The organism is Microbulbifer mixtoriginis (SeqCode) (assembly GCF_052467515.1).
The window spans coordinates 2,361,101-2,418,771 of sequence record NZ_CP174314.1; the positions used below are offsets into that span (position 1 = coordinate 2,361,101).

The 57,671-nt window shown below is 49.9% G+C and carries 45 protein-coding genes (1 of these 45 cut by a window edge); 17 read left to right on the plus strand and 28 right to left on the minus strand.

Going from position 1 to position 57,671, the window contains the following annotated elements; genetic code table 11:
- From prpC to ACJJIT_RS10045, 3 genes are all read right to left on the minus strand, one after another.
- On the minus strand, positions 1-635 hold the 5' portion of the coding sequence (gene prpC / locus ACJJIT_RS10035; RefSeq protein ID WP_444900865.1) for a bifunctional 2-methylcitrate synthase/citrate synthase. The gene continues 493 nt to the left of window position 1, outside the view; only the first 635 of its 1,128 coding nucleotides appear in the window; it begins with the start codon at positions 633-635; the stop codon falls past the left edge of the window.
- 98 nt (positions 636-733) lie between these two features.
- Positions 734-1,612 carry a methylisocitrate lyase gene (prpB, locus tag ACJJIT_RS10040; RefSeq protein ID WP_252085778.1) on the minus strand — a complete coding sequence of 293 codons (879 nt, stop codon included), beginning with the start codon at positions 1,610-1,612 and terminating at the stop codon, positions 734-736.
- 3 nt (positions 1,613-1,615) lie between these two features.
- Positions 1,616-2,269: a GntR family transcriptional regulator gene (locus ACJJIT_RS10045; protein ID WP_252085777.1), complete on the minus strand. Its 654-nt coding sequence runs from the start codon at positions 2,267-2,269 to the stop codon at positions 1,616-1,618.
- A 332-nt stretch (positions 2,270-2,601) separates the two neighbouring features.
- On the opposite strand from ACJJIT_RS10045, the gene ACJJIT_RS10050 reads away from it, so the two are divergent.
- Complete coding sequence (locus tag ACJJIT_RS10050; RefSeq protein WP_252085776.1) at positions 2,602-3,129, plus strand: DUF2062 domain-containing protein; 528 nt, start codon at positions 2,602-2,604, stop codon at positions 3,127-3,129.
- Here the strand turns inward: ACJJIT_RS10050 and ACJJIT_RS10055 are convergent.
- The 6 genes from ACJJIT_RS10055 to ACJJIT_RS10080 all read right to left on the minus strand — a co-directional run bounded on the left by ACJJIT_RS10055 (position 3,119) and on the right by ACJJIT_RS10080 (position 10,325).
- Positions 3,119-3,538: a hypothetical protein gene (locus ACJJIT_RS10055; protein WP_444900866.1), complete on the minus strand. Its 420-nt coding sequence runs from the start codon at positions 3,536-3,538 to the stop codon at positions 3,119-3,121. The genes ACJJIT_RS10050 and ACJJIT_RS10055 overlap by 11 nt on opposite strands.
- A 13-nt stretch (positions 3,539-3,551) precedes the next feature.
- The gene (locus ACJJIT_RS10060; protein ID WP_444900867.1) at positions 3,552-4,811 is read right to left on the minus strand and encodes a lipoprotein-releasing ABC transporter permease subunit; all 1,260 of its coding nucleotides are present in this window, start codon (positions 4,809-4,811) and stop codon (positions 3,552-3,554) included.
- Entirely contained in the window at positions 4,804-5,556 is a 753-nt protein-coding gene (lolD, locus tag ACJJIT_RS10065) for a lipoprotein-releasing ABC transporter ATP-binding protein LolD (RefSeq protein WP_444886076.1), read from the minus strand. The genes ACJJIT_RS10060 and lolD overlap by 8 nt, the downstream gene beginning before the upstream one ends.
- Positions 5,557-5,628: 72 nt before the next feature.
- Positions 5,629-6,870 (minus strand): lipoprotein-releasing ABC transporter permease subunit, encoded by a 1,242-nt coding sequence (locus tag ACJJIT_RS10070; RefSeq protein ID WP_444900868.1) that lies wholly within the window; start codon positions 6,868-6,870, stop codon positions 5,629-5,631.
- 51 nt (positions 6,871-6,921) lie between these two features.
- Positions 6,922-8,556 (minus strand): alpha/beta hydrolase, encoded by a 1,635-nt coding sequence (locus ACJJIT_RS10075; RefSeq protein WP_252085771.1) that lies wholly within the window; start codon positions 8,554-8,556, stop codon positions 6,922-6,924.
- Between the two features lie 134 nt (positions 8,557-8,690).
- Entirely contained in the window at positions 8,691-10,325 is a 1,635-nt protein-coding gene (locus ACJJIT_RS10080; RefSeq protein WP_252085770.1) for an alpha/beta hydrolase, read from the minus strand.
- Between the two features lie 184 nt (positions 10,326-10,509).
- Here ACJJIT_RS10080 and ACJJIT_RS10085 point away from each other — a divergent pair, with 184 nt between their 5' ends.
- Both ACJJIT_RS10085 and asnS read left to right on the plus strand, forming a co-directional pair.
- Positions 10,510-10,806 carry a hypothetical protein gene (locus ACJJIT_RS10085; RefSeq protein ID WP_252085769.1) on the plus strand — a complete coding sequence of 99 codons (297 nt, stop codon included), beginning with the start codon at positions 10,510-10,512 and terminating at the stop codon, positions 10,804-10,806.
- Positions 10,807-11,080: 274 nt separating this feature from the next.
- Positions 11,081-12,487, plus strand: coding sequence for an asparagine--tRNA ligase (asnS, locus tag ACJJIT_RS10090; protein WP_252085768.1), 1,407 nt, complete (start codon positions 11,081-11,083; stop codon positions 12,485-12,487).
- Between the two features lie 58 nt (positions 12,488-12,545).
- On the opposite strand, the gene ACJJIT_RS10095 is transcribed toward asnS, so the two are convergent.
- Positions 12,546-14,507 (minus strand): GMC family oxidoreductase, encoded by a 1,962-nt coding sequence (locus tag ACJJIT_RS10095; RefSeq protein WP_252085767.1) that lies wholly within the window; start codon positions 14,505-14,507, stop codon positions 12,546-12,548.
- 582 nt (positions 14,508-15,089) lie between these two features.
- Between ACJJIT_RS10095 and ACJJIT_RS10100 the strand changes: the two genes are divergently transcribed.
- From ACJJIT_RS10100 to ACJJIT_RS10110, 3 genes are all read left to right on the plus strand, one after another.
- On the plus strand, positions 15,090-15,464 hold the full coding sequence (locus ACJJIT_RS10100; RefSeq protein WP_252085766.1) for a hypothetical protein: 375 nt from the start codon (positions 15,090-15,092) through the stop codon (positions 15,462-15,464).
- Between the two features lie 292 nt (positions 15,465-15,756).
- The gene (locus ACJJIT_RS10105) at positions 15,757-16,398 is read left to right on the plus strand and encodes a hypothetical protein (RefSeq protein WP_252085765.1); all 642 of its coding nucleotides are present in this window, start codon (positions 15,757-15,759) and stop codon (positions 16,396-16,398) included.
- Between the two features lie 174 nt (positions 16,399-16,572).
- Positions 16,573-16,842, plus strand: coding sequence for a hypothetical protein (locus tag ACJJIT_RS10110; RefSeq protein ID WP_252085764.1), 270 nt, complete (start codon positions 16,573-16,575; stop codon positions 16,840-16,842).
- 108 nt (positions 16,843-16,950) lie between these two features.
- Here the strand turns inward: ACJJIT_RS10110 and ACJJIT_RS10115 are convergent, their stop codons facing one another.
- From ACJJIT_RS10115 to ACJJIT_RS10150, 8 genes are all read right to left on the minus strand, one after another.
- The gene (locus ACJJIT_RS10115) at positions 16,951-17,826 is read right to left on the minus strand and encodes an alpha/beta hydrolase (RefSeq protein WP_444900869.1); all 876 of its coding nucleotides are present in this window, start codon (positions 17,824-17,826) and stop codon (positions 16,951-16,953) included.
- A gap of 363 nt (positions 17,827-18,189) precedes the next feature.
- Positions 18,190-19,560 (minus strand): M23 family metallopeptidase, encoded by a 1,371-nt coding sequence (locus tag ACJJIT_RS10120; protein ID WP_444900870.1) that lies wholly within the window; start codon positions 19,558-19,560, stop codon positions 18,190-18,192.
- Positions 19,561-19,563: 3 nt separating this feature from the next.
- Entirely contained in the window at positions 19,564-21,060 is a 1,497-nt protein-coding gene (locus ACJJIT_RS10125; protein WP_444900871.1) for a M23/M56 family metallopeptidase, read from the minus strand.
- A 22-nt stretch (positions 21,061-21,082) separates the two neighbouring features.
- Positions 21,083-21,460, minus strand: coding sequence for a BlaI/MecI/CopY family transcriptional regulator (locus tag ACJJIT_RS10130; protein WP_444890429.1), 378 nt, complete (start codon positions 21,458-21,460; stop codon positions 21,083-21,085).
- A 612-nt stretch (positions 21,461-22,072) separates the two neighbouring features.
- Positions 22,073-25,201 carry an efflux RND transporter permease subunit gene (locus tag ACJJIT_RS10135; protein ID WP_444900872.1) on the minus strand — a complete coding sequence of 1,043 codons (3,129 nt, stop codon included), beginning with the start codon at positions 25,199-25,201 and terminating at the stop codon, positions 22,073-22,075.
- Complete coding sequence (locus ACJJIT_RS10140) at positions 25,198-26,556, minus strand: efflux RND transporter periplasmic adaptor subunit (protein WP_444900873.1); 1,359 nt, start codon at positions 26,554-26,556, stop codon at positions 25,198-25,200. The genes ACJJIT_RS10135 and ACJJIT_RS10140 overlap by 4 nt, the downstream gene beginning before the upstream one ends.
- A gap of 27 nt (positions 26,557-26,583) precedes the next feature.
- On the minus strand, positions 26,584-27,252 hold the full coding sequence (locus tag ACJJIT_RS10145) for a TetR/AcrR family transcriptional regulator (RefSeq protein WP_444885096.1): 669 nt from the start codon (positions 27,250-27,252) through the stop codon (positions 26,584-26,586).
- Positions 27,253-27,605: 353 nt separating this feature from the next.
- Positions 27,606-29,003 (minus strand): tryptophanase, encoded by a 1,398-nt coding sequence (locus tag ACJJIT_RS10150; RefSeq protein ID WP_444900874.1) that lies wholly within the window; start codon positions 29,001-29,003, stop codon positions 27,606-27,608.
- 963 nt (positions 29,004-29,966) lie between these two features.
- Here ACJJIT_RS10150 and ACJJIT_RS10155 point away from each other — a divergent pair.
- Positions 29,967-30,794 (plus strand): hypothetical protein, encoded by an 828-nt coding sequence (locus ACJJIT_RS10155; RefSeq protein WP_444900875.1) that lies wholly within the window; start codon positions 29,967-29,969, stop codon positions 30,792-30,794.
- Positions 30,795-31,063: 269 nt separating this feature from the next.
- Here ACJJIT_RS10155 and ACJJIT_RS10160 read toward each other — a convergent pair whose 3' ends face one another.
- Positions 31,064-31,429 (minus strand): VOC family protein, encoded by a 366-nt coding sequence (locus tag ACJJIT_RS10160; RefSeq protein ID WP_444900876.1) that lies wholly within the window; start codon positions 31,427-31,429, stop codon positions 31,064-31,066.
- Positions 31,430-31,610: 181 nt separating this feature from the next.
- Positions 31,611-32,834, minus strand: a complete 1,224-nt coding sequence (locus tag ACJJIT_RS10165) for a CaiB/BaiF CoA transferase family protein (protein WP_444900877.1) — start codon at positions 32,832-32,834, stop codon at positions 31,611-31,613.
- A 141-nt stretch (positions 32,835-32,975) separates the two neighbouring features.
- Between ACJJIT_RS10165 and ACJJIT_RS10170 the strand changes: the two genes are divergently transcribed.
- Positions 32,976-33,293: a DUF962 domain-containing protein gene (locus tag ACJJIT_RS10170; RefSeq protein ID WP_252085752.1), complete on the plus strand. Its 318-nt coding sequence runs from the start codon at positions 32,976-32,978 to the stop codon at positions 33,291-33,293.
- A 6-nt stretch (positions 33,294-33,299) separates the two neighbouring features.
- Here ACJJIT_RS10170 and ACJJIT_RS10175 read toward each other — a convergent pair whose 3' ends face one another.
- Positions 33,300-34,724: a TyrR/PhhR family helix-turn-helix DNA-binding protein gene (locus ACJJIT_RS10175; RefSeq protein WP_444900878.1), complete on the minus strand. Its 1,425-nt coding sequence runs from the start codon at positions 34,722-34,724 to the stop codon at positions 33,300-33,302.
- A gap of 195 nt (positions 34,725-34,919) precedes the next feature.
- Here ACJJIT_RS10175 and phhA point away from each other — a divergent pair, with 195 nt between their 5' ends.
- The 3 genes from phhA to ACJJIT_RS10190 all read left to right on the plus strand — a co-directional run bounded on the left by phhA (position 34,920) and on the right by ACJJIT_RS10190 (position 37,738).
- Entirely contained in the window at positions 34,920-35,726 is an 807-nt protein-coding gene (phhA, locus tag ACJJIT_RS10180; protein ID WP_444900879.1) for a phenylalanine 4-monooxygenase, read from the plus strand.
- 140 nt (positions 35,727-35,866) lie between these two features.
- On the plus strand, positions 35,867-36,502 hold the full coding sequence (locus tag ACJJIT_RS10185; protein ID WP_444898287.1) for an Lrp/AsnC family transcriptional regulator: 636 nt from the start codon (positions 35,867-35,869) through the stop codon (positions 36,500-36,502).
- Positions 36,503-36,568: 66 nt separating this feature from the next.
- Positions 36,569-37,738, plus strand: coding sequence for a cation:proton antiporter (locus ACJJIT_RS10190; protein WP_252085748.1), 1,170 nt, complete (start codon positions 36,569-36,571; stop codon positions 37,736-37,738).
- Here ACJJIT_RS10190 and ACJJIT_RS10195 read toward each other — a convergent pair.
- The 3 genes from ACJJIT_RS10195 to ACJJIT_RS10205 are packed head-to-tail and all read right to left on the minus strand — an operon-like array spanning position 37,735 to position 43,551.
- Positions 37,735-40,884 (minus strand): efflux RND transporter permease subunit, encoded by a 3,150-nt coding sequence (locus tag ACJJIT_RS10195; RefSeq protein ID WP_444898288.1) that lies wholly within the window; start codon positions 40,882-40,884, stop codon positions 37,735-37,737. The two genes, ACJJIT_RS10190 and ACJJIT_RS10195, sit on opposite strands and share 4 nt — an antisense overlap.
- A complete protein-coding gene (locus ACJJIT_RS10200) occupies positions 40,877-42,115 on the minus strand; it encodes an efflux RND transporter periplasmic adaptor subunit (protein WP_444898289.1) in 1,239 nt (412 codons plus the stop codon). Before ACJJIT_RS10200 ends, ACJJIT_RS10195 begins: the two co-directional genes overlap by 8 nt.
- Complete coding sequence (locus ACJJIT_RS10205; protein ID WP_444898290.1) at positions 42,115-43,551, minus strand: efflux transporter outer membrane subunit; 1,437 nt, start codon at positions 43,549-43,551, stop codon at positions 42,115-42,117. The genes ACJJIT_RS10200 and ACJJIT_RS10205 overlap by 1 nt, the downstream gene beginning before the upstream one ends.
- 313 nt (positions 43,552-43,864) lie before the next feature.
- Between ACJJIT_RS10205 and ACJJIT_RS10210 the strand changes: the two genes are divergently transcribed.
- A complete protein-coding gene (locus ACJJIT_RS10210) occupies positions 43,865-45,049 on the plus strand; it encodes an acyl-CoA dehydrogenase (RefSeq protein ID WP_444885105.1) in 1,185 nt (394 codons plus the stop codon).
- A 75-nt stretch (positions 45,050-45,124) separates the two neighbouring features.
- On the opposite strand, the gene ACJJIT_RS10215 is transcribed toward ACJJIT_RS10210, so the two are convergent.
- Positions 45,125-46,006 (minus strand): DMT family transporter, encoded by an 882-nt coding sequence (locus ACJJIT_RS10215; protein ID WP_444898291.1) that lies wholly within the window; start codon positions 46,004-46,006, stop codon positions 45,125-45,127.
- A gap of 267 nt (positions 46,007-46,273) precedes the next feature.
- On the opposite strand from ACJJIT_RS10215, the gene ACJJIT_RS10220 reads away from it, so the two are divergent.
- The 3 genes from ACJJIT_RS10220 to ACJJIT_RS10230 are packed head-to-tail and all read left to right on the plus strand — an operon-like array spanning position 46,274 to position 49,495.
- Positions 46,274-46,891: a trimeric intracellular cation channel family protein gene (locus tag ACJJIT_RS10220; RefSeq protein WP_252085742.1), complete on the plus strand. Its 618-nt coding sequence runs from the start codon at positions 46,274-46,276 to the stop codon at positions 46,889-46,891.
- A 52-nt stretch (positions 46,892-46,943) separates the two neighbouring features.
- Positions 46,944-48,599 (plus strand): alpha/beta fold hydrolase, encoded by a 1,656-nt coding sequence (locus ACJJIT_RS10225; protein WP_444898292.1) that lies wholly within the window; start codon positions 46,944-46,946, stop codon positions 48,597-48,599.
- 59 nt (positions 48,600-48,658) lie between these two features.
- Positions 48,659-49,495, plus strand: a complete 837-nt coding sequence (locus ACJJIT_RS10230) for a sulfurtransferase (protein WP_444898293.1) — start codon at positions 48,659-48,661, stop codon at positions 49,493-49,495.
- Between the two features lie 311 nt (positions 49,496-49,806).
- On the opposite strand, the gene ACJJIT_RS10235 is transcribed toward ACJJIT_RS10230, so the two are convergent.
- The 3 genes from ACJJIT_RS10235 to msrA form a co-directional block, all read right to left on the minus strand.
- Positions 49,807-50,526 carry a YopT-type cysteine protease domain-containing protein gene (locus ACJJIT_RS10235; protein WP_444898294.1) on the minus strand — a complete coding sequence of 240 codons (720 nt, stop codon included), beginning with the start codon at positions 50,524-50,526 and terminating at the stop codon, positions 49,807-49,809.
- Between the two features lie 808 nt (positions 50,527-51,334).
- Positions 51,335-51,970, minus strand: a complete 636-nt coding sequence (locus ACJJIT_RS10240; RefSeq protein WP_444898295.1) for a YopT-type cysteine protease domain-containing protein — start codon at positions 51,968-51,970, stop codon at positions 51,335-51,337.
- A gap of 359 nt (positions 51,971-52,329) precedes the next feature.
- A complete protein-coding gene (msrA, locus tag ACJJIT_RS10245; RefSeq protein WP_444898296.1) occupies positions 52,330-52,869 on the minus strand; it encodes a peptide-methionine (S)-S-oxide reductase MsrA in 540 nt (179 codons plus the stop codon).
- A gap of 309 nt (positions 52,870-53,178) precedes the next feature.
- On the opposite strand from msrA, the gene ACJJIT_RS10250 reads away from it, so the two are divergent.
- Both ACJJIT_RS10250 and ACJJIT_RS10255 read left to right on the plus strand, forming a co-directional pair.
- Positions 53,179-54,195 carry an IS630 family transposase gene (locus ACJJIT_RS10250; protein WP_444897030.1) on the plus strand — a complete coding sequence of 339 codons (1,017 nt, stop codon included), beginning with the start codon at positions 53,179-53,181 and terminating at the stop codon, positions 54,193-54,195.
- 1,187 nt (positions 54,196-55,382) lie between these two features.
- Complete coding sequence (locus ACJJIT_RS10255; RefSeq protein ID WP_444898297.1) at positions 55,383-57,461, plus strand: FG-GAP repeat protein; 2,079 nt, start codon at positions 55,383-55,385, stop codon at positions 57,459-57,461.
- Positions 57,462-57,671 lie beyond the last annotated feature (210 nt).

Genomic DNA, 57,671 nt, shown 5'->3' on the forward strand with positions numbered 1-57,671 from the left:
GCACCGGTAATGCAGCTAAACAAATCAGACAGAGTAGAGGCACAAACACGCGCAGTGAAAGTGGACGCGTTAAACTCGTGCTCTGCGTAGAGGATCAAGGAAACATTCATCACCTGCTCATGCAGGGCATTGGGTTTCTCACCGCGCAGCATATGCAGGAAGTGGCCGCCGATGCTGTCATCGTCGGTATCCGTTTCAATGCGCACGTTGTCGTGGGTAAAACGATACCAGTAGCAAATGATGGAGGGAAAAGCTGCCAGTAAGCGGTTGGCTTTTTCTAGCTGCTGCGCGAAGGACTCTTCCCCTTCCAGGTTGCCCAGCATGGAGCATCCAGTACGCATTACGTCCATCGGATGGGCATCGGCGGGAATACGCTCCAGAACTTCTTTCAGTGCTTGCGGCAAACCGCGCATACCTTTTAACAAGGCCTTGTATTCCTCCAACTGGTCTCTGGTGGGCAGCTCCCCGTAGAAAATCAGGTAGGCAACTTCTTCAAACTCGCAGTGTTGAGCCAGGTCTTTGATGTCGTAACCGCGGTAAGTGAGGCCAGAGCCGGATTTACCTACCGTGGACAACGCAGTTTTACCCGCAACCTGGCCACGCAAGCCGGCGCCACTCAATGCTTTTTCTGCCATCTTCCTTATCTCCCCTTTGTAGGCACAGTTTCTGTGTTCGTCCGAAAACCGCCATGCAAGCAACCTAACCCGGCATCTCACACGGTTTATAAAGTGAATTACTTCTTGAACAGCTCATCGAGCTTCTGCTCGAATACGTGATAATTGAGGTAGTCGTAAAGCTCCTCGCGGGTCTGCATGGTATCCACTACCGCTTTCTGGTCACCATTTTGCAGAATGCTGGTATACACATTCTCCGCCGCACGGTTCATAGCTCGGAACGCCGACAGCGGATACAGTACGATATCTGCGCCGGCTTCGCCCAACTCTTTGGCGTTATAGAGCTCGGTTTTACCAAATTCGGTGATATTCGCCAGAATCGGCACGTTCAGCGCGTCTTTAAATGCGCGATAGTGCTCCAACTTGGTAACGGCTTCCGCAAAAATACCGTCTGCGCCGGCTTCGATACAGGCCTGAGCGCGTTCAACAGCGGCATCCAAACCTTCTTGAGCGAAGGCATCAGTGCGGGCCATGATAAAGAAGTCATCATCGGTGCGTGCATCCACGGCAGCCTTGATGCGATCCACCATCTCCTGCTTGGAAACAATCTCTTTATTCGGGCGGTGGCCACAGCGCTTCTGTGCCACCTGATCTTCGATATGCACCGCTGCGGCACCGGCGCGAATCATTTCTTTGACAGTACGGGCGATGTTAAAAGCACCACCCCAGCCGGTATCGATATCCACCAGCAACGGCAGCTCACTGGCTGCGGTAATACGACGCACATCCTCTAGCACATTGTCTAGGCTGGTCATACCCAGATCCGGCAGACCGTAGGAGGCATTGGCAACACCGGCACCGGAAAGGTAAATCGCCTTGTGGCCAATACGCTCGGCCATAATGGCGGAATAGGCGTTTATGGTGCCAACCACTTGAAGCGGTTGGTTCTCGGCAAGGGCGCTGCGGAAACGCGCGCCGGCGGAAGGCTTTTGGCTCATGCTCTACCTCAGTTTATTTTCAATATTCTGCCTGGAAGCACGGATATGTCGGCGCATCAACAGCTCCGCCAATTCACCATCCCCCGCTTCTATGGCTTCGATAATATGGCTGTGTTCGCGAAAAGCGCGCTGTGCCCTGGGGCTGGCCATGCCCAGCTGGTAGCGATACATACGAACACGGTAATAAAGACGGTTGCACAGGGTGTCGATCAGTAGATCATTCTTCGAGGCCTGCACAATACGGAAATGGAAGTCGAAGTCTCCCTCCGGCTGAAAATACGCCTTACCGGCTTGCAGCTCTTCCTGCTGTTCGTGGCGCGATAACATCTGGCGCAGTTCCAACAGGTCTTCCTCGCTGCGCTGCTCGGCGGCAAGGCGGCAGGCCATGCCCTCCAAAGCTTCACGCACTTCGTAGAGTTCCAGCAGACCACGCTCACTCAGCTCCACCACACGGGCACCTATGTTTACCCGGCGCTCCAGCAAACCCAGAGACTCCAAACGCATCAGGGCTTCACGCAAACTGCCGCGACTGGCATTGAAGCGGCGGGCCAATTCCGGCTCACTAATCTTGCTGCCTGCAGGTATGCGACCTTCCACAATTTCACCACGCAAGGTCAAAAACAGGCGCTCAGCCAGGCTCTGATGTGGCTCCCGCAAGGGGCTGTTGGCTCCAGTGACACCCATATGACTTTAACATTGTCGACAATTCTTTGGGATTGCAGACCATAAATGAGTGCGACCTGGGCGTCAACTCGAATCCGCATGACTAATTGTTGACAATTAATGGCGTAAAATGACTTCTATCACGGTAGTAGTTTTGCCATCACTAAGTGGGCATAATAGCGCCCGCGCCAGATACGGCATGCCCTACCACCCTGGGCGCTCTATGCTTATCTGGGGTAGGGAAAAAATCCCGACGAACGAATTTTCCAAACCCCGGTACAGCACTCATTAACAAGGCTGCCAGCACCCAGGTTTCAGATAGAGTTATGCCGAAGAGTATTATCAGGCGATGGCTGCCAAGCCCCGAAGAAATCCGAGCCAAGAATGGGCTCAAGTTTCTGGGGACTCTTCTCCACGACCCCAACCTATTTCACCTGAACCGACACTCAGTTTCAGTCGCCTTTGCCGTTGGCGTGTTCACCAGCTTCCTGCCCTTGCCAGGGCAGATGATTATTGCCGCACTGCTCGCTCTATGGCTGCGCTGCAATCTTCCACTGTCGATTATTCTGGTGTGGATCAGCAATCCGGTGACCATGCCGGCAATCTTCTACAGCACCTACAAACTGGGCGCATGGATTCTGGGCACGCCCCCGGTGGACTTTGATATCGAGCTCTCTTGGGAGTGGTTGACGGAAGAAGTAGGGAAAATCTGGATGCCGCTGTTTTTTGGCTCAGTGCTGGCGGGGGTTTTCTTTGCCACTATCGCCTATTTTTCTATGCGCGCCCTATGGCGCTGGCATGTAGTAAAACGCTGGAAGCTACGTATTGAGCGCCGCTCAGCGGTCAGCAGCTAGCCTCACTTCCAAAGCACTTGTCGACCCAACCCAAAGCCGCAGCGCCTGCTGCTATGGCCAGCAGTGCTGGCAGGGCATAATCGGTGACAGCCCCCAATGCCAGGGCTACAAAAGTCCCTAGCAAAAAAGATATGGATGCAGCCTTAACCCGACTTCCTGCGGCGGTTAAGGCCACCACCCAAACCACCACCAAGGCAGAGATCATGGCGCCCAGGCAGATCAACCATAGAGGTAAAACCTGCCAACCTGCGGCATAGCACACAGATCCTTCCCGCATACCATCCGGGCAGAAGGTCATTACCCGCCAGCTTTCAAATTTCAGGCTCGCCACAAGAAAGAGGACCCAGGCAGTAAGTGCCGCCGGTAGCGGCAGCAGTTTGCGCAAAACATGGAAAGCCTTGCTCGGCACCAATCAAAACCGCCTATTCGTTACGCAGCGCCGCGGCAGGCTGCACACGACTGGCCTGGAACGCAGGATAGAGCGTGGCCAGCAGACTGAGCAGGAAGCCCGCACCAACTACCAAAGCCACATCTGCCCAAGATAGTTCTGATGGCAGGTAATCCACCGGGTACACATCGGACTTAAGAAACTGGATGCCTAATGTGGATTCAAGGCCCGCCACCAGATCGGTGACCGCCAGTGAAGCCAGGACCCCCAATACACCACCAACGAGTGCGCCAACTAATCCCACTAACGCCCCCTGACTGACAAAGGTGAGGAGAATCTGCCGTGTGCTAGCGCCCATTGTGCGCAGAATGGCGATATCCGAGTGCTTGTCGATTACCACCATCACCAAAGTCGAGACCACATTAAAAGCGGCAATGGCAATGATCAGCAGCACCAGCAACCCCACCAGATTGCGGGACATCTGGATCGCTTGGTAGAGATTACCGTGGGTGCGACTCCAATCAGTTCCGTAATAGCCATCGCGAGGCAGGTCTTTCAACAGCCGCCGCATAATCCAGTTGGCTTCCAGCATTTCGGTCACACGTAACTGGATGCCTGCGCCACCCTTTTGGCCAGCCAGGCCCTGGGCCTGCTCCCAGGAAACCAGGGCCAACGATTGATCCAGAACTGTCCCAGAATGAAAGACCTCCGCCACCTTGAAACCGGCCACACGTGCGGCGCGACGGCTACCCGAGGCCGCATCGTTATTGGGCACGATCAAAGACAGGTAATCGCCCTGCTCCACCCCCAGTTTTTCTGCGATTCCGCGCCCGAGAATTACACCCGGCTCGGAATCATCGAGCATGGCTGAGAAAGCATTGGGGCTGAGGAAATCATTGATATTCGATACATTGACGATGGTGTCGGGATTTACCCCCTGCACCAGCAGTGGTGTAACCTCGCTGCCACGACGAGCCAGTGCGTTCACCTGCCAAACTTCCGCCGCGGACTCCACCTCAGCATCCGCCGCCAATTGATCGCGCAGAGCAGGCCAATCCACCGCCACAGTGGCGTTATAGATAGTCGCATGGGGCATGATGCCGAGAATACGCTCACGCAGCTCGCGATCGAAGCCATTCATTACCGACATCACCACGATCATCAAGGCAACGCCGAGAATCAGACCAATCATCGACAGGCCGGAAATAAATGACACCAGGCCTACGGAGTCATCGCTGCGGCGCTGGGCTCCGGCATAGCGCAGGCCGATAAAGGCTGGGAGTGGCTTAAACATGATCACCTTGGTGCCAATCACTGAGAAGCTCGCCATCCACTAGGTGCAAGCAGCGATCCAGGGCTGCGGCAAGGTCCGGGTCATGGGTGACAATCACAAAGCTGATACCCATCTCCTGGTTGAGTCGGTCCATCAATTTGTGAATCTCCCCTGCCGTGGTTCTATCCAGGTTGCCGGTGGGCTCATCCATCAGCACACAGGCAGGGCGAGTCACCAGTGCCCTCGCAATCGCTACACGCTGGCGTTCTCCCCCGGAGAGCTGCGAAGGCTTATGATCAACCCTCTCACCCAGGCCTACCGCTTCCAGCATGGATTTGGCCTCGGTCCGGGCATTGGCCACACTGTGCTTACCGATCAGCAGTGGCATTGCCACATTTTCCAGGGCACTGAATTCATTGAGCAGGTGGTGAAACTGGTAAACAAAACCGAGACTGCTATTACGCAACCAGCCGCGCTCATTGGCATTGAGTGTTGCCAGGTTCTGACCGGCCACCCAAACCTCTCCACTACTCGGCGTGTCCAACCCGCCGAGTAAGTTGAGCAAGGTGGATTTGCCGGAGCCCGAGGCCCCCACGATGGCAAGCTTCTCACCCCGCTCTACTTGCAACTCCACACCACGCAGAACCTCAAGATCTCTGCCGCCCTGGCGATAGCTCTTGCGCAGCTGGCGGCAGGCCAGGACAGCATCACCGGGAGCCGTTGCCGGCCTCGCCTTCTCAGTGTCTATTTCCACTCGACTATTCATCAATATTTGCCGCTTCCAAATTCTGAGAAATTACTTTAGATACTGATCGTATCTATATTATTTATATAACAATTATTCGTAACGCAAAGCTTCCGCTGGCTCGATTTGGGCCGCCCGCCATGCGGGCAGCAGTGTCGCTAATAAACTCATACAGATAGCGGCGGATAAGACTACCACTGCATCGCCAACACGAAACTCTGATGGCAAATAGCTCACGAAAAATACCCGCGGATCAAAAATCTTGGCGCCCAAAAGGTTTTCCATCCAGCTCACCATCTCGGTGAGATTGAGCGCGATTAGGATTCCCAGCAAGGCGCCGGTAAATGCGCCTATCAGCCCGATCGCACTGCCCTGCACAACGAACACTGCCATTATTTGGCGTGAAGTGAGCCCCAGGGTTCTGAGCACGGCGATATCGGAGCGCTTGTCCGCCACCATCAGCACCAAGGCGGAGACAATATTAAAAGCCGCTACAGCTACGATGATCATCAACATTAAAGTGACCACCGTCTTCTCCATCTTCACGGCCTGAAACAGGCTTCCCTGGGAATGGCTCCAATCTTCACCACTAAAACCCTCCCCGAGGGCCGCGGCGTAGGGCTCAACCCTACCGAGAGCATTATCCATATCGTCAAAACGCAGCTGTAATCCCTGCACCCTGCCGGACATGCGCATTAATCGGGCTGCATCCTCTACATTCATCAGTGCCACATTTTGGTCCACCTGAGCGCCTACCGAGAAAACTCCGACGACAGTAAAGCGTTTGGTGCGTGGGAAGATACCAGCGGGAGTTACCGCCACCTCGGGCAGGGTCAGAGTGACGGACTCGCCGGGCAGCACATTGAGCTGCTGGGCGAGAATACGGCCGAGCACTATTTGGTAACTGCGGGGCTGTAACTCATCCAGGCTGCCCATCACCATATGCTCGCCAACTTCAGAGACGTCGCGTAGGGCCTTGGGATCTACACCTTGGAACTCGACCCCGTGGCTATCGCCGTAGGCGCTTAACAGGGCAAACCCTTTTACAAAGGGACTTACCGCCTCCACATGGGGCTGCTGTTCAAGCTTCTGAGCCACGCCCTGCCACTCTTGCAAGCCGCCTTCGCGCTCGATAAAACCGTGGGGAACCACGCTCAATATTCGCGTTTTCAACTCACGATCGAAGCCGTTCATCACAGAAGTCACGACGATCAAGGCAAGAACGCCCAACGCCATGCCAATCAGGGAGAAGCCATTAATAAAGGAAATGAACTGCTGCCTGCGGCGGGCAGCCACATATCTCAGGCCAATAAAAAGGGGGACAGGTTTTAACATAGAGCCGATTTAAACGGAAAATAGTCAAGAAATCCAAGGATTTAGACAACTTCAGCGCTTGGGAAAAATTTTTAGCTTAGCCCGCAGGCGCTGCAGCTCTGCCTCGCTCCAATCCGGAGGCTCGGTCAGGGCAATCCAGGCGAGCGTGTATCCTGCTGCCGAATAGCGGTGTCCGAAATCCCGTGGCGTGACCCCTACATTAAAGTCCGCTAACAGCTGCAACATAGTGACAACAGGGAACCAGCGAAGGTCCGGAGACACATCGGGCCCTCTGGGGCGCTCCAGCCAGTCAGGTCTGCGAAACGCCCAGCGAAAGTCAAAAAAGACAATCGGATCACTAGCATGCTGCAGGAAGGCGATACGGAATCTACCCCAGGGCTTCTGTCCTAAATAACCACCGTACTGATTTCCAAAGCGCACCACCTCTCCCCCTTTAAACTGGGGGAGCCAAGCGGGGGTGCCGGGATCACGATTGTCGGTAATCATTCTCCAGGATCGCATACTAAACGGAGGGCCAGCCCAAAGAGCACCATTAATGGGGCTATCAATCACATCGTAGAACTGAAAGGAGTCTTCAGAGAGCTTGGCTCCTAAACTTAGCCCGTATAGATAAAGTCTTGGGCGAGTGTTTACCGGTAACTCCTCCCAGTAATCGTAAATCACCTTGAACAGTATGCGAGCGGATGTTCTGATCGACTGAGCATCTGTAAACAATACGATGGGGCCCGGTAAATACGAGTACTGTACGGCCACTGTAGCTACATCTCCCCGGTACAGAAATTCAAGAGAATTCACTGCCCCTGGATCGATCCAGCCATCCCCAACCGGGGTTGCAATCAGCAAAATTTCTCGCTCAAACGCCTTTACGCGCTTCAACTCTTCAAGTGCCAAAAGTGCACGCTGCTGTGGCGTGTCTGCTGAGTGTACTCCCACATAAACTCTAATGGGGTCCATGCCCTCCCCTGCAACCTCCCGAATATCCTCCGCAGATGGCCCAAGAGACAAAAATCGGCGCCCCTCATGTCCCAACCTATCCCAGGCAAGTAGCGAGTTCGCTCCACCTGACTTGCTGGGATCTTGCGGAGGCGGCAAGTTCGCAACAACAATCAGATCCAGCTTTTCATAGATAAGTGAGACTGCATAGAGGCCCGACTGCAACAACACTCCATTCAACACACTCCAATAAAGTAGCAACGCGACAAGCAGCCCGGTAAGGGCTGCCACCCTTGGCGGGATAGTCTTTTCTAAACGGGCAGATACGCGCAAAACCACCCTGAGAAAGCCTTTGCCTGCCCATCTAAAGAGCAGGAATACGCAGAGCGCGACAACACCAATCGTAATTGGGGCGACGCCAGAAATTGCCGGCATGCCCATCAATGAGCGCACTGAATTCTGCCACTCCGTCCCCTGCCTAAGAAAAACTAAAATAAGGCTGACACCCAAAATAATTATCAGCCCCCTCAGTATTTGTCGCTGCCGATGGTCTAGCGGGATATCGGGAACCCCCAAATACTTCCAAACATAGCGGACCAGCACAGACAGTGAATATCCAACGGTGAATGAAAAACCGGAAAGAATACCCTGCACATAGGCATTGCGAGGAATCAGAGAAGGAGTGAGGCTCAGAGCGAAGAATATCGCGCCCAACAGTAAACCTGAAATTGAGAAAGCGGTTAATTTTTGCATTCATGCCGCCGATAAGCTTGAGCCCAGATCAAAATGGCTTGCGCCAACTTCTCACTGAACAGCCCCATGTAACCCAATAAACAGCCAGAAATGTTTTTGATCTTGAAAGAGTACCTTCTTACGGCAGACCGCACTCAACGCACTGGATAAGTTCTGAGCTTTTCCCGTAGGCGCTTTAACTCCTCGTCACTCCAGTCGGGCGGCTCGGTTAACGCCATCCAAGCGAGGACATACCCTTCAGGTGCATAGCGGTGCCCGAACCCCAGTGGCGCAATCCCCAAGTTTAGGTCTGCCAGTAGTTGCAGCATGGTCACTATAGGAAACCAGTAGAGGTCTGGAGAGACATCCGGCCCTCGTGGGCGCTCCAACCAATCCGGCATTTGAAACATCCAACGCAGATCAAAAAAGACTATTGGATCACTGGCGTGCTGCAAAAAGGCGATTCGAAAGCTTCCCCAGGGTTCCTGCCCTAAATAACCGCCATATTGATTACCAAAACGAACAACCTCTCCCCCCTTAAACTGCGGTAACCAGGCTGGGGTTCCGGGGTCGCGACTATCCGTGATGATGCGCCAGATGCCTGTGCCAAATGGCGGCCCTGCCCAGAGCACGCCATCGATAGGATCATCAATAATGTCATAAAAATCAAAGGAGGCTTCCGATAACTGAGCACCGAGACTCAAGCCAAAGAGGTACAGTCTTGGGCGAGTTTCAACTGGCAGCTCCTCCCAGTATTCGTAGATCACCTTAAACAAAGCCCTGGCGGAATCCAGCCCATATTGATTATCTGTTAATAATGCAATCGGGCTTGGCAAAAAGGAGTATTGGGTAGCAACGGTAGCCACATCCCCTCGATAAAGAAATTCCAGGGAGTTTATAGCCCCAGGATCTAACCAGCCTTCGCCAGTGGGTGTCGCAATTAGCAATATCTCTCTATCGAATGCATTGAGGCGCTTTAGTTCAGCAAGTGCCAGGAAGGCTCTTTGCAATGGAGTTTCTGCAGCCCGCAAACCCACAAAGACCCTTATCGGCTCTTTGCCTAACCCGGCAACCTCACGGATATCCTCCACAGAGGGGCCAAGGGTTAAAAAGCGACGCCCCTGATGCCCGACACTTTTCCAAGTTAATAGAGAGTCCGCACCGCCAACCTTGTTGGGGTCCTCAGGTGCCTTCAGCCCTTCTGCAATTGCCTGATCATGTTTTTCCCAAATGACCGAGACAATATGCACCCCTACCTTCAGGAGCACCCCATTTAGAATGCCCCAGTAAAGTGCCACTGCCACCAGCAACCCAATGAGCAAAGCCACCCTTTCAGGAATATGCACGGATAGATACTTGGTAACAGCATGAATGACTCGGCGAAACCCTTTACCCATCACCCAGAATGTGAGAAAGACCAGCAGGGCCACGGACCCCACGGTAAAGGGCCCGATCCCGGTAACCGGCTGCATACCCATCAAGGCCCGCACCGAGTTCTGCCAGTGCGCCCCCTGCCAAAGAAAAATAATGATCAGGCATATGCAGGCAACCAGCGCTAAGCGTTTAAGCACTCTGCGCACCCCAGGACTGAGAGGAATGTCGGGAAGCTCAAAGTAATTCCACAGCCAGTGCATAAACAAGCCGATCACATAGCCAAAAGTGAAGGAGGTTCCGGCGAGAACACCTTGCATGAGGGCAGTGCGTGGAATCAGAGAGGGCGTAAGAGAGAGAGCAAAGAGAATAGCGCCAAGCAATAGCCCCAGAACTGAGAAGGTTTTTGAGAGTCGCATCCATGCCCGCCCACAGGACTAAGCCCAATGGTCAGCCTAGCACACACATACCCTCCTTCCCCGGACCTTTTTCCCCTGCAAGGCGCCTTCTTCGGTATAAAAACGTGAAGAAGTCCAAGTGTTTTGGCATTTTTTCTGTTTTAATGGCCCGGCGTATTCGAACACCTAAATCGGAGAACAATAAATGTTCAGCAGAAATCGCAACGGAGTGGCCCAGATCGCTGGTACCGTGGCACTTCTTTTGGCATTTGGCGCCCAGGCAAAAACCCTGGAGATTCCTGTAGGCTCCCAGGGCGCAGAGCTGTCCTTTGGTGAAGCTCGCGGCATGAAGAAAAACGATATCAGCACGCGCCTTGGTGAGCCCCTCAGTATTATGGGCCCCGTCGGCGAGCCCGCTATCACCCGCTGGGAATACAACGACTTCTATGTCTTCTTTGAGCGAGACACAGTACTGCACACGGTGAAGAAGCCGCGCGGCTAGGCCCGTGCGATTTTGGGGCAGGTATCGAATCCAAGCCCCACTCCCTCTTTCCGCAAGCCGCCAAGCGCTTTCTTTACCCACGCAATCCTGATGCTTTTCAATGGCGCCACCCAAATAGGCCCCTATCCCGGCAAGCTTTCAAATTGCCAAGGGACTGGATTTCCCCTCAGCAACAGGTCAATATGCCCGCCGTAACTTCACCTTGGTGGCGTGGTCAGCTTTTAGGCAAGCCGGCAGAACACCACCTTCAGGACTAGCGAGAAACCGATAGAAAATGACAGTAAAAGTCGAATCCGTAGATAGCCTATTAAAATCCACCGGCCGTGAGGGCGAAGAAGTTCGCGTACAGGGCTGGATCAGAACCCGTCGCGACTCCAAAGCCGGTCTTTCTTTCCTGGCAGTACACGACGGCAGTTGCTTTGACCCTATTCAGGTCATTGCCGAGAATCATCTGCACAATTACCAGTCTGAAGTGCAGCGCCTGACCACCGGCTGTGCAGTGGATATTGTTGGAACCGTCAAGCCTTCAGAAGGCAAGGGCCAATCGATCGAGTTGTTAGCTTCTGAAGTTCAAGTGGTCGGCTGGGTAGAAGACCCGGACACCTACCCAATGTCCCCCAAACGCCACACCATGGAGCACCTACGCGAACACGCGCATCTACGCGTCCGTACTAATGTCAGCGGCGCGGTGGCTCGAGTTCGCAACTGTATCGCTCAGGCGATTCATCGCTTCTACCACGAGAACGGCTTTAACTACGTACACACGCCCATTCTCACCGCCTCTGACTGTGAGGGCGCCGGAGAAATGTTCCGGGTTAGCACTCTGGATATGGAAAACCTGCCACGCAACGAGCAGGGCGCTATCGATTACAGTAAGGACTTTTTTGGCGAGGAGAGCTTCCTTACCGTATCTGGCCAGCTGAATGTTGAGAGCTACTGTCTGGCCCTATCCAAGGTTTACACCTTTGGCCCCACCTTCCGTGCGGAGAACTCCAACACCACTCGCCACCTAGCCGAGTTCTGGATGGTAGAGCCGGAAGTGGCTTTTGCCGATCTGGCCGATATCGCTGATCTATCTGAGCAAATGCTGAAGTACATCTTCAAAGCCGTACTGGAAGAACGTGCCGACGATATGGCCTTCTTCGCCCAGCGCATCGATAAAGAGGCCATCAGCCGCCTGGAGAACATCATCGAGAATGATTTCGCTCGCATCAACTACTCCGATGCCATCGAAATCCTGGAAAACTGTAAAGAGAAGTTCGAATTCCCCGTCTCTTGGGGCATAGACTTGGCCTCTGAGCACGAACGCTACCTGGCTGAGAAACACTTCAAGAAGCCAGTGATTGTTCTGAACTATCCGAAGGATATCAAAGCCTTCTATATGCGTATGAACGATGACGGTAAAACTGTAGCCGCCATGGATGTACTGGCACCGGGTATCGGTGAAATTATCGGCGGTGCCCAGCGTGAAGAACGCCTTGAGAAGCTCGACGAACGCATGGATGAAATGAACATCCCCAAAGATCACCTCGACTGGTATCGCGACCTGCGCCGCTACGGCACAGTGCCTCACGCAGGCTTTGGTCTGGGCTTCGATCGCATCGTGTCTTACGTAACTGGCATGGGTAACATCCGCGATGTTATCCCCTTCCCGCGCACACCAAAGAACATCTCGTTCTAATTAAAAAGCCCCGCTCTGCGGGGCTTTTTCTTTTTCAACCTGGGTTTAGCAGGCCCTATCAGGCAATCTGGCCCGTTGCCGCCGCAATAATATCATCGCTAGCTTTTTCACTAATCATATACACCGGCACCACGATAAAGAAGCCCGGAATACGTGGAAATACCGAAGCATCCACCACTCGTAAATTATTGGTGCCATGTACCCGAAATTTACTATCCACTACTGCCATTGGATCACTGGCTGGCCCCATTTTATTGGAACAGGAAGCGTGGTGACCCCATGCCTGATTTTTAACAAACTGACCGATTTGCTCATCGGTCTGCACATCTCCACCGGGCAATAACTCCCTGGCTACCTGCTGGCCAACGATAGGGGCCGACATAATATCCCGGGATATTTTTACACCCTCGACTACCGCCTGTAAGTCTTTTTCATAATCACCACTACCCTCATCAAAATAGTGAAAATTAATCTCTGGGGTGTCCTGCGGATTGGCAGAGCGCAAAGTTACCCGCCCAGCCGTATTATTAGTATGACCTTTAAGTACGATCCAGGAGAAGCGATCTTTGTAGTCCCTTAGCGCCTGAGAATAACCGGGGTAATAACCGTGGAAATCAGAGGGCGCTCCAAAAATAAACAAATCAGGATCTGGTAGGTCGGGGTGGGAGCGCTTCACCAAAGACAGTACTGGACCATTGCCACTGTAGGGGCCTTTATTCAGCCAACCGTAGCGATATCGATTCAGACAGGGATCACCCTGCTCGCCCCAGGTACAATCCTTGAGAAGGGCCAAATCCTCGGTCATCTCACTAACAATGCCGACTTCGTAGCGATCCTGCAAGTTTTCACCTACACCCGGCAAGTCAACTATCTGATCAATTCCGTGCTGAAAAAGCTCTTGGCTAGGACCCACTCCGGATAATTTCAGCAGCTGAGGACTATTGAATGCCCCTCCCGAAAGAATCACCTCCCTACTCGCCCTCACCTGCCGCATAGTACCAATGGAGCCGGCATCATCGTGATAAGGGTCAGCCTTATAGAGGTTCGCCCCCTCCATAAACTCCACCCCAATAGCCGTTTTACCTTCAAACATCACCCTTGTTGCCAGCGCATTGGTGCGAATATGTAACAGGTTTGGATAGCGACTCTGGGTATCCAAAAGGTGCTCCCGTACGCTCTTGCGACGACTCCTGCTATCTGCAGCCATCGGGGCAATAAAAGGCCCCTCCTCTCCCGAGGCCACATCCCAGTGATTGATATCTAAGCGTAGGTTTCCAGAAATAATCTGTTCAAGGGCTCCCTCCAGTCCGTATTTCGCCAATGCTGCCTTGACGATTTTTAATATTGCCGGGTCTTCCAACAGCAAAGCCGGATTACCTCTGTTAGTAGGAAGCCATCCATCAAAACCATGGCGAGAGGGATTCGAAAAAATTGGACGGGAAACATATTGGCATCGCTCAAGCCGCTCAAAATATCGCCGCATATTGCTGCTGCCCCAAGAACTATCTCCTGTCGCTTGAGCAATACGGTCAAAGTCATTGTTGTGGGGATAGACAGTAATCAGCGCATGGTGTGTCGTACAGCCCCCTATAGTACTAGCCCGCGGATATAAAACACCTTTACCTGGAATATACTTATCATCCAGCTGTTGTTGATTAAAATCCGCGTAATGCTTAATAAAGAAATCCCAGCTCAGCTTGCGGTCTTCTGACGCAAAAGGGTGCCAAGCGGGAATATTATGTGTGTCATCACTAGGGTCATTGGCCCCCGCCTCAAGCACCAATACCGAAAAGCCCGCCTTTGCCAGGTTTGCCGCTAATGGACCCCCTCCCGCACCAGAACCAACAATTACGTAATCATAAACATCATAAAACTGATTTGAACTACCCGAAAATGCAGAGCCAAACCCAGAAGCAACAGCACCTGCTGCCAAGCCCATTTGAAGGGCGCGCTTGGTAAAAGTTCTTCGGTCAATGCCTGCTAGATGATTTTTTTTCTCCGGCGTTTTCTTCTTATCCATATTAGTTATTCGCTCTAATGTTTTAAAGGCTGCACGACGCACGCTAAGGGATGAAACAGATACAATCTAAAAAACCAATACTAATTATTTAACTCTAAAGCTTTTCAAGCCTATCTAGAACGTATTTTTAAGCAACCAGTAAAATCTCGTTTTAAAACGAGCATCGCAAAATGTCAGCACAATGAGTTATAACAAACTAAGCCTTTTCGCCACCCAGAACTCCAACCTCAACCCCAAGAGAACCTTCTCCAACAACGCCTCTATCAAAGCCATTACCCTCATAAACTGGAATTTTTGATTAACTTGCGAGTTGAACTCCCCCGGAGTTACAAAAGGCGACAAAATGTGAACTAGTGTGAACTTTACACTCGCCAATTATCGAATTTTATAAAATATAACAGTTAAACAATCGTACTTGTTGCGCCAAACACCAAGCCACAGTTATGATTCAAGTCATGAAGCAAAAAAATTAAAAAAAACACTTCTGCTTTCAAAAAAGCAGAGAAGATAAAAAGCTTCTGAATTAGCAACTATCAACAGCTATTGACCAATGGCCAAATTGGTTTTAAAAGGGAGAAAGAGATGTCCCTCAGAGAAATCTATATTGACTCCAATTCCTTACCAAAATTTGGTTATTCCAGAGAGGAGGATGTCAATATGCTGATATCTAATCTGGATACTACCTTTCTAAATAATATCAGCATCGTTATTGCAAACGGAAAAGGAATAAGAATCTTCGACCAAGAGAGCATTAATCAATCAACGCTCATCGGATGGGTCTGTCGCTTCCCTGCCGGAACAACCCCTCCAAACGGCCTAAGAATTACTGAGCAAGGCCCTGGGCAATATTACATTTCCCCTGAAAGAAATATGACAGCAACACGTTTTATCGAACTGCTAAAAGAAATGTCTCTGAAAGCAATAACTCTTTTCAAAAGAGCCGATAAAGCCATTTAGTGCTATTAAACACAAGCAAGCAAACCAATAACAATCGAAGGTCTTTACTGCCTACAGACTTACTAAATAATACTGTAGGCAAAAATTAAAAAAGGCTTTTCCCTGAAGATTTTATTTAATCCACTCTCTTTTAATTTACCTTAACTGTAAGTAATACTAAAGAAGTGGCCACTTAAACATTCCTTTTGAAAATAACTACGGATTTAAATCAACATCAATTCGTTTTGCCTTAAAAAACCACCTTAAAAAGAACCCAATAGAAACAACCCCCTATATTGAAGGAGAATACGCTATGCCCAATCAAGTCCGGAGTCGCACTACTGCTACCAGTTGCAATGACATGCTCGCCGATCTGAGCACCGCTCTGGGAGTACCTCAAGCCAATATGCGTTGTATAGGTGTTATGATACAAGCAGGTAAAACCCTAACGTCATTTAGTAATTTTAAGAAGACCATAGGCGGTGGACATGTATCACCATTTGTTGTGGACGCCAACGGATTACAGAGCTGGGACGAAGTCTGCGACAGCAGCTGGCAAACCTGGGCACAAAACTCTGCCACTGGTGAAACCCATGGGACTGTAAATGATGTTATGTTCTACCCAAGCTCAGCAAATGACATCACTATCTATGTACACCCTGCTACAAATACCGAAGTAGCAACTGTTGTAAATAGAGCCCAACAGCTCTTGAACGCCACCAATCTTGTTTATAACCACAACCCAACTCTTACCTCCAGCTTTCCCACAAGTGGAGACTGCGTTACCAAGAGTGCCTGGGTAATGGGGGCCTTCTCCTATTCAAAACCTATGCAAGGTGCAGTAACTCCCTGGGGACAAGCGGTAATCTATGAAGCCTACACATCACCAGTTAACTTTATGAGTAAATGGGTTAAGATTAAAAACAAGGGCTGTAAGCTTGGTGTGATGAACTAATATCTGGCTATAAGATAAATTCTTTATCAAGGCACCTGCACCTATAACCCGGCGAAGAGTTAGGCAAGTTCTGTTCTCTTTTGCCGGGCCTCTAACTGACCACATCGAAGAGAAGTGTTCGATGCTATAGTTAGTCCAGACGCCCCCTAATAACCACTGCTTGAGGAATATCTAATGGTTTACCTCTTTATGCAGGCCTCAGTGAAAGATTTTGATAAATGGCAGAGAGTCCTTATAGACTTCATGCCAATTTTAAAGCGAATGGGCAGTACAAATACATCAGTGTATCAAGAAATAGGCAGCCCCAATAATGTGACCGTGATTCATGAATTCACCTCCAAGGTGAAAGCTGAAGCATTCGTGAACAGTAACGAGTTACATGACTCCCGAAAAGAGGCTGAAGTCATAGGTACACCTAAGATTTGGTATACCGAAATGCTATAAAAAGACTAGCTTCATATACACACCAAGGTGCCCTCCACTACTTAGGTTTCACCTATTTACTTTGAGCAGATGATCAAAGAGCTTACCTGAATTCAATGTCGTGATGCATTAGTGCATCTTCCACTGATCCTGATAAAGCCACCTTAAACCTTTTGCCAAGCCAATTGGAAAGGTTGAATAGTGATCAGCCCCGCTTACCACCTCATCATTGAGAGACATACCCTGATAATTTCGTGAACGCAAACGCCCAACAAAGGCCTTGTGACTGCCCACCATGTCATGATTCATCCTCCCGTTTTCTTGAGTCTCCAGAGCACCAGTTGCAAGGTAAATATTTGCACTTAATGATTTATTCCTTTTTGAATACGCCTCCTCAACATCAAAAATCATTTCATTTTTATACCAAAGCGATGGGCTAGTGAGAATATAACTGGAAAACAGATCCGGCTTATTCAACAATACCCAGGCTCCAAATGACCCGCCTAAAGACTGACCAGCCAAGATTCTTTTTATAGGATTTGTACGATAATTTTTCTCTACAAACGGGATAACCTCTCCCTCAATAAACCTAAGATATTCTGGAGCACCGCCGGTCTTGTAGCGCCTCCAACTTTTATCAACCACCGGGGTAAGATCCCGCACTCGACTAAACTGTCCCAGCTCCCCTTGCGCAAAAGAGATACCGATTACAATCGCCTTATTCATACTTTTCAGATGTGTCACACCTGCAGCAACTTTGAAAGTATAAGGGCCATCATTTAGATAAAGAGTGGGATAAGTTTGATCACTCTGAGAATCATCATAATAGCCAGCAGGCGTTTTAATGTATAAATCATATTTTCGCCCTAATATTTTTGAATGAATTGTAAAAACCTCAGAATTATCTAGCTCAAAAGCTCCAGGCTTGGGAACAACAAGTTCTTCAGCCAGCGCAGGAACGGAACATAGGAATAACACGACTACAATATATTTTAACTTATACACACCCTACTCCTCAGAGTTTACTTTCTACTCTAAAAACCTTTTCCTACCCAAATAGCAATCAGATCATAAAAGCATCAATTACCACAGGTATATGAGAGACACGCGGCATAGAAGCGAAAATAAAAAATTACTTGGCAACAAGTAAGGAGTTTAGATTTTTATATCCAACCGAGACAATTATCTCACTCAAAGGTAAATCTCAGGCCTCTGCTTTCCTACCCTCATTATTAATAAACGATCACTATCGAAACCAAACATGCAGTACAGCTAAGCTCAAGCTCTGCCACCCACGTAAGATAGAAAAAATGCTCTATCATTTATACTGGGCCCCTAGCTCAAACAAACAAATAAATAAATAATCTTTCAGCTTTTAAGTGCCTTGTAGACCCTTAAGGTTTCATCTACCGCCTCAACAAATTCATAAAAACGTTCCAAACTCTTTCCTGTTAAACGATCAGAAGTAGGAAGATCTAATCTAAGTGGATCTATTGCTTTACCATTTTTATGAATTTCATAATGTAAATGCCGCCCCTTAACCCTACCTGTAGCCCCGAGATAACCTATCACCTGCCCTTGCTTCACTTTCATACCAGCCTTGATACCCTTGGCATAACCTTTAAGGTGCGCATAAATAGTTTGAATGCCCGATTTGTGTGCAATGCGAATATAATTTCCAAAGCTACCAAAGTAAGAGGCCCTTTCTATAGTGCCATCTCCAGCGGCAAGTATTGGTGTACCTGATGGAGCACCAAAGTCAAGGCCATTATGCATTCTTGTATACCCCAATACTGGATGTTTACGTCTGCCGTAATATGATGATAGACGTGCATTCTTTAATGGAGTCTTCATAAGGAAGCTTCTTGAGCTTTTTCCACTAGGGTCCAAGTAATCAACAACGCCTGACTCACGATCTTGATAGCGATAAAGGGAAACGGAATCACTTTCTAGAGAAATCTTAGCAACATGTATTGCATTGAAAACTTCATCACCCTCTATATCATCCCGCAAAGTACTATAAAAGATGGAAAAGCGATCACCTGAACGAATCTCACGCTGAAAATCTATCTCGTAACTTAAAATTTCATTCAGCTTAGTCAGTATCGCATTATTCAGACCAAGCTGTAGACCAGACTTATATAAGCTACCTGCAATCTCACCTTCAACATAATGTTTTTGCAAAGTAGTTGGGTTTTTCTTCTTGAAAACGATGAATTTTTGACTAGATTTCTTAATCTCTAGACTCTCAGCAAATGCCAATTTCACCCCAATACTTTGAAACCGTGATTGCTCATCAAAAGTTAATTGAAAAACCTTCCCCACTGGCATTGCATTGACATCAAAGTGCTCAGATAAAAGCTGTATGACTCTATATGCATCTTTATTACCAACGGAGTTTTCAATAAGCAAGGATAACAAACCCTGATTTTTAGCAAGCGATACGGACTTTATTCGGTCATATTTATTGGTAACAAGGGATACACCTCCCATTTCAGACTCATCAATTTGAGTATTTTCCACCCTCAAATAGAACTTATCCGTTTTTGCCGAATAAAATATAGACAGAACATCTTCATTAAGCTTAAAGATACTCTCTTTCTGATCAAAAGACTTTGCCTGCAGTACCTTTGGGTATAGCAGCACCATCATTAGAATATAAATCAATTTAAGAGTAATACTGCCAAAAGAAAACGGTATTCTTTCAGAATCAGCATTTCCAACTAGATACTTTTTCATATCTCAACCAAACCACAATGCAAGCAAATGTTCCGGATCAACTCTTTCACCTTGCTCAATCAACTCAAAATGAAGATGAGGACCTGTTACTTTCCCTGTAACACCAACTGTTCCAATCTTTTGTCCAGCTTTCACATTTTCACCAACCCTCACCTCCCGAGAATCTAAATGCGAGTAAAGTGTCTGTGTATTATCTCCATGATCAACAATAATTATCTTTCCGTAATTTCTATGTTTGTAGTGATCAGTTGAAACAACAACAATTCCACTAGCAACAGAAACTATTGGCGAACCCAGCGGAGCTGCGAAATCCGTACCAAGGTGAGGTTTCCTTCTGAACTCCTCTAAACCTCCAAATTGACTGCTTATACGTGCACCTTCAACCGGGGCTGTCCATGTTTCTGTTTTAGAGCTAGCGATTGAAAAGCTAGAATTTACAAAAACTCCAAAAAATATTAGAAATATGGTAAAAAATACAAGTGCTCCCCTAAAGATCCCTGAAACCAATCTATTAAGCTCAGAACTTTCACAAGCCGCCTCCCTGATATTCACCACTCTCTTTTTAAAAAAAGTTAACTGATTAGCCTCTTCAAATACTGAAAAGGCAGCAACACCCTTACAGCTGGTTTGCCCAGAGCACTGCTGTAATGTTCGCAGCATTGCCTGGGCATATACTCTTCCACTTCCTATTTCGGAGGATTTTAATACTTCTCGGTCGCAGGATAGCTCAATAGCCCATAACAATTGCTCTTTAGCCCACCTAACAAATGGAATGAACCATAAAAAACTCACCAAAACATGGGCAACCATGATAAGCAAGGGGTCTCGCCTTCTTATATGGGTTAATTCGTGCTCCATAATTAATTGCCTTTCCTTGGCATCCATCGATATTAGATAACCAGGCAAAACGAGCCTCAAGTTAAGCAAACCAAAAACGAAGGGTGAGCACTGGGCCTTTGTAACAATTAGTTTTACATTCTTTTTAGACAGGTAATCAGACTGCTTACTGGTTAGCAGATTACTGACAACTTGTCGCTTGAGGTCCACCTCATTAGCAATATCCAGCATTTTAACCAATCTACTATGCCTTCTAAACATCATTATCAGGCTTAGTAATACCCCGCCAAGATACAAAATCATCCAGGAGCCCGTTAGAATGTCGATATAATTCAAAGTTAGTGTTTTATTCTCCAGCTGAGCATTTTCAATTACTGTATAACTAAAAGCCGCCTCTGGAGGCGTAAGATCATATCTAAATTCAGGCACCAAGCCCGTTGAAAAGAAACCCAATAATTGCGCAAGAAAAAATGGCAGACTAATCACACATAAAACACACACCCAAAAGCTACGCCAGCTAGTAACACGCCTAGACTTAAAACTGGCCAGAGAGGTTATTGCTCTTACAGTGATATAAATGAAGCATGCCCAAATTACGGAAAATATGGATGTAACAAAAAGATTGGGCGTAAAGAATGACAACGAGGATAGTAATTCCTGCATATAATCTCACAGCCTCCCCGATTCAGTCTGCTTCAGGCCAGGCATTCAACATTTCCTGTAGCTCTTCCAGGTCTTGGTCATTCATTAATTTACTGTTAGCAAACATAGCTATAGGAAGCGGACCATCCAGCTCAAGAACCCGTGAGGCGAAGTCTGTGGCATATTGTGCAAGTGTTTCGACCTTTTCAAGGGCTGCCTTATAGACTTGAATGCCGTGTACTTCAGACTGAATCACAAAAGACTTATCCCGCATTCTATCCAACGTTTTCCTGGTGGATGAATAGGACCAGCAGAGTTCTGATTTCACCTCTTCATGCAATTCTCTTGCACTTAGTGGACTCTGCTTCCAGAGTGCCTTTAGCAAAGTAAGCTCTGAGGGGGAGGGTTTGGCTTCTCTCATTTATTTTCTTCTCGTGACGTTAATCGCATTTGCGCTACACCGAGGACAAGTATGCGACAAGAGTCGCACGCCGTCAAATAGTAGATGGCTCTACCGGTCTTCATCTCCCAATGATTTTTTGCGCAGCAATTAATGGTGGGAACTAAACAAAAATTGATAACAACCAAGTACGAAGATTCGTAAGCCGTCACCTAGTAATTAAGTGGAATTAGGCTAGAAAGAGTGGATAGTCTGGGAGGCCTAGCTATAAATCAAACATTAGCAAAAACGCACAGGAATTTTTGGATAAACCTTAGTTAACCACTTTGCCAGGGAGTCCGGATTCAAATTCAATCAGAAAACCGCTGCAGAACCTGCAGAGAGTGTATAGGTACTTATATTCATATTCTGCTTTCCAGCCACTCCAACGATAGCTTCACTGACAATCCAATGCATCTTCTTATCAAGCTGAATAGGTCAGCATGACTCATACCGAGACTGCTCACTACACTTCAATATGGGTTCAAGCGGTAAAAATAATAAAACTAGTTGAACGTCTAGACCCACCAAGCGCAAAGTCGATTAAGAAAGCCGCATGAAAGATCATACGACTTTCTTCAAGTCTAGGATTAACTAGGCTACAACAAGTGTTTCTTTCTGATGCGAATCTGCCGTGTTTCCCTCCTCCAGGTTTTCCGTAAACCCAAAGTCCTCCAAAATTCCATAAAGCGCCGGCAGCACCAAAAGGATCAACACCGTTGAGCTACTGATTCCAAATACAATGCTGGTTACCAGAGGTACCAACACCTGGGCTTGTAAGCTTGTTTCAAACAGTAGGGGTAAAAGACCAGCGATGGTTGTAAGGGAAGTCAAGAAGATTGCGCGAAAGCGGTCGCGACTGGCTTGGCTTGCAGCACTATGAACATCCATACCCTCGCGTACACGCCGCTTTACAAATTCCACCAATAGGATGGAGTCATTCACCACAATACCGGCGAGAGAGACAAAGCCCATCATACTTGGCATAGACATATTCTGCCCCATAATTAGATGGCCCCAGATAACGCCGATCAACGCTAGTGGAATGGCGACCAATACAATTAAGGGCTCTACATAGCTGCGAAATTGTAAAGATAATATCAGGTAGATACCAATAGCACCGACCAACAAGGCGCTGCCGATGGACTTACCTGTGACTTCACTGTTCTTAATCTCTCCCTGCATATCGACACGAAGACCAGGAAATTCTTTGTTAAGTTCAGCGAGGAATTTCTCTTGGGTATCCCCAAGCACCTGGCCCGCATTAGCTTTCTCAGTGAAGACGTCGGCAAATACACTTACTACTCGTTCACCATCTATTCGCTGAATCCGTGCGTAATCGCGATTCATCTCAACATCGGCAATGGCAATCAAAGGGACGCGCTGCTTGGTAACAGGATGGATAACGACCAGCTCATCAAAACGGCTCAGGGCTCCACGGGAATCCGCATCCATACGCACTTGGATCTCATAGGTTTCTCCCCGGTACTGAATCTCATCAATCTCCATTCCTTGATAAGCCGCACGTAACTGGTTGGCAACATTACTGGCATCCAGGCCAGATGCGTAGGCACCCTCACGCATTTTTATGTTTAATTGCGGCTTGCCTGGACGTAGGTCATCCACCACATTCACTACACCGCCGTATCCTCGCAGCCAATTCTGCAAGCGAATAGAAACCTCTTTCAGCTGATCCAGCTCCAGTCCGCTGAGGCGTAAGTGAATAGCACGGCCCGCGGGACCTAAGGCTGGCTCTTTATAAAGAATCGCGATCGCACCAGGGGTTTCACCTGCAGCCTCACGCCAAGCATGGCGCAATTCATCCAAACTGGTATTACGCCCTTCCGCAGCCAGTAAGTCGACATTAATCGTTGCCACATGGGGTCCAGTTTCAAAGGCATCGCCATTGACACCAAAGGTTACACTTGCGTGATTGACGAGAGGAGCGCTTTCCCTTTCAGAAAATTCAGCGGCTACTAAATCAAGAGCATCTAACTGTTTATCGACCAGTTTTTCCATATCCTGCAAGGAGGTACCCTGAGGCATTAGGATGCGAGCTTGCAGCAAATCGCCCTCCAAAGTTGGAAAACCCTGAAACTTCACAATCCCAGCCGGCAACAAACTTACAGTCAGAAAGAATAGACCGAGCACCCCACCAACAAAGGCGTAACGGTATTTAACGGCCCAATCTGCCGCACGCCCCACACTCTCACGCCAGCCTTCAAAGCGTTTGGCAAAAGCCTTCTTCCAAGCGGGTGTTCGGCTTTTGTGTTCAAGCGCATGGCGCAAGTGTGCAGGCAAAATTAAGAAGGCTTCTAACAAGCTAACAATTAATACTGAAATCAGGACAATCGGCAGCACTTTAAGCACCTGCCCCATATCCCCTTTAATGAAGATCAGCCCACCAAATACCATCACTGTGGTTGCAAAAGAAGACAGGACTCCACGGGCAACGCGCTTGGTCCCATTCACTACAGCCTCTAACGGGGAGCGACCATCGCGATGTTCGCTGGCAATACTTTCTGAAAGTACTATGGCATCGTCCATCAAAATACCGATAGCAATTAGTAAACCTACCAAGCTGATCATATTGATGGATACGCCCATGGCGGTGATCAGGGCAAAGGAGCCTAGAAAGGATACCGGCAGTCCCATCACTACCCAGAATACATAGCGACCACTAAAGAAAAGATATAGCGCTAGGGCAACTAGAATCAGGCCCTGCCAGGCATTGGAGATAATCATTTGCAATCGATCGGCAACGATGGAGGCGCTGTCTTGGGTAAGGGTTAGCTTGATCCCCTCGGGCAACTTCGCACTTTCACGATCGACAAAAGCACGCACAGCTTCCAGTACACGCAGGCTATCATCCACACTGTTTTTTTCTACATTGAGCAAGGCTGCGCGATGACCATCGAAAATAATCTTGTCCTCCGCCAGCTCAAAGCCATCATAAATTTTCGCGATATCGCCAAGGCGCACTTCGGCACCATCTTCGCCTTTAAGGACTACAAGATTTTCCAACTCTTCTACGTTACGGCGCTCTTCAGTAAAACGCAGCTGATATTCACGATCAGGTGTGGATACCTTGCCGGCAGGCATATCAATGGCTTGCTGATCAATAATATTGGCCAACTCCATCACACTGAGCCCGTACTGGCGCAGGTTGTAATCGGATATTTCGATCTGCAGCTGATGATCTGAGAAGCCCGAGATACGCACTATAGGGATGGCTGGGTCACGCAGTAATTCGCGGCGATAGTGTTCTGCCAATTGATTCAATTGTGGCAATGGCAGATCGGCACTGATAGCAATACTGACAACACCTTGGGTGCGCCCCATTTCCTTGACTACCGGGCGCTCGCTCTCTGCTGGCAGCGAATCAATGCTATCTACCGCAGATTCCACATCCGCAACAAACTGGTTCATATCTCCAGCTTCCTGCATTTTCAGGGTCATCAGCCCGAGATTATCCTTAGCTTCACACAGGCGTTCATCAATAAAGCTGATACCGTCAGTGGCCTCCTCCAAGGGAAGGCAAATACTGTCTTCGACCTCAGCAGCGGCGGCACCGGCATAGGGGACGGAAACCTGCACTTCGAATTTATCGATTTCCGGCATGGTTTCGCGCTTCATACTGGGTAGGACAAACAGTCCGCTCAACATGAGTGCAACCATTAACAGGTTCGCTGCGGTGGGGTGTGCGGCAAAAAAACGAATCACTGCAGTGTACCTCCAGTATTCACCACCACGGCCTGCTGGCCGCTGCTCACAGACACGTCCATACCATCAATCGCCGGTATCACATCGGTGACAATAACCTGCTCACCGGGCAACAGGCCTGCACGAATTACCGTAGTATCGCCCTGATGGTAATCCACCTGCACTTGCCGCAGGCGTAACTTGCCATCCTCCACCAGATACACCCTACCCTCATGCAAGGCCCGGCGGGGAATGGCTAGGGCTGGAGCGGAGGGTGCTATTAATTCAACACGAGCATACATGCCTCGAAACAGCGGCGGCTTTTTTCCGGCGAGGGCTTCGCCATAAGGGTCGTCTACGGCAACCACTACTGAAAGCGTACGACTGGTACTATCGAGGGCCCCTCCCAGACGTACGACCTGGCCCTTCCACTCATTGTCTCCAGGCCCACCAACCAGAGTGATCCGCGCCTCCAAGCCCAATAGTATTTTGGGAAGCTCTTCTGGCGCTGGCACAAGGTCACTGCCTGGCCTGAGATTACGCAACAGTGGCGCCACATGAAGCATGGGAAGCTCAGCGGCAATTTCCACCTGATCCAGACCACTGGCATCGAATAAGCGCGCATTGCCTGCCACATATTGATTTTCCTCTACATGGACCTCACCAATACGCGCATCGAAGGGTAAGGTTACCTGGGTACGCTCCAGACTGTATTTACTATCCCGCACTTGAGCCTCAGAGCGCGCAATCTGGGCCTCGATTACCTTGCGACGTGTTGGAAATAAGGAGAGCTGACTGGTTTGGTTTTGCACTTCCTGACGCAGGCGCAGCACATTTTGCTCTTCGACATCCACACTTGAGCGAGAAACCGTGCCCTTGGCCACTAACGTTTTCTTGCGCTCTAACTCTTTCTCACCCAGCTTCAACGTACGTTCGGCAATCTCCAAAGAGCGCTGGCTATTAACCTCCTCCACCTTGAGTTCCTGTAAGTTAGCACGGTTAGCTGCCAAATCACTTTCAGCCCGCGCCAAGGCTAATTGGTAGCTAGTGTCATCAATTTTCAATACCAGGGTGCCGGCAGGAATAATATTTCCACTCTCTAACTCCGGCGCCGTGTAGACTACCCGACCACTCACCTCAGCATTGGCTTCAAGAAAGGTGCTGGGTTTCACTTCACCGTAAGCTACTGCTTGGGCACGCAGCGGCAGCTCTTGCACCAACACAACATTTACTGGGGTGATCAGTGCATCCTGCACATCGTGGTTGGGCGGGCTCTTACTCATGACCAATGCCATTGAAAGAGAAATACCAACGGCAACAAGAATAGGAAGCGCCAGGCGGCGATTCATCAGTTTCTGTAGTTGGACCTTTTTCATCACCACCAATCTCCCAATATTCGACTGTTACTCGGCTATAGCGTTGTTGGCCACTCCATGGAGCAGCAACTTAACGGTGTGGTCAATCCACTTATCGCTGGTTTCTTCATCCAACCTAAAAGAGAAAATCTCCTTGAAGGGATCCCCCGCAATAAAGGGGAATGCAACCAAACTGACAAAAGAAATCGGCATAAGATTAATATCTAAATCTGGACGTAGGTGGCCGGCGCATTGAAGCGCTTGTAAGAGCTCCCGCAACATAGGGCCCAGTACAGATGCCAGCCTATCGGTGAATAAATCGCGCATTCGACCAGGCTTGGAGGCCACCTCCCCCACAATAAAACGAGGTATCCAGGGCTCACGGATATAAAGGCGGATAATACGAGCCATTGCATCCCTCAGGGTTTCTAGACTGGGCTCCTTATCCCCCAGACTCATAGTGAGAAATGCCGGGCCACTCTGCATAAACTGACCGCGTATAACCTCGATAATCAGCCCTTCTTTACCGTCAAAGTGATAGCTGATCATGGCGGAATTTACCCCAGCACCCTGAGCGATCTCGCGAATTGAGATATCACGAAACGCTTTCTCACGAAGAAGTCTATGGGCAGATTGCATCAGGGACTCGCGTACCTGCCTTTCACGCTCCGGGTCCCTGGGGCGTCCACGGCCACGACTGGGTGTGGTGTTAGTCAACTTGATATCCAATTTAATTAATCGATTGATTAATTAAATTGGATATTTGCCGGGAATACAAGATGAAAAACAGACTAATAAGTCACAAAACAAAGAGGCTCTCCGAGGCACTCACACAAACAGTGCTGCCAGACTGCCCCGTCACTCCAGGAGCCCTTGGCTCATTAGAAACTGGGGTGCAGCCTTTAGCACCTGGGTACATTTATCGCCAACGGACAGGGAAAGAAAAGCCAGCGCGTGGCAGCAGATCAGAACTTCAGGCAAAAACAAAAAAAGGCCCACGAAGGGCCCTTTTAGGGAGGTAAATGACTCAGCAGAAAAAACCTAAAGAAATTTCCTGAGCCATCCATTACTTACAGAGACTTAAATCTAGCCGTAAAGTGTCGCAACACTGGCGGCTCATATTCAAAGGTCAGCCCCTTCAATTCATGTGCTCGATTCTGCAGCTCTATAATCGCATCAGCGATATAGTCCATATGATCATTGGTATATACACGACGCGGAATCGTCAGGCGCATCAATTCCAAATCCGCCTTCTTCTGTTCACCGGTTTCCGGGTCACGCCCCAACAATAAGGAGCCAATTTCCACCGCACGGATACCCGCTTCCAGATACAGCGCGTTAGTTAAAACTTGTGCGGGGAATTGCTCTGGTGGGATATGCGGCAGAATCTTAGCCGCATCGACAAACACCGCATGGCCACCTGTTGGAGACTGAATGGGCACCCCACCCTCGCGCAAACGCTCACCTAAGTAGGCTACTTGGCTGATGCGGTATTGCAGGAAATTTTCATCGGCGGCCTCATAAAGACCCCGCGCCAATGCTTCCATATCACGCCCCGCCATGCCCCCGTAGGTTACAAAGCCCTCCATAGGTACGCAGCGGGTACGCACCGCCTGGAAAAGCTCCTCATGATCACGGATACAACATAGGCCACCAATATTCACCATCGGATCTTTCTTGGCAGACATGGTCAGCATATCGCCGTATTGATACATCTCGCGAATAATCTCCAGGATCGACTTGTCCTGATAACCTTCTTCGCGCTGCTTGATAAAGTAGGCGTTCTCACAGTAACGTGCCGAATCGATCACTACTGGAATATCGTATTTCGCGGCAATCTCATATACTGCGCGCATATTCGCCATGGAAACTGGCTGGCCACCCGAGCTATTGCAAGTTACCGTGGTGATAATTGCACAAATATTATTCGCCCCATGTTCCTTAATGGTCTCGACCAAAAGATCCAGGTCAAAATTACCTTTCCAGTCATAAGCCGTTAAGGTATCAAAGGCCCGGTTGTCCAACACATTAACTGCTTTACCACCATTCAACTCAATATGGCCCGCGGTGGTATCGAAGTGATAGTTGGAGATAAAGACTGGTGTAGTACCACCACGTACCTGTCGCATACGCTCAATCAGAGCGGGAAACAGGATCTGTTCAGCACCACGGCCCTGGTGGGTGGGAACGGTTAATTTATAACCAAAAAAGTGCTCCACTGCTTGGCACAAGTTGTAATAGTTGCGGCTACCTGCGTAAGACTCATCCCCCAACATCAAACCGGCCCACTGGTTATCGCTCATGGCCCCAGTGCCAGAATCTGTTAGCAGATCAATATAGACATCATCACTGCGCAGCAAGAAAGGGTTCAAACCAGCTTCCGCCAGAGCCTTCTCTCTATCGGCCAAAGTGGTCATTTTGATCGGCTCAACCATCTTAATGCGGAATGGCTCAGGAATACGCTTCATCATTATTTTCCTTATCAATCCTGACAGCGTGAACTGAATTATTGACTCAGTCACACTGCATGCTGTTTTTAACGCGGATATAGTACAGATGAAGTGGTAAATGTGCGAATGAGAAGTGATTGGAAGTAGAATTGCCTTACCTGTGAAGGGCATAGAGGGTATCAAGATACTAGTAGCGTGGACTAACCCTACATATATGGTTTTGACGATTTTTTATAGGCATCTATACCAAACATGAAAAAGATTGTTGGTGATATAACAGTTGCAAAGAAAAATCTTAGCTACTTACCCTGCCAAAGTAATAACGCCGCCAGTGATTTAAAAATCAACTTCTGGGTAGCCAGGTGCGCCAACTTTTAACATTCTAACTGGATCCATCTCGGCCATTTCTTCAAAGCCTCTCTGAGTAATGGAAGGTCCATCGAAACAGCGTAAACCCAAAAGCGAACCAACACGGACGGGGCTCATCGTAGCCACATTGCTAGGCCCTACCTAAACCCACTCACCGTAAAAGCATACTCACTCGCATGAATATTCATACACGTTTCTCCTCTGCCAAAATAACGAAGCACATTCACTCAAGCTCATCTAATTATAATTGAACCTTAAAAGAGCAAAAGACTAACAAATATGGAATTACAGTACCAAATACAGTGCACACCTTGAAGCCAGCTTTATTTACTTATTTAAAACCGTACTGTAAGCTCACCACAAATTATCGGATAACTTTAATCACGGAGGGATAAATTAATTCAGATATTTTGCCTCAAGCGATCAATCGCTTGAAAAAACTGAAAATTCTCACAACTTATTTCACACTTCAAGATTTAAGGCTCTTTTTTTCAAGAGACACTATTTCAAAGTGTGACATTTAACACATCAAGTGGGCAGGCCAATAACCTCACTATTTAGACCTTCAGCATCACTTGGTGAAAAAATACAATTATTAAGCAGTAGATTGATATGTTTCCTAAATATGCCTTAGTAACAGCAGCTATTTCTGCAGCCTTCACTGCCTTTGACGCACAAGCAAAAACCTTCAAATACGAAATTCAAGATATTACTTCATCTAATGCCTCATTACAGTATCCAGGCCTCGACTTAAATGGAGCCAACTCTGCAACACTGATCATTGATCAGACAGATCCTTCATCTCCCGCTGTGATAACCTCGCTAGATGTAAACTTCCCCAATGCGTCCAAATTATCCGTAAGGAATTTCAACTCCACTGATGGATTACACCGGGCCACAGTTGGCAACACCTGGGTATACCGCCAACTCAACATTGAAGTGCATGGTGTAGATTTTCAAAATTCTAGCGATCAGAATATTTACATTGACGGCTTTGTATCTGAAGCAGAGAGTTTTATCGGTGCAAATCAACCAGGAAACCAAGGACAACCATTATTTCATGTCGGAGGTCGATTGGTTGATGTAACCCCAGGAAAAGTCACTGATATTAAAATTCTTACTCTCGACGGGAACAGGCTCAGATTATCACTAAACGACAAGATAACGGCAAACCCAAACAACAACCATGAGAGTGTCATCGTTATTGATTCACTATGGTTTGGAAACGGGGAAGCAAAGCTATATATCCCGATCCCTATGACTAACAATGAAGCTAAATTTGCTGCGCCATACAAACTCAACATATCTACCACTTCTGGTCCTGAAGGGGATGAACACTTCATTCATGTACTCGCAAAAGACGAGCGCGGCAACGAATTCCCCACTGCGGAATTCCCCCTCCAGCATCTGCTCGAGGAAGCTTACCGCAATCACCAATAGTTTTAGTTAAACCCTAATACTCTAAAAGTGGAAATGAGTGGCTTTGTTGGATTTATTTTACAATACTCCTTCAAAGTCACGTCCATATCTATACTCTTTATCCAGAAATGGAAAAGTCTAAAATCAACAGCTCTTCATGCTGAACGACAACAACGTTGACAAACCTGTTGCCCCCAGCCGACTGATGATAACTACTGATAAGCTCTTCCAAAGTCAGATTAAACATCTCAGATCAGCAACATAAAGCCTTTTAGGGGGTCTTTAACCATCTAAACCAACGCATTCACTTCCACCTTGATCCCCACCGGATCAAAAAATACCAACTGCCTTAGATTACGGCCCGGTACATCCCTTTGCTCGCTGGCAACACCCAACGAATCCAACTGTTGTTTTATCGGTTGAAGATCCTCGGTAAGGAAAGCCATATGGTCCAAATAGGGCTTTGTCGCTTGTTGTTCAGAGACTTCTCCCTCCATGAGATGGACAATCGGTTTGCCATTACCGTAGAGCCAGAATCCGTTGTTTTTAAGGCTTGGTCGCTCTCCCTCTGTGAGGCCAAGGACTTTTGTATAGAAGTCCCGCAACTGCAGCAGCTGACTCCAAGGTGCAGTGATATTGAAATGGTCCAATTGCATAACGCTTCCCTGTGCTATTTCCTTCATAAGATATAGGCAAAAAATAAACCGTTTACGAGCCTATCACGATCTATTCACAGCATGCCTTAAGAGCCGGGCTTCCTTGCCTCCCCCCAGTTAAATCTGACTCAATATTGTGATTTAAGCCCGGTAAAATATGTTTGCCGGGCCCAGGTATTAACTACACGACGCCGTTGCGGCGCAGTTGGTTAATTTGCTGCTCATCTTTTCCCAGTAACTCGCGCAGCACTTCTTCGGTGTGCTCACCCAATACCGGTGGAGCCTGCTGGTAATCGAGGGCAGATTCGGAAAAGAATACCGGGTTGCGAACAGTTTTTACTTTGCCGGCTTGTGGGTGATCCTGCTCCACCACCATACCTCGCGCTTGCACCTGTGGATCGGCAAAGACCTCTTCGAGAGTATTGATCGGTCCGCAAGGCACATGGGCTTCGCTGAGTTTTTCCAACCACCAGGCAGAGTTCTGCTTGCGGGTGGCATTCTCAATTTGAGGGATCAGCTCATCGCGGGCTATTACCCGTGAGGAATTACTGACATAAGCGGGATTTTCTGCAAGCTGTTCTATACCCGCGATCTTACAAAAACGCTTGAACTGGTCGTCGTTGCCAACCGCCAACATAAAATAGCCGTCTTGCGAGGGCACAGCCTGGTAAGGCACGATATTGGGGTGGCCTGTGCCCTGGCGCTCGGGACTTTTGCCCGAGGTGAGGTAGTTCTGGGCCTGATTAGCAAGCCAGGACACCTGGGTATCCAGCAGGGCCAGATCGATATGCTGCCCCACTCCCGTCTGCTGGCGGTGCACTACAGCGGCGAGCACCGAGGAAACCGCATACATGCCCGTCATCAGGTCGGCAACGGCCACCCCCACTTTTTGCGGCCCAGCACCAGGCTGCCCTTCGGGCACACCAGTGATACTCATCAATCCGCCCATCCCCTGAATCATGGCATCGTAGCCGGCGCGGTTTTTATAGGGGCCCGTTTGACCGAAGCCGGTAATGGAACAATAAATCACTCCAGGATTAATGGCCTTGATAGCGTCATAATCCAGGCCGTATTTTTTTAGGCCACCTACCTTGTAGTTCTCCAGAAGAATATCGCAGCGGGCAGCCAGTTGTTTAATCAAGCCCTGGCCGGCTTCCGTGGTGATATCTACAGTGACCGATTTCTTGCCGCGGTTGGCGCTCAGGTAATACGCAGCATCGGCGGTGTCATTGCCCTCGGCGTCTTTGAGGTAGGGAGGGCCCCAGTGACGAGTGTCATCACCGCGCTCAGGGCGCTCCACCTTAATCACTTCGGCGCCAAAATCGGCGAAAACCTGTCCGGCCCAGGGGCCTGCAAGAATACGACTGAGATCGAGTACTTTGAGATGCGCGAGCGGTCCTGCCATAACTTCCTCGTTTCACTAATACGGGGTGCATCCCCGAAAATTTTTGCGGCAGACTAACAGATATTCCCGATATGCGCCCAGCTTGGAAGACTATTGAATTGGCCTTACACTGCGGGAGCAATAAAAATAAGGAGGCATAGCATGGCTGCTATAGAAGCCCAAAAATTCGAATCTTTCCGCGACTTTTACCCATTCTACCTGCAAGAGCACAGCAATCTAACCTGCCGACGATTGCACTTTATTGGTACCAGCCTCGTATTTGCCACCGTGATCGCAGCGATCAGCACAGGCAATATGCTGTGGTTTGCCGCTACACCGCTGGCTGGTTATGGTTTTGCCTGGATTGGGCATTTCTTCTTTGAACACAATCGACCTGCCACCTTTAAGTACCCCTTTTATAGTTTTATGGGGGACTTTGTGATGTTTAAGGATATGCTGTTGGGGCGTATTGAACGCTGAACTCGCCTATTTTTTGTGGGCCGACAGGCCGTATTTACGCAGCTTGTTGGCCACAGCGGTATGGGAAATGCCCAACTCCTTGGCTAGTTCTCTAGTAGAGGAGCGCCCCACCAACAATTCACTGAGTAATGATCGCTCCAGCTGCTCCATCATCTCTTTGTAGCTGAGCCCCCTGCCCCATTCCCGCCAGGGTAAACTCGCCGGCACGGTTAAGTCCGGAAGGTCCTCAATATCTATTTTGCTGGCGCCACGACGTTTACAGCTGCCCAGGGCAGCTGCCAGGTAGTCACGTAAACCATTGAAGTTTTGCGGCCAGTCATGACGGCGAATCAGTTCGAGCACCTCCAACGCCAAAACAGGCGCCTCCTGATCGGGGAACTCCTGTCGCAAGAGCGTTTCAGCAAATCGTGGTAGCCCCGGTCGCATATTGCGCAAAGGAGGCAAGACCAAGGAGAGCGCACTAAAGTGCTGAGCTAGAGCCGGCACCAATGACCGAGGCTCGGAACAAGTGGCCACTAAGCGTATTGAAGGTGGCAGGCCGCGCAAACGGCGGGCGATTGTCAGCTGGGCCTCGCCATCCAGCTGATGAAGATCCTCCAAAATTAAGGTTCCAGTTGAGCGCAGATGCCTGGGGATTTCCATTTTCCCATTCTGGGGCACAATACGGTGGCAATCTACACGGGCAGCAGCGGGTGATAAATAATGCACCGCACAGGCAAAAGTAGTTTTACCGGTCCCCGCCTCGCCACAAACCAGCAAAGGAGAATTCAATTCAGAGAGGTCCTGCAGTTGCAGGCAAGTCTCCCGGCGTAAATCAAAATCCCACAGCGCCACAGGGCGTGGAAGTCCTGCAGCAAACTCACTTTTCTCCGCAGGTTGCATACGCAACACGGCACCGGCCAAAGAGTCCACATCACCAGTGTTATCTAAGGCTATCGGTGACCAGTCCACTCGGAAATTTTGACCCCGCACCACAACTGGGAGCCCAAAACGGGGCACCGCAAAATCTCTCAGCAGCTCGGCCACTTGCATCAACGGTAGAAAACGCTGTAACTGTAAACCCGGTACCCGATCGAGACTGACCCCGAAGGCGCGCGCAGCAGCAACGTTAGCGGCAATAACCCGGCCGGCATGGTCCACGCTGAGCACTGGATCGGTCACGTGCTGTAAGAGGGTATCCAGTTCAAAATATCGCCGTTCCAAGGGTAGCAACGAGATGCGCCTGACCCTTTGGACACCGGGAACCCGGTAGAGAGACTTCTCAATAGCCTGGTACTGGGTTGTGAGCATACCTGGCGCCAACAGGTAGACCTTATCTCCACTGTCCCCCCCCAGCTCCCCAGAGGTTACATTAATCCGATATTCGCCAAATATTTGCATAATTTCATGCAAAATACCGACACGATTAGCGCAGGTTATTTCGACTCTCACCAGCCCACCTGTAAAGTTTTCTTTACAAAAAGTGTAAGAGGTTTGTATTGGAGGGCGCAATACCTCCACGCTAAGCCTCCCCTAAAGGCAGGCCTCTGACTAAAAATAGAGGAGACACATAACAACAAGGATTCAGCGGCAGGGCCACTAGCCTTCAACACTTGGAGAGACTGGCAGGCCGCAGGAGACAAAATCATGAAAAAAGAAGCAGCCAAGAAGAGCACCCAGTACGTGGCCCGAGAGCCCAACGCCGAGGGCTTTATTGAGTACACCGAGCTGGAACATCAAACCTGGCAGCGCCTGATAAAGCGCCAGCTGGAGGTATTGCCCGGTCGCGCTTGTGATGAGTATATGCACGGCCTTGAGCTGCTCGACCTGCCCCGCGATCGCATCCCCCAGCTTGAGGAAATCTCCTCTGTACTGCGCCGGGAGACTGGCTGGGAAGTGGCACGTGTACCCGCTCTGATCGGCTTTGAAACCTTTTTTGGCCTGCTCGCCGATCGCAAATTCCCTGTTGCCACTTTTATTCGCACCCCTGAGGAATTCGACTACCTACAGGAACCGGATATCTTCCACGAAATTTTTGGCCACTGCGCCATGCTCACCAACCCGGCCTTCGCCAACTTTACCGAGAAATATGGCCAGTTAGGTCTAAAAGCCTCCCCTAAAGAGCGTGCTTATCTGGCGAGACTCTACTGGTTTACCGTGGAGTTCGGCCTGCTCAGCACCGAAGACGGCCTGCGTATTTACGGAGGCGGTATCCTTTCCTCTCCCAAGGAAACCCTCTATGCACTGAGTAATGAACCAGAGCGCTTCGACTTCAGCGCCATCGACGCACTGCGCACGCCTTATCGTATCGACATTGTGCAGCCGGTTTATTATGTACTGAACAATTTGCAGCAGCTGCAGGAGCTTACCGAAATTGACTTGATGGCCATGGTGCGCGAAGCCATTGAGCTTGGTTTGTTCGAGCCCCGCTTCCCACCGAAGAATGCCGCCTAAAAGTTATCTGCCGGGCGCTACCACAGCGCCCGGCACTCTCTCTCCCATATCCTTTCAATACCCGCATCCACTTCCTATTTGCACAAAGTGCTCTCATTGAAGTTGCACTTGGGGAAAATTCCACTACCGGCGCAATTCCCATGAGCCTATCGTTACGTCAGGTGGAAAAGGAAGAGGCAAACTACCTGCCAGCCTTCCAACCACCCAGAACATCAAACCACCGCCAGGGCAATGCCAGTGAGGGCTTCTACTTCGATACAGGGACACAAGACCCTAGGCCAAGGGAGCGCTGTAGCACTATGTCCTCACTTGACGCGATTGATAGACACCTGCTCGCTATTCTGCAATCGGACGTCAGCCTTTCTATTGAGGAGCTGGCGGAGCGTGTGGGACTCACAAAGACCCCTTGCTGGCGCCGGGTGCAGAAGTTGGAAAAAAGCGGCATCATCCGCCGCAAGGTCGCCCTGCTCAATGCGGAAATTCTGGGCCTGCCAGTTTCGGTGTTCGCCCAGGTAAAAACCGACCAGCATACCCCGGAGTGGGCAGAAGCCTTCTCAAAGCATGTAGGACAACTACCGGAGGTGGTGGATTGTTACCGAATGGCCGGGGACTACGACTACCTGCTGCGAGTGGTAGTGAGCGATATTTCTGCCTATGACCGCTTTTACAAGGAGTTGATCAGGCACGTAGGCATCAGCGATATCATTTCGAATTTCGCCCTGGAGCAGATCAAAAGCACCACTGAGCTGCCCATTCCCTCAGAAAACCAGGAGTGATAAGGGTTTAGCTGTTCGCCCATCTGTGGATAATGATGAGACCTCGCTCACTTTCAAGGATGACTTGTGGCGGACAGCTCCCTCTTCCAATCCTTCTTTCTCATTTTTAGTGGCGCCGCGATAGTTGCCACCCTGGCACTCTTCGGCCGCCAGCCCTTATTAGTTGCCTATATCGCCCTGGGTGTACTGCTGGGACCATCTGGGCTTGCGGTCATCGATAATCTGCGCCTGCTCTCAGATATGTCCAACGTGGGCATCATTTTCCTGCTGTTCCTGCTGGGGCTGGATATGCAGCCCCAGGCATTGGTCTCGGTGCTGCGCAAAGCCACTTTTGTTGGCATTATCAGTTGCGCCATCTTCCTGGGTATTGGTTTTTCTATCGGTCAGCTGTTTGGCTTTACCACCATGGAGAGCTGGGTGATCGGTATGGCCTTGATGTTTTCCAGCACCATTATCGGTATCAAGTTATTGCCTACCACGGTACTACACCACAAGAAGCTGGGGGAGTTGATGGTGGGCCTGTTACTGTTTCAAGATTTTGTCGCCATCGTCTGCTTGATGATTCTGCTCAGTGACAGCAGTGGGGATATGCACCTGGGACAAGTAGCCCTATCTTTCGGGGCCCTGCCCTTATTAGTAGCTTTTGCCTGGGTAGTGGTGAAATACCTATTGTTGCCACTATTTAGCCGTTTCGACCGTTTTCACGAGTATGTGTTTTTGATGGCGCTGGGCTGGTGCATGGGCATGGCGGAACTGGCGGAAACGCTGGGGCTGTCGCGGGAGATCGGCGCATTTATCGCCGGCATCACCCTCGCCGCCAGCCGGATTTCCCAGTACATAGCCCTCAACTTGAAGCCCCTGCGGGATTTCTTTTTGATCCTGTTTTTCTTCAGCCTTGGCGCCCAGTTCAAACTGTCAATGCTGCCGGAAATTCTGGTTCCTGCACTGGTAACTGCCGTGGTGGTGCTGCTAGCCAAGCCGGTGGTATTCCGCTATCTACTCGGTGGCCACAGTGAACTCAAAATATTGGCCTGGGATATCGGCTTCCGCCTGGGGCAAATCAGCGAATTCTCCCTACTGATCGCCCTACTCGCCTTTAGCCAGAACCTAATCGGCAGCGAGGCCTCGCACCTGATACAGGCCACCGCCATCCTGACCTTCCTGGTGTCCTCTTATATCGTGGTGATGAATTTTCCCAACCCTATCGCCACCAAAGACGAACTGCGCAGGGATTAAACCTGCGCTGGCCTGACTAGGGACTTAATCGCTACTTTCGCCTTCTCCAACAACAAGGGAATATCCTTTCCGAACATCAGGTAAAGGCAGGGAACCAACAAAAGAGAAATAGCTGTAGCTGCGAGAATTCCGTAGCCGAGGGAAATTGCCATAGGAATCATAAAGCGCGCCTGCACCGAGGTTTCAAAAATCATCGGCATCAGGCCGCAGAAAGTGGTAACCGTAGTCAGCACAATTGGGCGAAAACGGCGCGCCGCTGCACGCTTAATTGCAGTTTCCAGATCAGCACCCTCATTGCGCAAGCGGTTGCTGTATTCGATCATCACCAGGGTATCGTTAATAACCACCCCGGCGAGCGCCACCATACCCAGCAGACTCACCATACTGAGGCCATAGCCCATCCCCAAATGGCCGAGCAATGCGCCGATCACACCGAAGGGAATGGCAATCATCACAATTAATGGCTGTATATAGCTCTTCAGAGGAATCGCCAGCAACAGGTAAAGCACCGCCATCGCCAGCATAAATGTCATCCCCAATGAGGCGAGTCCCTCACGCTCATCCGCCTGACGTCCCTCATAGGAGATACCGAGGCCGGGAAATTCCGCTTTCAGTTGCGGCATCACACTGATATTCAGCTCGTTAATCACCAGTGCTGCCTGATCGCTGGGCTCCACATTGGCAGTAACCGTAGTCACCCTACGCCCTTCGCGACGGTTGATCTTGGCGTAGGCCCGCCCCTGCTCAATTTCGACCAGGTCGAGAAGTGGCAACCACTGGCCATTGCCGGCGCGGATCATCATATTGTGTATATCGTCCATCGTAACCCGCTCAGTTTCCGGCAGGCGCACCATCACCTTCACCGGGTCGCGCCCGCGCTGTTGACGCAAGGCTTCAGCCCCATAGAGGGAGGCACGCAGCTGGCGGCCAATTTCCTCCGCAGAAACGCCCAAGCTTTTGGCCGTTTCCGTCAGGGTCAAGTCGAGCTGGGTTTTACCGAGAGAAATACCCGCATCGATGTCGCTGACATTGGGGAATTTCTCCAGCTCACCAGCCAAGCGTAATGCGGCCTGTTCCAGTATGTCCGTATCCGTGTGGCGGAGCTCTACAGTGAGAGAGGAACCGGCACCGGGCCCACCGCGATCGGATGCAGTAATTGCGCTGAGAGAACCGGCTATCGGCCCCACCTCCCTTCTCCACTGACGTACAAACTCCCCGGTAGAAAAACTGCGCTGATCCGCCGCAACAAAATAGGCATCCACCTGAATCGCATCATCCCCGATCAGGCCACGACTACCGAGGAAAACCCGATCCCGATCATATTGTTCGAGCACTCTATCGGCCGCATCAATAATCTGCATCCTGGCTTTTTCCAACTGCTGTTGAGGGGTACCGGTAGGGAAAGTTACCGCGAAGCGTCCGGAATCCCGCTCCACTCGCGGCATTAAGGTAAAGCCCATACGCCCGCTGGCCGCATAGCCCGCCATCACCAACAAGATGGCAATAGCGATGGCAATGGTGCTGTAGCGGTGCGCTACACAAAGGTTCAAAAAGGGACGGAAACGCCTCTGCACAAAACGGTCCAGGCTGCGAGCCAACAATTTTTGTCGAGCGGCGAAACGGCGGGCCCGCCGACTCTTGTAACCCCGACGTGAATGGGCCAGGTGCGCCGGCAAAATAAACAGCGCCTCCACCCAGGAGATGATAAATACCGAACCCACCACGAAAGGAATTACGCCAAAAATCTTGCCCATAAAGCCGGGCAATTCCATTAAGGGAATGAAGGCGACGATATTGGTGAGGATGGCAAAGGTCAGTGGTACCGCTACCTGGCGAGCACCGGCAATAGCCGCCTCTAAATTGCTATAACCTTTCTGCCGCCATTCGTGAATATTTTCCCCGGCGATAATGGCATCATCCACCACAATACCCAGGGCGATAATAAAGGCGAACATACTCACCATGCTGATTGAGATATCCAGCCCAGGCAGAAACAGCAGTGAACCGAGGAAACTGGTGGGAATACCGAGGGTCACCCAAAATGCCAGACGCAACTCCAGGAAGGCACCGAGTACCACAAATACCAGCAGCAGGCCGATAAATCCGTTCTTCAATAACAGAGAGAGGCGCTCTTTAAAGATCTCCGAGTCGTCATCGCGAATGGTTAGCGTCACTCCTGGCGGCAGGCTGGCTCTGACCTCTTCGATCACTTCCCGCGCCGCCTCGCTGACACTCATCGGTGTCTGTTCACCTACGCGGTAGATTTTGATACTGACGGCGGGCTCCCCGTTAAACACCATATTGCGCGCCTCGTCCTCAAGGGCATCGCTGATATTGGCGATATCACGCAGATACACCGGGCCGCCGCCACTGCCACGGGTCACCACCACATTGCCGAACTCGCGCGCCCAATCACGCCGCTCGGTAACCCGAACCAGGATTTCGCCGGCATTGGATTTAACACTGCCGGAGGGAATATCCACCGCCGCGTTTTTTACCACCTGGGCAACTTCTGTCAGAGTCAGGCCATAGCGCCGCAAATCGTCGCGGCGTATCTCAACGGCCACTTCCAGATCTCGAACGCCCTGGGCCTCCAACTGGGTGATACCGCTGTGCGCCTCCAGTTTGTCGTACACCTGCATGGCCAGGGCGCGCAAACTGCGATCATCCAGATTGCCATGCAGGACCAGGTCCAATACGTCGCGCTTGCGCTCGGCCAGACTCACCTGTGGGCGCTCAATGTCACCGGGGAAGGTGGTCACCGAATCAATAGCCTGCTGAATATTCTGAAAAACCAGATTGGCATCCGCATCGCCCTCTAGCTCCAGAATCAGTGAGGCGCTGCCCTCGTTGGCCGCACCACGCATCTCTTTAATGCCGACAATACCCTGTACCGCCTGTTCAGCGGCCACCAATACACCACGCTCCACCTCTTCCGGGCTGGCGCCGGGATAAGAAATGGAAACCGTCACCCTATCCAGACTGAACTCAGGAAAAACCTCTTTCTTCACCACCAGGGAGAAAACCAGCCCGCCCACAATCAGGACCAGCATTAATAGGTTGGCGGTTACATGGTTGCGCGCCATCCAGGCGATAGCGCCCTGGCGGGTATCAATAGTCGCATCACTTTTTTTGCCTTCAGTCATTGTCACCCCCAGTTTCACGGCGTCGCGCTCCGGCACCCGGGGCCTCACTGGCTGAAGCGGCAGCATCGGCGGGCAGCTCTTTGACCGAACGGGGGCCTGCGGCAATCCGCACCGGCATACCTTCAGTAACGGTGATCAGACGAGTCGTAACCAGGGTTTCGCCACCATTTAGCCCCTTATCGAGCACTGCAAAATCGCCGCTGGTATAGGCAACCTCAACCGGCTGAATACTGGTACGATTGTCGCGCACTACCCAGACCAGATTGTCATCTTGCAGAGCCGTGAGGGGGATTCGCACCAGCGCTTCCTCAGCCCGTGAGACAATTTCCACCCTGGCCAAATCATTCAGCAAAAGCTGCGGCTGAGAGGGGTCCAATACAGAGAGAGGATCTTTCAATTCCACCAGTACGCGTGCCAGCCGTCCCTGCTCCTCAAGCACTGGTATCACCCGAACAAACTCTCCATGGCGGAAACTGCCGGCGGGCCACTGACTGCCATAAATGCGGACTTCCACATCGCCACTATCCAGACGGTGTAATTGGCTAGCAGGTACCTCAACAGCAATCTGGAAGCGGCTAGCGCTGGCCAAACTGTAGAGATTAATCCCGGGGGATACTCGATCCCCCACATCCACATTACGCGCCACCACCAATGCGTCAAAAGGGGCACGCACTTCGGTCAGGCGCAGATTACGCTGCGCCAGAGCCACCTCGACCTCCGCCGACTGCACGGCTGCTTCGGCCGCAGCTTTCTGGGGTTCACGCAATACCAGTGCGCGGTCGGCTTCTCCCAGAGCAGTGCCAAGCAGTTCGTACTCTTCCTGTGCCACCTGCTGCTGCCCCAACTCCTGCTGTAACTCCGCACGCCGGCCGGCGAGGGTGCTCTGAGCGGATTTCAAGGCCAATTGGTAGGGTTCAGAATCAATACGCAGCAGTACTTTACCTTTGGGTAGAACCGCGCCCGGCCCCAGATCGTAGTCGAGCCATTCCACCTGCCCGTCTACCAAAGGCTGCAACTCCGCCAATTCGCGCGCGGTCACTTTTCCCAGGGCGCTTAAAGTCATGGGGAAACTCCCCTGCTCCGCCACAGCCACATCCACAGCCGGCGGTGGCATCTTGCGCTCACCGCGAGAGACTGTGGGTTTCTCCCGCAGCATCCAGGCGGCAATCACAGCTGCCAACACCAGTAAAGCCACAGGTATGAGCGAGCGCGGATTGAACTTCTTTAACATCAACTATTTCCCTCCAAGTACAACTCCAGGTCTGCGGGCTCCGGTTCGGGCAGGTCTTGCTGCGGCAGCCCCCCGGACAGTGCGCGATATAAGGTGACTCGGTTTTGCAGCAGCTGGCGTTCGGCAGACAACACCTCACGAGCCAGGCTCTGCTGCTCGGTGGTAGCCGTCAGCAGATTGAGAAAATCGACAGCACCGCGTGTATAGGCACGGTTGCGCCGCTGCACGATCAGGTCGGATAAACGCTTTCGTTCTCGCAGATGTTCGAGTTCCCGATTCAAGGCACCTTCGCGAATCAGGGCCTGCTCGACTTCTGACAGTGCCTGGTTCACGGTTTCTCGATATAGCGCCCAACGTTCCTGCAAAGCCGCATCCTGTTGCTGCCTTGCGGAACTGAGCGCACCGCCATCGAAGATCACCCCTTCCAGGGAGGCGGCGATAGCCAACAGCCAGTTCTCGGTAATATCACTGATGAGGCTGGTACCGTTACTGGCCACAGCGGATAGACTCAGTACGGGCAGCCTGTCCGCCCAGGCCTGATCCGCCAAGTGGTAATCCTGCACCAGCTTGCGCTGGGTTTCCCGTACATCTGGTCGCCGTAGCAACAGTTGCGATGGGATGCCTGTATCAGGCAGGGCCGGCAAAAACGGCAGACTCGCCTCTTTGTGGATATATCCACTCAACTGATCCGGATTAATGCCCAGTAAAGTGGCCAGTTGCACCTTGAGCACTTCAATATCGGCGCCTGTCTGTTCCAGCTCCTGCTCAGAGCGCTGCACCAACTGGCGCTGCTGCAGCACATCGGCGGCGTCGCTGACCCCGCGTGCAAAACGCGACTCCAGCACCCTGAGAGACTTCCGATTAATTTCCAGCTGCTGCAGCAGTAAGTTGTGCTGACCCCACTGTTCGCACAGCTGCAACCAGGTTGAGGAGACTTCCGCCGCGAGGCTCAGAGCGGCAGTCTGTAGATTTTGCTGCTGGGCCTGAAGGCCTGCCTCAGCCGCGCTGGCTCCGGCGCGCACGCGTCCCCAGAGATCCAGCTCATAACTGGCAGCGATACGGGTACTCCAGCTGTTACCCTCGTTGGAAGGGTCGGTAAATTCCCCAGAGGAGTAGCGCTGCTCGGTATTTTCTATTTGGGCAGTCACTCGGGGGAACAGCCCTGAACGGGCTCCACGGGCCACCGCCGCAGCTTGGCGCAGGCGCCAATAGCTGGCCTGCAAGCTGGGATTATCCCGCAGAGACAGTTCTACCAGCTGGTCGAGCTGTGAATCTTCAAACCCTCGCCACCACCGGACATCGGCCTCCTCAGTACCCGAGGCGCTGAATGTCTGCGGCAGAGACAAAATATCCTGCGGCTCGACAGTCTCAAGGGGCTGAGAGGAACAGCTGGCCAGCAGTGGAACACAAATTGCCAAAACACGGTAAAAGCCCAAGAAAAATCACCGGAAAAGTATTTAAAAACAGGAAAAACAGAGAATTATTGCGCCCATTATCTTCCGACAAAAATAGCTCGCAAGGCGTTTTACCCTTGTTTACACAGCCATGCTCAAACCAGTCTAAATTTTGCTGCCGTTGGGAGTGCCCCATCGCAGCTACTTAGGTATGATGCGCCACAATAAACTGAATGGTCACTGGGTTTTGCCGCGGGATGCTTGCCAATGTCCCTTTCAAGATTCGGCAACTTTTGCCGGATTGGCGACAAACCCCGGTGCCGATTAATAACGGAAGAAGTAGAAGAGACTAGCCATGAGTAAACATCAGCCACTCGCCCACTGGGACGACATCCTGCTGCTGGACCAGCAGTTGACCGACGAAGAACGCATGGTGCGCGATGCCGCACGCGAATACTGTCAGAACAAGCTGATGCCGAGGGTCTTGGAGGCCAACCGCCACGAGATTTTCGACCGTGAAATCATGAGCGAAATGGGCGAGCTGGGCCTGCTGGGCTCCACCATCGAAGGCTACGGCTGTGCCGGTCTCAACTACGTTTCCTACGGCCTGGTAGCCCGCGAAGTCGAGCGGGTGGACTCTGGCTACCGCTCCGCAATGAGCGTGCAATCCAGCCTGGTAATGCACCCGATCTACGCCTACGGCAGCGAAGAGCAGAAGCAGAAGTACCTGCCCAAACTGGCCAGCGGTGAGTGGGTTGGCTGTTTTGGTCTGACCGAGCCGGATGCAGGTTCCGATCCCGGCGGTATGAAAACCCGCGCCAAAAAAGTAGACGGCGGCTACCGTATCAGCGGCGCCAAGATGTGGATCACCAACAGCCCCATTGCCGATGTATTCGTGGTTTGGGCCAAAGATGACGAAGACATCATTCGCGGTTTCGTACTAGAGAAGGGGATGGAAGGCCTGAGCGCGCCGAAGATTGAGGGCAAGTTCTCCCTGCGCGCCTCCATCACCGGCGAGATCGTGATGGACAATGTCTTCGTACCCGAAGAAAACAAGTTCCCCGAAATTGGCGGACTGCGCGGCCCCTTCGGCTGTCTGAATCGCGCCCGCTACGGTATTTCCTGGGGCGCCATGGGTGCCGGTGAGTTCTGCTGGCACGCAGCGCGCCAGTACGGCCTGGACCGCAAGCAGTTCAACCGCCCACTGGCTCAAACCCAGCTGTTCCAGAAGAAGCTGGCCGACATGCAAACCGAAATCACCCTGGGTCTGCAGGCTTCCCTGCGCGTTGGCCGCATCATGGATGAGAACAAGCAGTTCGACCCCACCATGATCTCCCTAGTGAAACGCAATAACTGCGGCAAGGCCCTGGATATCGCCCGCATTTCCCGCGATATGCACGGCGGCAATGGTATCTCCGACGAGTTCCACGTGATTCGCCATGTGATGAACCTGGAAGCGGTAAATACCTACGAGGGCACCCACGATGTTCACGCCCTGATTCTGGGCCGTGCCCAAACCGGCCTACAGGCGTTCGTCTAACGCCTCACCGGGCGCCACCCGCGGCATACGCGGGTGGCGCGCTCACAGTAAACTTTTCTCCCTTTTAGCGCACTGCTATTGCCTGGCCTGTGCCTCTATCGCCTGCACATTAATCACACAAAAAGCAATTCCGATAAAAACCAATAGAGATGCACCCCACTCCATCGCATCCATCGATTCGCCTAAAATCACCCAGGATCCCATCAAACCAAATACCGGTACCAGCAGCCCAAAGGGGGCAACAAAAGCAGCTGAATAACGCCTAATCAAGTCCCCCCACCAAACATAAGCAAGCAACGTAAGGAATAAGCTTTGATAGAGGATCGCACCCCAGGCTATTGGCGAGGCCTCCAGTAAATGCTGAACGGGCTTTCGAGTTTCCAAGAAATAGGACAATACGAATAGAGGAATTGGCGGCACCAGCGATGCCCAGACCATCAGATGGAATAAATTTACTCCCCGCATTCTTTTCAAAGCCAGATTAGCGATGGCCCAAGCCATACCCGAGCCCATCAAGAGCAAAAAACCTTTCTGTGTTGTGGCCCCTCCCTTATCGGCATCAATGAAAAACAATGTAAAGCCAGCAGCCGCGATCAACAGACCCACAAGCTGCTGCCAACTTATTTTTTCCGCAAAAAAGCAGATACTGAAAATTAAGGTGAAAATCACTTGTGACTGCACCAACAGCGAGGCAATTCCTGCCTGCGCATCAGCACGCATCGCCAAGTAAACCAGTCCCGTAGTGAGAAGCTGTAAAAATACGCCGATCAGGACAACATTCCATACTGAGGTTTTCGGAAAAGGGAAAAACCAAACAAATGGTATAGACGCCAAGGCATATCTCATCGCCGTGAGCATCAAAGGGGGAACATCACTGAGAGCCAACTTAACAATCGGATAGGCCATACCAATGATGAATACACAAGCCAGTGCTTTTAAAATGCTATGAATTGGCATGTTAAGAGTTATCCATCCTGCGCTTCTGCCTGTTTCGCTGCCACTTCAGCAGGCTCTCTTTTTAGCGTTTATAGGGGGGTAAAAATTTTTGGAACGGAAGAAAACAACTCCCCGCTTTGCCAAACATAGCAACCACTAACGGAATTGCTCTAATGCCCCACTCTGCACGACCTCACACTTCTCTCCAGCGGCAAAGTAGACGATTCCCTTTGCTTAAATAGAAGTGCTATTCTCCCCTGCCCGCCAATTCCAGGATGTAATGATGATATGGATGAGCTGCTGCATTGGTTCGATATGATCGGTATCGCAGTCTTTGCCTTTAGTGGCGTACTCGCTGCAGGTCACAAGCAGATGGATTTATTTGGCGCAGTAGTACTCGCCTGTGTTACCTCTACGGGAGGCGGCACCATCCGGGACATCATCCTCAATATCCCCGTATTTTGGCTGCAGGACACCTACTATTTGTGGATTGCTGTCGCGACCGGTGTAATTAGTTTTTACCTGATACGCTATCTACAGGTACCCATGCGCCTGCTGATGGTGGCAGACGCTATCGGCCTCTCGGTGTTTGTAGTAATCGGCACGCAGAAAGGTTTAGAACTTGGCTATTCCGCCACTATTGCGATCGTAATGGGCATGATGACCGCCACCTTCGGAGGAGTAATTCGCGATGTACTTTCCGGCGATATCCCATTGCTCTTGCGCCGGGAGATCTATGCCACAGCAGCTCTTACCGGCGCCGCTGTATTAGTTGCCTTGGATGCCAGTGGCAAGTTGCCGGGGGATCTGGTGATTGCCATCGCTGTAGTGGTGACCTTGTCAATTCGCTTAGCGGCCTTGCGATGGAATCTATCCGCTCCCATTGCCCGATTTGGCAATCATTGAGCGGCTCAATTTACAAAACCCAGAACTTTTTCGGCTCACAGGAATACTCTTAGTGCGAAACTTCCGCCCACTGACCGCCTCCATCATTTTGATCGGCCTGCTGATGAGTGCCTGTGATCGGTCTGAACAGGGGGCAACTTCCCCCACAGCGAAAAAGCCCAGAAGTTATACCCACCTATACCCCAGATCCTGCTGGTTCAAAACAGACGACAGCTGGCCCGCCACTCAGTGCTTCATGATGGAGGTACCGGAGGATTACGCCCATCCAGAAAGGCGCAAAATCCGCTTCCCGGTTATACGCTTTCGCGCCAAAAATCCAGCGCCAAACAAGGCCCCGCTGCTGCATCTCGGGGCGGGTGGCCCCGGTGCCAGCATGGGCCTGGAACCGGAAAACGCCAGCGATTGGCTGTGGCTGAATTACGCCGCCATGACTGTAGAGGATGGGCGCGACCTGATTGTGCTAGACCCGCGCGGCACCGGCATGGCAAGGCCGCGCCTTACCTGCAGCGAATTTATCGAAGATGCGCAGACAGCTTTCCAACGCAACCTCTCCCCGGAAGAAGAAGCGCGAGTCTTCGCCTTCAGTATGGAGCGCTGCTATAGCCGCCTGAGCAAGGGCGCAGATATGGCGCAGTACAACAGCTCGGTGATTGCGCGGGATGTAGATGAACTCCGCAAGAGGTTAAAAATCGATAAACTCGACCTCTACGGCGTTTCCTACTCCTCTCGCTATGCCCTCACCTATGCGCGGGATTTCCCCGATTCAACCCGCGCCTTGGTACTCAACAGCGCCGTCTTTCCTAATATTGTCTACACCCAACAGTTGGCACAAGATTCACTGGCAGCTTACGAGCGCGGCCTCAAGCACTGTATTGAAGATGCGAAATGCAACAGCCGCTACCCAGACTTGCGCCGCCGCCTGGAAAATCTGGTGCAAACCCTGGATGAAGAGCCACGTACGATCTCCATCAAACACCGCTATTCCAACCAGCCCTATCCCTTTGTACTCACTGGCCAACGCTTGCTGCGGGTACTGTTCCAGGCCCTATACAACGAGAACTTTTACAGTGAATTACCAAAACTCATTGAGGGCCTGGAAAACAGTGGCGATGAAGGTCTGAAGCCCGCACAAAAGGCCATAGGGCACTTTATGGAGATCGTATTGGACCCCTACTTCGGCGATGCCGCCGGAGTCAGCCATTTCTGCTATGAGGAAGCCCCCTTTGTCGATTTCGACGAGGCCCGCGAGAGCGCCGAAGACACCGGCATCCTCGGTGGCGCCGTGCGATCAGATTTAAATTTGCTGCAGCTACAATGCCGCATCTGGGCAATCCCCTCTGCTCCTCTCACTGAGTCAGAAGCCATCTCCACCCCAGTTCCAGTGATAGTGTTACACGGCGGCCTGGATCCGGTACTGGCTGCAGATGATGTCGATATCGCACGCAAAGAGCTACCGAATCACCAATGGCTGCTATTTCCCAACCTGGCTCACGATATTATTTCCGCAAGCAACTGCGCGGAGCGGGCTGTAGCGCGCTTTCTCGACAACCCCGCAGAAGATCAAACCGAAACCACCATGACTTGCCGCAAAGCAGAGCTGGCAGACCAGATTTCTACCGAAGAAGAGTCTGAGTCCCAGCAAGAAGCCGAACAGCAGGCCGTTGAACCCCAAGCAGCAGAAGTCCCAGCCCCGGAAAGCGGCCAATAACCAAAGACAACAGCTGAAGTTACACGACAAAAGCGGTATCAAGGATTGAGGAGAGGCCGATGGAGAGCAACAACAACCCTGCCCTGATTGAAGTTGCGGATTTGGTAGAGCTCAAAAAGACCGGCGAACCTGTAATATTGGACTGCCGCTATAGCCTGGCGGATCACGATAGTGGTGAGCGGGACTATCGGGCTGGCCATATTCCCGATGCCCATTACGCCTGCCTGCATCGTGACCTCTCTGCCTCCGTGCAACGCTACGGCGGCCGCCACCCAATGCCGAGTGCTGCACAGTTCCAGGACTACGCTCGCAATCTGGGAGTCGATAGTGACACACAGGTAATCGTCTACGACGACACCCGCCTGGGTTTCGCTGCCCGTGCCTGGTTCCTGTTTTTCTTCTTTGGCCACAAGAAAATCAGCATTCTGAATGGCGGTCTAAAAGCCTGGCTCGATGCAGGGGAGGCATTGGACACAAGCGAGCCCACTCGATCCAGGCAAGGAAACTTCAGCGCACAACCAAAAGAAAATCTCTTGGTTCATTACGAGACCATCAAACAAAACCTGGGTAAAGCACCCTGGCAGTTAGTAGACGCCCGGGACAGTCAGCGCTTTGAAGGAATTGAAGAGCCTATCGACCCGATTGCCGGACATATACCCACCGCAATCAACCAGCCCTGGCAAAATATTACTGACAAAAACAATGGGAAAGTGAAATCTATTGCCGAACTTAAATCACAGTTTGGCAACTTGGAAGATGGTAAACCACTTCTCAATTACTGTGGCTCCGGAGTTACTGCCTGCGTTAATTTCTATGCACAATATTTAGCTGGTCGCCACGACTCACTACTCTATCCAGGGAGTTGGAGTGATTGGTGCGCACATCAGTGGAGATAAAATAGGAGTCATGGAACTTAAATACAGCAGTGTGAGAAGGCACATGCAAACTGTATATATAAAAAAAAGCTAATGAGCCAGTGACGGTTTTTACTATTGCTTAAATGCCCACCCCCCCATCTCCAAGTCAGATCACTCCTGCATGGGCGGTAATTGGGCTATTTGATGCTTATTCAGTCGGGCACCAGAGAATTCGCAACGATTTTTACTCATAAAGACTATAAAATTAATTAAACCGATATCCAGCAGCACCTCTTTACCGCATAACATGTTAGAGGAAGCCCCCTCATAACACCCCGCCGCTCTGCACTTTATAAGGTGTAAACATGGGTGCGCCAACGATCTGAAAGACCTAGGGAACCAAATCCATTCGACAGGATTTTCCGCCGATAATACTCGCGAAAGAAATTAAAAAAATCCTGTTTGTTATTAAAACAGTACTCTCCATGGTTAGGATCAAAAAAAGTGCACTGTTGAGCCATCCCAGCGGGGCCAATATAGAGGGAGACAGCATGGGCCGCTGAAAAGTGCCCAAAGACTTTACCTGACACAGTGATTATTACGTAATGATCGTTTAATTGATCTAATGATGTTATTAAAAAATCGGTCATTGATAAAGGCTGAATTCCAGGATTAACTATTTGAATATTGGAATCATCCCCAAGCCCAGGTACTGGGTATACCCCACGCTCTCTCAGCCACGCCCCTACATTATTCATATAAGAATTATCTTTATCGTGTGCCCACCCCCACTGATACCTGGCAACACTTCTTAATTCACGAATATTTAGAGAGCGAAGTCGAGTAAATGTAAATGGATCTGTTCCAACTTTCCATTTTTCATACAAGCCCAATTTACTTGATAGAGATACCCCTTCAGAAGCCCTACTATGTATCCAATGTGCAGTTAAGGCTCCACAAATGCCAAACATGCTAAATCCTGCATAGTGCACCCAAACTCTTAGTGAACCCTGGGAAAAACCCCAAATTTTTTGCCCTCGATGACGCTCGGCAATTGTACTAACACGCATACAAGCAACCTCCCAACAGACAATTAAAATCCAAAAATCATCTATTTTAATTCGAACAAAAACCTACAATAAATACTGATCCGCACCTAGCCAGAGGCTTTTACCTACAAGGACTGATAACTCTCTTAGAAAATGGGGTGCGCAGATTGACACACTCTTATATTTACGCCAACCCAACAACAATAAAATAGGTCAATCAATCCTTTACCCATTGACTCAAATGAACATTGCCAAATTGATCAACATCACCAATTTTGTACTTTTAATATCTCTTTATAACCAATTATGACAAGCAACTACTCACAGCCCAATACCCGCACAGGATCTAAGTAATTCCAATATCAGCAAAATTTACTTCTCTAACACTCCCTTTCCCAGACTTAACGCCCACTATATCCAGCGCACTGTTAAAACAGTAAAAGTTAAATATGCCAAACCTGAAATAATGAATTTGGTTATATGGAAAGAATTGCGCCTCCATGGCTTTAAACCACACTTACCCCTTACCGGACAATTTTCCACCCTCTCAACCTCCAACTTAAAGGGTAATTCATCCCTAAAAACCAAAAGAATAGCTCTCTCTTTAGATCTATATTGTGTCGGCTCTATCAAGTAGCGCTTTAGATATTGGGCAAATTTTTTTAGGTTTTGGACTTTCTTTAGGGAAAGGAAAATACATGCAGATTGGGTTGTTTTGTATGGGGAAAGTAAGATGGCCAGAACTCCAACCATCTTAAGCAAACCCCAAAACTCTATACGAGATGAAATACTTCCTGCAACACTAAGCAGAACCAATTTATGAATAGAGCTAGCTTTTCCATATCCTATCGATCTGCCATGAATCGAATTTATGTTCCGCCCGATAATGCATATTACTGACCAAGTGAAAGAAGAAGTAAAAATCCTCTTTATCCTCAAACCAAAACTCCCCAAAGTTCGGATCAAAGAAACAAGCATCCTGCTTTTGCCCGCCAAATGACTGGGCACCAACCCAAGCAGCTACTGCATGAGCGCCCGGATTCTCGTCTCGACTAGAGCGCATTTCAATTAACGCATAGGCTCCATTAATCTGTTTAAGCCGCTGTCGCAAGGAATCCCTGTTTGATCTTCCGGTAGCTGAAGAAAGCACTCTCAACCGATTTAAAAGTAACCATGCCCTATGAGAAGCTTCCCAGTTGGCACTTTGCTGCCAGGCTTGCTGTTGTGCCGCTATTCGTTGGTATTTCCCCATATTGAAAGGGATAAATCTTCGCTGATCCCAAACGCCACCCAAGTGATTTACTAAAGAGTCGTCATAAGCATGATACTTAATCCAGTGTGAAACCAGCGACAAACAGATTCCACTGCCAGAAATCTGTCGGATATTCAACACAGGAAATGATTGGGAAAAATCCCAAGTACATACTCCACCCAACTGGCACGCCATAGAGTAAACGCTGTACATAAAAGGTCCTACGAAAAAATTATTGTGACTCTGTACTTAAGGAGCCTCTGAATAACTACGCGGATAGAGTGAAATCTGTAACGGCCCCCTTATTAACCGTAACCATTTCTGCTCAAGGTGAAAGTGAGGCTCAAGGGTTCTTTTCTCCGACGCAGGAGTTGGAACTTTACGCGCCAACCCCACCGCCGACTTTATGATTTGGGCGCAAGTTTTTAGATTTTGGTCATATTTTAACGACAACCAAATACAGGGAAGCAAATTCAGAGAAGACAGGAAAAAGACAAAAAAGTGGAGGGGAATTAACTGTGCTAAGCGTCACAACAACAGGCAGCACTCACCGCGCCGCCTGCTTCTGCAATCTAACAACGTTTAGTCGTGCATTGGGTTGCGAAGAATTGGGCAAACAGCGTCTTCTTTCTTAGCCATATACCACTGGTGGTATTCATCGGCATAGTAGAACGGTTGGGCCATGCTGATCTCAGTGGTGATTGACCGCGATCTTTAGCATCCAGCGCCTCCTGCACAGCCGCCCTACTTGCTTCCGCCTCCTGTTTCTGGCTTTCATTCAGCCAGAAAACACAGGAACGGTACTGGGAGCCGATATCGTTACCCTGTCGCATCCCCTGGGTTGGGTCGTGGTGATCCCAGAAGATACGCAGGAGCTCTACATAGCCCACCTTTTTCGGATCAAAGATTACTTTTACCACCTCCGCATGCCCGGTACGACCGGTGCAGACCTCATCGTAGTTCGGGTTTTCAGTGGCGCCATCGGTGTAGCCTACGGCAGTGGCAAAGACAACATCCGTATCCCAGAACCCATGCTCTGCGCCAGAAGCACCCCATACCAAAAATGGCGACCTCCAGGTGCTCGGGGAGTGGCTCTTTAATGGTGTTGCCATTTACAAAGTGGGTCCCACTGGGTATTGGATAAATATTTTTAGATTTTAGGCGCTTTTAGACATAAAGTAATTAAAGTTAAGTTGAGGGGACCGGCCTCCAAGAGCCCCAGATAACCGAGGGAGCCTTTAAATAATCTCACAATATCTCTACGGATTGTGATTACATTTCACCAAAAATACGACAGGCACTTCAAGCACAAATACAGGCCAATTTTAGGCTTACCCGAAGGCAACAAGCTGCTCACTCTTTTGGGGGAGCACTTACTAGCCAGGCAGAAATAATCAGTACACTCTGGCAATATAAACTGCATGAAATACGATGCCAGAAAACTTAGTACTGAGAAGCAGCACCTCATACGTAAAATTGCTGTTCAGCGAGTATTTGATGGAGAATCTGCGGCGGAGGTTAGTCGTAGCTTAGGGCTGGGGAGCAGAACTATTTTCCCATGGTTAAGGACTGCTCGGGAGAAAGGTATTAAAGCGCTATCTCCAAAAATTAGACCTGGACGCGGTAGAAAGCTATCAGCTATTGAAGAAAAGGAAGTCAAGCGATGGATTATTGGTAGCGATCCAAGGCAATATGGCTTTGACTTCGGATTGTGGACACGTCAGATCGTATCGGATTTGATTTTTGAGAGATTCAAGGTTGAACTTAGCATTTCTGGTGTCGGCACACTGGGCCTGACGCCACAAAAGCCTCTACGAAGAGCTTACGATAGAGATGAGAAGACGGTGAATAAATGGGTAAAGGAAGTCTACCCAAAGATTAAATCTTATGCGAAAAAAACTGGGGCAGAAATATTTTGGCTGGACGAGGCTAATATCAGATCAGACGATCCACTCCAAAGGACATGGGGAGAAAAAAGAAAAACTCCAGTGGTAAAAACGAGTGGTCAAAGACAGTCAATCAATGCGATCTCAGCTTTATCGAACAGAGTTGGCTTCTGGTGTCATATTTATAGTGAAAAGTTCACGGCAGAAAAGTGCGTAGAATGCTTCAAAAATTTCCAGAGAAGTCCGAAAAGACCAGTGATTCTCATTGTTGATGGGCACCCAGTACACAAATCGAAAAAGGTATTGGAGTATATCGATTCACAGGATGGCAAGCTTGAAGTGGTGTTCTTACCGCCATATGCACCAGACCTAAATCCAGATGAGTTGGTCTGGAATCATATGAGAAATATAGGGACCTCAAAGAAGCCGCTGAAAAAAGGTGAGACACTACTGAGTCGTGCAAATGCAGATTTGCAGAGCATCAAGAAAAATAGAAAACTTGTAAATCATTTTTTCAAGAGTCGTCTGTATTCTTTGCTGCTGCCTAGGTAATAAGCTCGAAAATCCTGCCTGTCAGCACAAGCATTCAGTGCTTCTACTAACCTATGATATCGTGCCTTATTGTAGCTAAACTGGTCTTAATATAGCGAAAGGGTTGCTCCAGCTTGGTCCCAACCTGTACTTCTTTCCATTATACGAAATCAAATTTTCTCCGGAAGAGATTTTTAGCTTGCTCGGCTTCAACGTTATGTTACAGACCATATTTCGATCTTCCCACATTTCCACGCCGATGTAGTGCCAACGGCGTGTACGATTCCGGTCTCATCATCAACACCAATAATAAGTTTCATATCAAATACCATTGCCCACCCTTCTTGATCTTGTAGATCTCTGGATTATGAGCTTTTCTTATTTTTGGTAGAACTGCGCGCACTGATAGTTCACTGATAGTTGTTGCGTCTACGATGCATCCTTTTTTCAGTAATACGCCATTTTCTATGATCTGCTTGTGAATAGCCGTGAAGAGTTGACGAGCAAATTATTGTGTCTCAAGCAAATAGCAAAACTTAAAGATGATTTTTTTATCCGGGATAGGCTTTGTCAGTGCCACCCCAGCAAAGCGACGCATGACTTCGATTGCATAGAGGACGCCACATGTACGAGCTAGAATTACTTACTTTTTCCCTGTTTTCTAGTAATTCAGGCTTAAACTAACAGTGGTTACATTCTTGCTTCGCTCACTGGGAGTAATTAGTCCACCGCTTGTGATAAGTACGTTTTTTCAAAGTTCCCACTGGAGACAAAATTGCGTCGACCGGGAAGCTTCGTCTGAGTTTTTAGTCAACTAGGTGCTTGGAACATTTGGAGTAAATTTGTACTATTCTATGCGAATAAGATAATCTCGCCACCCCTGAATTAATAGCTTGATTTTGTTCTGACGATGTATTGTGCTTTATTGTATTAACCTGCTGATTATTTATCCTGCCCCCAGCATACTATATCCACCTCTCTGAAGCTTCTGTAGACTTTCGATGCCTGAGTGTTTCACTCCTCACTTGTAGCTCATTCCTGGGCCTTTTTTACCTTTACGCGGCAATAGATATTCCCGATGACTCATTAGGGCCATCTATTCCCGAAATCTTTAGAAATCAACAAAATAATGACCAAAAACTAAAGATGAGATATGGGTGAAATCTAATAATACTTGAACCTTGTGAAACCTATAAGAGTTAATGAAAGTGACTATCCCGTTTTTTAAATCCATGGCTATAGCTATGCTTCTATTCACCCTTGCAGGCTGTAGTGGCGGAGGGGGTAATAATGGCGCTACTGGCGGTGAAGATACCACTATAGCGGGGTCGCCTGCGGAAGACCCACCTGCGGAAGACCCACCTGCTGAGGACCCACCTGCTGAGGACCCACCTGCTGAGGACCCACCTGCTGAGGACCCACCTGCTGAGGACCCACCTGCGGAAGACCCACCTGCTGAGGACCCACCTGCTGCCCCCGAAGCAGTTCAGGGTTTTACTCTGAGCTTCGAGGCAATCAAGGTTTTCCGTTTTAATTGGAGCGATGCGGAAGGGGCTACTCATTACCACCTGCTGGAAAATCCTGATGGAATTTCCGGTTTCACACGTTTAGTCGAGGATATTCCCAAGGGTAATGGGACCCTTGAGGTACAAGTCCCACTGCACGCCCGAACAAATGCGCTATATATACTGCAAGCTTGTAACAAGGTGGGAGAGCAAGATCTTTGCACTGATTCTACCTCCCTTAGCGTAAACGACACCTTGGTGGAGAGCATTGGCTACTTCAAGGCAAGTAATACAGGTATTAGGGACGTTTTCGGAGTGTCAATCGCCCTCAGCGCAGATGGCCACACCCTTGCAGTAGGCGCTACCTTAGAGGAAAGCGATGCGACCGGTTTCAATGGCGACCAGGAGAACGATGATGGAGTCAACCCAGATGGAACTAGCCCAGCAGGTGCGGTCTATGTGTTTACACAGGTAGATAACGCCTGGGTACAGGAGGCCTATATCAAAGCCAGTAATAATAATGGAGGGGGTCTTTTCGGTGTTTTAGATCTGAGCGGGGATGGCAACACTTTAGCCGTTGGTGCATTCTATGAGAACAGTGGCACAACGGGTATCAATGGCGATCAAACCAATACTGACGCCCCTCAATCCGGCGCGGTCTATGTTTTTACACGTCTAGATGGTGCCTGGACACAAAATGCTTATATCAAAGCTAGCAATACATCCCCCTATGACTTATTTGGACGCTCTTTAAGCCTCAGTGATGACGGCCGTCTTCTAGCTGTAGGTGCGCCTTTTGAAGATAGCAGCACTACTGGCATCAATGGCGATCAAACAGATCCAACTGTTATACTTGGCATCCCTGACGAGAGTGGAACTTGGCAAATAGAGGATAACAATGAGAGTCAGGAAATCGGCAATACTGTGAATTCAGGAGCGGTATATGTTTTCTCCCATATAGATGACACCTGGGTGCAGGAGGCTTATATTAAGGCTAGCAATACCGGTCTTCTGGATGAATTCGGAATTTCCGTCAGCTTGAGTGGGGATGGTACAACTATGGCTGTTGGCGCGACCGGAGAGGATAGCAAAGCGGTGGGTATTAATGGCGAGCAAAGCAATGATGATGCCCTTTACTCGGGCGCTTGCTACGTATTCTCCCGTACGGATGGTAATTGGGCGCAACAGGCGTATATCAAAGCGAGCAACTCTGATTATGACGATGAGTTTGGCTTGTCAGTTGACCTAAGTGCTAATGGTAACATCTTGGCCGTTGGTGCTAATAATGAAGACAGCAATGCCATAGGCACTGATGGCGATCTAAGCAATAATGCAGCCAAAGACTCTGGTGCTGCCTATGTCTTTGCCCGTGCAGATGGCCAGTGGGCGCAGCAGGCCTATCTCAAGGCCAGCAACTCAGATGCCTCTGACAATTTTGGTGAATCAGTTAGCCTGACTGCCGACGGTCGAACTCTGGTAGTTGGAGCACCCAGAGAGGGCAGTATCGCTAAGGGTGTAGGGGGAGACCAAAACAATAACAATGCCGAAAATGCTGGCGCAGCTTATATGTTTGCTCTAGTTGATGGGACCTGGTTGCAGAAAACATATTTGAAAGCAGGCAATACTGATGCAAATGATGCTTTTGGCTTTTCCGTCAACCTCAGTGCAGATGGCGATACCCTGGCTATTGGGGCTCCCAATGAAAGCAGTAGCTCTACTGGTATTAATGGTGATCCGGATAATAACCAAGCTGAGGGATCCGGTGCGGTTTATATATACTGATAGAAGCCTGACGCCCAGTAAAATCCCCCATCTTATTTCTTGGATTGGGGGGGGGGAGTGGCGCTTGCGTAGGCAGTTCGGTTATAGGTCTGGTATCTTTCAAAGAAAATCGCATTCTAAGAATTTAGTAAGAACTTTGCTTTTAAGATCGGCCCTCAAATCAGCAACCACCCGCATAGCGGGTGGTATGGTGAAAGCCCCCAGAGGGGG

Excerpts from the sequence above, each read along its gene's own strand:
- prpB (WP_252085778.1), bottom strand. The coding sequence starts at position 1,612 with ATGAGCCAAAAGCCTTCCGCCGGCGCGCGTTTCCGCAGCGCCCTTGCC.
- ACJJIT_RS10050 (WP_252085776.1), top strand. The coding sequence starts at position 2,602 with ATGCCGAAGAGTATTATCAGGCGATGGCTGCCAAGCCCCGAAGAAATC.
- ACJJIT_RS10060 (WP_444900867.1), bottom strand. The coding sequence starts at position 4,811 with ATGTTTAAGCCACTCCCAGCCTTTATCGGCCTGCGCTATGCCGGAGCC.
- lolD (WP_444886076.1), bottom strand. The coding sequence starts at position 5,556 with ATGAATAGTCGAGTGGAAATAGACACTGAGAAGGCGAGGCCGGCAACG.
- ACJJIT_RS10070 (WP_444900868.1), bottom strand. The coding sequence starts at position 6,870 with ATGTTAAAACCTGTCCCCCTTTTTATTGGCCTGAGATATGTGGCTGCC.
- ACJJIT_RS10075 (WP_252085771.1), bottom strand. The coding sequence starts at position 8,556 with ATGCAAAAATTAACCGCTTTCTCAATTTCAGGTTTACTGTTGGGCGCG.
- ACJJIT_RS10080 (WP_252085770.1), bottom strand. The coding sequence starts at position 10,325 with ATGCGACTCTCAAAAACCTTCTCAGTTCTGGGGCTATTGCTTGGCGCT.
- ACJJIT_RS10085 (WP_252085769.1), top strand. The coding sequence starts at position 10,510 with ATGTTCAGCAGAAATCGCAACGGAGTGGCCCAGATCGCTGGTACCGTG.
- asnS (WP_252085768.1), top strand. The coding sequence starts at position 11,081 with ATGACAGTAAAAGTCGAATCCGTAGATAGCCTATTAAAATCCACCGGC.
- ACJJIT_RS10095 (WP_252085767.1), bottom strand. The coding sequence starts at position 14,507 with ATGGATAAGAAGAAAACGCCGGAGAAAAAAAATCATCTAGCAGGCATT.
- ACJJIT_RS10100 (WP_252085766.1), top strand. The coding sequence starts at position 15,090 with ATGTCCCTCAGAGAAATCTATATTGACTCCAATTCCTTACCAAAATTT.
- ACJJIT_RS10105 (WP_252085765.1), top strand. The coding sequence starts at position 15,757 with ATGCCCAATCAAGTCCGGAGTCGCACTACTGCTACCAGTTGCAATGAC.
- ACJJIT_RS10110 (WP_252085764.1), top strand. The coding sequence starts at position 16,573 with ATGGTTTACCTCTTTATGCAGGCCTCAGTGAAAGATTTTGATAAATGG.
- ACJJIT_RS10120 (WP_444900870.1), bottom strand. The coding sequence starts at position 19,560 with ATGAAAAAGTATCTAGTTGGAAATGCTGATTCTGAAAGAATACCGTTT.
- ACJJIT_RS10125 (WP_444900871.1), bottom strand. The coding sequence starts at position 21,060 with ATGCAGGAATTACTATCCTCGTTGTCATTCTTTACGCCCAATCTTTTT.
- ACJJIT_RS10130 (WP_444890429.1), bottom strand. The coding sequence starts at position 21,460 with ATGAGAGAAGCCAAACCCTCCCCCTCAGAGCTTACTTTGCTAAAGGCA.
- ACJJIT_RS10140 (WP_444900873.1), bottom strand. The coding sequence starts at position 26,556 with ATGAAAAAGGTCCAACTACAGAAACTGATGAATCGCCGCCTGGCGCTT.
- ACJJIT_RS10150 (WP_444900874.1), bottom strand. The coding sequence starts at position 29,003 with ATGAAGCGTATTCCTGAGCCATTCCGCATTAAGATGGTTGAGCCGATC.
- ACJJIT_RS10155 (WP_444900875.1), top strand. The coding sequence starts at position 29,967 with ATGTTTCCTAAATATGCCTTAGTAACAGCAGCTATTTCTGCAGCCTTC.
- ACJJIT_RS10160 (WP_444900876.1), bottom strand. The coding sequence starts at position 31,429 with ATGCAATTGGACCATTTCAATATCACTGCACCTTGGAGTCAGCTGCTG.
- ACJJIT_RS10165 (WP_444900877.1), bottom strand. The coding sequence starts at position 32,834 with ATGGCAGGACCGCTCGCGCATCTCAAAGTACTCGATCTCAGTCGTATT.
- ACJJIT_RS10170 (WP_252085752.1), top strand. The coding sequence starts at position 32,976 with ATGGCTGCTATAGAAGCCCAAAAATTCGAATCTTTCCGCGACTTTTAC.
- phhA (WP_444900879.1), top strand. The coding sequence starts at position 34,920 with ATGAAAAAAGAAGCAGCCAAGAAGAGCACCCAGTACGTGGCCCGAGAG.
- ACJJIT_RS10185 (WP_444898287.1), top strand. The coding sequence starts at position 35,867 with ATGAGCCTATCGTTACGTCAGGTGGAAAAGGAAGAGGCAAACTACCTG.
- ACJJIT_RS10195 (WP_444898288.1), bottom strand. The coding sequence starts at position 40,884 with ATGACTGAAGGCAAAAAAAGTGATGCGACTATTGATACCCGCCAGGGC.
- ACJJIT_RS10200 (WP_444898289.1), bottom strand. The coding sequence starts at position 42,115 with ATGTTAAAGAAGTTCAATCCGCGCTCGCTCATACCTGTGGCTTTACTG.
- ACJJIT_RS10210 (WP_444885105.1), top strand. The coding sequence starts at position 43,865 with ATGAGTAAACATCAGCCACTCGCCCACTGGGACGACATCCTGCTGCTG.
- ACJJIT_RS10215 (WP_444898291.1), bottom strand. The coding sequence starts at position 46,006 with ATGCCAATTCATAGCATTTTAAAAGCACTGGCTTGTGTATTCATCATT.
- ACJJIT_RS10220 (WP_252085742.1), top strand. The coding sequence starts at position 46,274 with ATGGATGAGCTGCTGCATTGGTTCGATATGATCGGTATCGCAGTCTTT.
- ACJJIT_RS10230 (WP_444898293.1), top strand. The coding sequence starts at position 48,659 with ATGGAGAGCAACAACAACCCTGCCCTGATTGAAGTTGCGGATTTGGTA.
- ACJJIT_RS10235 (WP_444898294.1), bottom strand. The coding sequence starts at position 50,526 with ATGCGTGTTAGTACAATTGCCGAGCGTCATCGAGGGCAAAAAATTTGG.
- ACJJIT_RS10240 (WP_444898295.1), bottom strand. The coding sequence starts at position 51,970 with ATGTACAGCGTTTACTCTATGGCGTGCCAGTTGGGTGGAGTATGTACT.
- msrA (WP_444898296.1), bottom strand. The coding sequence starts at position 52,869 with ATGGCAACACCATTAAAGAGCCACTCCCCGAGCACCTGGAGGTCGCCA.
- ACJJIT_RS10250 (WP_444897030.1), top strand. The coding sequence starts at position 53,179 with ATGAAATACGATGCCAGAAAACTTAGTACTGAGAAGCAGCACCTCATA.